Source organism: Stenotrophomonas sp. YJH_SMC_133, from assembly GCF_059370655.1.
Genome location: NZ_JCAFTW010000003.1, coordinates 54,929 through 111,662 on the forward strand (window position 1 = coordinate 54,929; position 56,734 = coordinate 111,662).

The 56,734-nt window shown below is 66.9% G+C and carries 51 protein-coding genes (1 of these 51 only partly in view); 24 read left to right on the plus strand and 27 right to left on the minus strand.

What is annotated here, in order from left to right; translation table 11 throughout:
- The first annotated feature begins 41 nt into the window (after positions 1–41).
- Positions 42–680 carry a ferric reductase-like transmembrane domain-containing protein gene (locus AC5P78_RS04690; RefSeq protein ID WP_049403232.1) on the plus strand — a complete coding sequence of 213 codons (639 nt, stop codon included), beginning with the start codon at positions 42–44 and terminating at the stop codon, positions 678–680.
- A gap of 56 nt (positions 681–736) precedes the next feature.
- Here AC5P78_RS04690 and AC5P78_RS04695 read toward each other — a convergent pair whose 3' ends face one another.
- The 5 genes from AC5P78_RS04695 to AC5P78_RS04715 all read right to left on the minus strand — a co-directional run bounded on the left by AC5P78_RS04695 (position 737) and on the right by AC5P78_RS04715 (position 5,047).
- On the minus strand, positions 737–1,873 hold the full coding sequence (locus AC5P78_RS04695; protein WP_088431564.1) for a metallophosphoesterase: 1,137 nt from the start codon (positions 1,871–1,873) through the stop codon (positions 737–739).
- Positions 1,874–2,007: 134 nt separating this feature from the next.
- Positions 2,008–3,546: a TerC family protein gene (locus AC5P78_RS04700; RefSeq protein WP_262094749.1), complete on the minus strand. Its 1,539-nt coding sequence runs from the start codon at positions 3,544–3,546 to the stop codon at positions 2,008–2,010.
- Between the two features lie 43 nt (positions 3,547–3,589).
- Positions 3,590–3,814: a helix-turn-helix domain-containing protein gene (locus AC5P78_RS04705; RefSeq protein WP_012479411.1), complete on the minus strand. Its 225-nt coding sequence runs from the start codon at positions 3,812–3,814 to the stop codon at positions 3,590–3,592.
- Entirely contained in the window at positions 3,814–4,281 is a 468-nt protein-coding gene (locus AC5P78_RS04710; protein WP_414498316.1) for a DUF2975 domain-containing protein, read from the minus strand. Before AC5P78_RS04710 ends, AC5P78_RS04705 begins: the two co-directional genes overlap by 1 nt.
- A gap of 184 nt (positions 4,282–4,465) precedes the next feature.
- On the minus strand, positions 4,466–5,047 hold the full coding sequence (locus AC5P78_RS04715; protein ID WP_076738861.1) for an NMCC_0638 family (lipo)protein: 582 nt from the start codon (positions 5,045–5,047) through the stop codon (positions 4,466–4,468).
- Positions 5,048–5,176: 129 nt separating this feature from the next.
- On the opposite strand from AC5P78_RS04715, the gene AC5P78_RS04720 reads away from it, so the two are divergent.
- Together AC5P78_RS04720 and AC5P78_RS04725 are read left to right on the plus strand one after the other, a co-directional pair.
- Positions 5,177–5,488 (plus strand): metalloregulator ArsR/SmtB family transcription factor, encoded by a 312-nt coding sequence (locus AC5P78_RS04720; protein WP_004147836.1) that lies wholly within the window; start codon positions 5,177–5,179, stop codon positions 5,486–5,488.
- Between the two features lie 24 nt (positions 5,489–5,512).
- Positions 5,513–6,907 carry a DUF2867 domain-containing protein gene (locus tag AC5P78_RS04725; RefSeq protein WP_076738862.1) on the plus strand — a complete coding sequence of 465 codons (1,395 nt, stop codon included), beginning with the start codon at positions 5,513–5,515 and terminating at the stop codon, positions 6,905–6,907.
- 38 nt (positions 6,908–6,945) lie between these two features.
- On the opposite strand, the gene AC5P78_RS04730 is transcribed toward AC5P78_RS04725, so the two are convergent.
- Complete coding sequence (locus AC5P78_RS04730; protein ID WP_005412573.1) at positions 6,946–7,377, minus strand: pyridoxamine 5'-phosphate oxidase family protein; 432 nt, start codon at positions 7,375–7,377, stop codon at positions 6,946–6,948.
- Between the two features lie 283 nt (positions 7,378–7,660).
- Between AC5P78_RS04730 and AC5P78_RS04735 the strand changes: the two genes are divergently transcribed.
- Together AC5P78_RS04735 and AC5P78_RS04740 are read left to right on the plus strand one after the other, a co-directional pair.
- A complete protein-coding gene (locus AC5P78_RS04735) occupies positions 7,661–8,095 on the plus strand; it encodes a hypothetical protein (protein WP_012479406.1) in 435 nt (144 codons plus the stop codon).
- A gap of 35 nt (positions 8,096–8,130) precedes the next feature.
- Complete coding sequence (locus AC5P78_RS04740; RefSeq protein WP_024956981.1) at positions 8,131–8,637, plus strand: PaaI family thioesterase; 507 nt, start codon at positions 8,131–8,133, stop codon at positions 8,635–8,637.
- 9 nt (positions 8,638–8,646) lie between these two features.
- Here the strand turns inward: AC5P78_RS04740 and AC5P78_RS04745 are convergent, their stop codons facing one another.
- The 4 genes from AC5P78_RS04745 to AC5P78_RS04760 form a co-directional block, all read right to left on the minus strand.
- Positions 8,647–10,389: a GGDEF domain-containing protein gene (locus AC5P78_RS04745; protein WP_049397633.1), complete on the minus strand. Its 1,743-nt coding sequence runs from the start codon at positions 10,387–10,389 to the stop codon at positions 8,647–8,649.
- Between the two features lie 162 nt (positions 10,390–10,551).
- On the minus strand, positions 10,552–11,577 hold the full coding sequence (locus tag AC5P78_RS04750) for an AI-2E family transporter (RefSeq protein WP_099474304.1): 1,026 nt from the start codon (positions 11,575–11,577) through the stop codon (positions 10,552–10,554).
- Between the two features lie 107 nt (positions 11,578–11,684).
- Entirely contained in the window at positions 11,685–12,737 is a 1,053-nt protein-coding gene (locus tag AC5P78_RS04755) for a sensor domain-containing diguanylate cyclase (RefSeq protein WP_024956978.1), read from the minus strand.
- 146 nt (positions 12,738–12,883) lie between these two features.
- Positions 12,884–13,891 carry a LacI family DNA-binding transcriptional regulator gene (locus AC5P78_RS04760; protein WP_024956977.1) on the minus strand — a complete coding sequence of 336 codons (1,008 nt, stop codon included), beginning with the start codon at positions 13,889–13,891 and terminating at the stop codon, positions 12,884–12,886.
- Between the two features lie 95 nt (positions 13,892–13,986).
- Between AC5P78_RS04760 and AC5P78_RS04765 the strand changes: the two genes are divergently transcribed.
- The 5 genes from AC5P78_RS04765 to AC5P78_RS04785 are packed head-to-tail and all read left to right on the plus strand — an operon-like array spanning position 13,987 to position 18,619.
- Positions 13,987–15,039 carry a sugar phosphate isomerase/epimerase family protein gene (locus AC5P78_RS04765; protein ID WP_087802943.1) on the plus strand — a complete coding sequence of 351 codons (1,053 nt, stop codon included), beginning with the start codon at positions 13,987–13,989 and terminating at the stop codon, positions 15,037–15,039.
- 27 nt (positions 15,040–15,066) lie between these two features.
- Positions 15,067–16,284 carry a nucleoside permease gene (locus tag AC5P78_RS04770; RefSeq protein ID WP_087802945.1) on the plus strand — a complete coding sequence of 406 codons (1,218 nt, stop codon included), beginning with the start codon at positions 15,067–15,069 and terminating at the stop codon, positions 16,282–16,284.
- 12 nt (positions 16,285–16,296) lie between these two features.
- On the plus strand, positions 16,297–17,421 hold the full coding sequence (locus AC5P78_RS04775; RefSeq protein ID WP_087802947.1) for a Gfo/Idh/MocA family protein: 1,125 nt from the start codon (positions 16,297–16,299) through the stop codon (positions 17,419–17,421).
- A gap of 19 nt (positions 17,422–17,440) precedes the next feature.
- The gene (locus tag AC5P78_RS04780) at positions 17,441–18,304 is read left to right on the plus strand and encodes a sugar phosphate isomerase/epimerase family protein (protein ID WP_012479398.1); all 864 of its coding nucleotides are present in this window, start codon (positions 17,441–17,443) and stop codon (positions 18,302–18,304) included.
- 18 nt (positions 18,305–18,322) lie between these two features.
- Positions 18,323–18,619, plus strand: a complete 297-nt coding sequence (locus tag AC5P78_RS04785) for a c-type cytochrome (RefSeq protein ID WP_005412561.1) — start codon at positions 18,323–18,325, stop codon at positions 18,617–18,619.
- A gap of 30 nt (positions 18,620–18,649) precedes the next feature.
- On the opposite strand, the gene AC5P78_RS04790 is transcribed toward AC5P78_RS04785, so the two are convergent.
- The 5 genes from AC5P78_RS04790 to AC5P78_RS04810 all read right to left on the minus strand — a co-directional run bounded on the left by AC5P78_RS04790 (position 18,650) and on the right by AC5P78_RS04810 (position 23,376).
- A complete protein-coding gene (locus AC5P78_RS04790) occupies positions 18,650–19,408 on the minus strand; it encodes a 3-keto-disaccharide hydrolase (protein ID WP_099524225.1) in 759 nt (252 codons plus the stop codon).
- Positions 19,408–19,983: a gluconate 2-dehydrogenase subunit 3 family protein gene (locus AC5P78_RS04795; protein ID WP_005412559.1), complete on the minus strand. Its 576-nt coding sequence runs from the start codon at positions 19,981–19,983 to the stop codon at positions 19,408–19,410. The genes AC5P78_RS04790 and AC5P78_RS04795 overlap by 1 nt, the downstream gene beginning before the upstream one ends.
- Positions 19,983–21,668 carry a GMC oxidoreductase gene (locus AC5P78_RS04800; protein ID WP_087802951.1) on the minus strand — a complete coding sequence of 562 codons (1,686 nt, stop codon included), beginning with the start codon at positions 21,666–21,668 and terminating at the stop codon, positions 19,983–19,985. Before AC5P78_RS04800 ends, AC5P78_RS04795 begins: the two co-directional genes overlap by 1 nt.
- Before the next feature lie 27 nt (positions 21,669–21,695).
- Entirely contained in the window at positions 21,696–22,601 is a 906-nt protein-coding gene (locus AC5P78_RS04805) for a hydroxypyruvate isomerase family protein (RefSeq protein ID WP_414498312.1), read from the minus strand.
- Positions 22,602–22,803: 202 nt separating this feature from the next.
- A complete protein-coding gene (locus AC5P78_RS04810) occupies positions 22,804–23,376 on the minus strand; it encodes a single-stranded DNA-binding protein (protein ID WP_012479392.1) in 573 nt (190 codons plus the stop codon).
- Positions 23,377–23,668: 292 nt separating this feature from the next.
- Here AC5P78_RS04810 and AC5P78_RS04815 point away from each other — a divergent pair, with 292 nt between their 5' ends.
- The 4 genes from AC5P78_RS04815 to AC5P78_RS04830 all read left to right on the plus strand — a co-directional run bounded on the left by AC5P78_RS04815 (position 23,669) and on the right by AC5P78_RS04830 (position 29,879).
- Positions 23,669–24,700: a LacI family DNA-binding transcriptional regulator gene (locus AC5P78_RS04815; protein WP_049397657.1), complete on the plus strand. Its 1,032-nt coding sequence runs from the start codon at positions 23,669–23,671 to the stop codon at positions 24,698–24,700.
- Positions 24,701–24,831: 131 nt separating this feature from the next.
- Positions 24,832–25,734 (plus strand): ABC transporter ATP-binding protein, encoded by a 903-nt coding sequence (locus AC5P78_RS04820; protein ID WP_049397658.1) that lies wholly within the window; start codon positions 24,832–24,834, stop codon positions 25,732–25,734.
- A gap of 12 nt (positions 25,735–25,746) precedes the next feature.
- Positions 25,747–29,331: an ABC transporter permease/M1 family aminopeptidase gene (locus tag AC5P78_RS04825; protein ID WP_414498313.1), complete on the plus strand. Its 3,585-nt coding sequence runs from the start codon at positions 25,747–25,749 to the stop codon at positions 29,329–29,331.
- Between the two features lie 146 nt (positions 29,332–29,477).
- Positions 29,478–29,879 (plus strand): hypothetical protein, encoded by a 402-nt coding sequence (locus AC5P78_RS04830; protein WP_229302625.1) that lies wholly within the window; start codon positions 29,478–29,480, stop codon positions 29,877–29,879.
- Here the strand turns inward: AC5P78_RS04830 and AC5P78_RS04835 are convergent.
- The 6 genes from AC5P78_RS04835 to AC5P78_RS04860 form a co-directional block, all read right to left on the minus strand.
- Positions 29,869–30,177 (minus strand): hypothetical protein, encoded by a 309-nt coding sequence (locus AC5P78_RS04835; protein ID WP_049459135.1) that lies wholly within the window; start codon positions 30,175–30,177, stop codon positions 29,869–29,871. The genes AC5P78_RS04830 and AC5P78_RS04835 overlap by 11 nt on opposite strands.
- Positions 30,174–30,638 (minus strand): GNAT family N-acetyltransferase, encoded by a 465-nt coding sequence (locus AC5P78_RS04840; protein ID WP_049459136.1) that lies wholly within the window; start codon positions 30,636–30,638, stop codon positions 30,174–30,176. Before AC5P78_RS04840 ends, AC5P78_RS04835 begins: the two co-directional genes overlap by 4 nt.
- 150 nt (positions 30,639–30,788) lie before the next feature.
- Positions 30,789–31,175, minus strand: a complete 387-nt coding sequence (locus AC5P78_RS04845; RefSeq protein WP_049397663.1) for an SseB family protein — start codon at positions 31,173–31,175, stop codon at positions 30,789–30,791.
- A 121-nt stretch (positions 31,176–31,296) separates the two neighbouring features.
- On the minus strand, positions 31,297–33,012 hold the full coding sequence (locus AC5P78_RS04850) for an alpha-amylase family glycosyl hydrolase (protein ID WP_138969766.1): 1,716 nt from the start codon (positions 33,010–33,012) through the stop codon (positions 31,297–31,299).
- On the minus strand, positions 33,012–34,499 hold the full coding sequence (locus AC5P78_RS04855; RefSeq protein ID WP_012479383.1) for an MFS transporter: 1,488 nt from the start codon (positions 34,497–34,499) through the stop codon (positions 33,012–33,014). Before AC5P78_RS04855 ends, AC5P78_RS04850 begins: the two co-directional genes overlap by 1 nt.
- A complete protein-coding gene (locus tag AC5P78_RS04860) occupies positions 34,496–36,688 on the minus strand; it encodes an MGH1-like glycoside hydrolase domain-containing protein (protein ID WP_414498632.1) in 2,193 nt (730 codons plus the stop codon). Before AC5P78_RS04860 ends, AC5P78_RS04855 begins: the two co-directional genes overlap by 4 nt.
- A gap of 237 nt (positions 36,689–36,925) precedes the next feature.
- Between AC5P78_RS04860 and AC5P78_RS04865 the strand changes: the two genes are divergently transcribed.
- Positions 36,926–38,977 carry a glycoside hydrolase family 97 protein gene (locus AC5P78_RS04865; protein WP_262248528.1) on the plus strand — a complete coding sequence of 684 codons (2,052 nt, stop codon included), beginning with the start codon at positions 36,926–36,928 and terminating at the stop codon, positions 38,975–38,977.
- Between the two features lie 251 nt (positions 38,978–39,228).
- Positions 39,229–41,985 carry a TonB-dependent receptor gene (locus tag AC5P78_RS04870; RefSeq protein ID WP_495217155.1) on the plus strand — a complete coding sequence of 919 codons (2,757 nt, stop codon included), beginning with the start codon at positions 39,229–39,231 and terminating at the stop codon, positions 41,983–41,985.
- A gap of 186 nt (positions 41,986–42,171) precedes the next feature.
- On the opposite strand, the gene AC5P78_RS04875 is transcribed toward AC5P78_RS04870, so the two are convergent.
- Positions 42,172–43,785: an alpha-glucosidase gene (locus tag AC5P78_RS04875; protein WP_005408452.1), complete on the minus strand. Its 1,614-nt coding sequence runs from the start codon at positions 43,783–43,785 to the stop codon at positions 42,172–42,174.
- Between the two features lie 214 nt (positions 43,786–43,999).
- Between AC5P78_RS04875 and AC5P78_RS04880 the strand changes: the two genes are divergently transcribed.
- Positions 44,000–44,998: a polyprenyl synthetase family protein gene (locus AC5P78_RS04880; RefSeq protein WP_100443170.1), complete on the plus strand. Its 999-nt coding sequence runs from the start codon at positions 44,000–44,002 to the stop codon at positions 44,996–44,998.
- 188 nt (positions 44,999–45,186) lie between these two features.
- Here AC5P78_RS04880 and AC5P78_RS04885 read toward each other — a convergent pair whose 3' ends face one another.
- On the minus strand, positions 45,187–45,978 hold the full coding sequence (locus AC5P78_RS04885) for a dienelactone hydrolase family protein (protein WP_049397515.1): 792 nt from the start codon (positions 45,976–45,978) through the stop codon (positions 45,187–45,189).
- Positions 45,979–46,110: 132 nt separating this feature from the next.
- Here AC5P78_RS04885 and AC5P78_RS04890 point away from each other — a divergent pair, with 132 nt between their 5' ends.
- A complete protein-coding gene (locus AC5P78_RS04890; protein WP_049397516.1) occupies positions 46,111–46,704 on the plus strand; it encodes an SMI1/KNR4 family protein in 594 nt (197 codons plus the stop codon).
- A 55-nt stretch (positions 46,705–46,759) separates the two neighbouring features.
- On the opposite strand, the gene murD is transcribed toward AC5P78_RS04890, so the two are convergent.
- From murD to AC5P78_RS04905, 3 genes are all read right to left on the minus strand, one after another.
- Complete coding sequence (gene murD / locus AC5P78_RS04895) at positions 46,760–48,169, minus strand: UDP-N-acetylmuramoyl-L-alanine--D-glutamate ligase (protein WP_099527531.1); 1,410 nt, start codon at positions 48,167–48,169, stop codon at positions 46,760–46,762.
- Complete coding sequence (gene murL / locus AC5P78_RS04900) at positions 48,150–49,502, minus strand: UDP-N-acetyl-alpha-D-muramoyl-L-alanyl-L-glutamate epimerase (protein ID WP_201861911.1); 1,353 nt, start codon at positions 49,500–49,502, stop codon at positions 48,150–48,152. The genes murD and murL overlap by 20 nt, the downstream gene beginning before the upstream one ends.
- 76 nt (positions 49,503–49,578) lie before the next feature.
- Positions 49,579–52,173 carry a bifunctional aspartate kinase/diaminopimelate decarboxylase gene (locus tag AC5P78_RS04905; protein ID WP_062606656.1) on the minus strand — a complete coding sequence of 865 codons (2,595 nt, stop codon included), beginning with the start codon at positions 52,171–52,173 and terminating at the stop codon, positions 49,579–49,581.
- A 75-nt stretch (positions 52,174–52,248) separates the two neighbouring features.
- On the opposite strand from AC5P78_RS04905, the gene AC5P78_RS04910 reads away from it, so the two are divergent.
- On the plus strand, positions 52,249–53,121 hold the full coding sequence (locus AC5P78_RS04910; protein ID WP_099605395.1) for a PhzF family phenazine biosynthesis protein: 873 nt from the start codon (positions 52,249–52,251) through the stop codon (positions 53,119–53,121).
- Between the two features lie 75 nt (positions 53,122–53,196).
- A complete protein-coding gene (locus AC5P78_RS04915) occupies positions 53,197–54,075 on the plus strand; it encodes a PhzF family phenazine biosynthesis protein (RefSeq protein WP_043034181.1) in 879 nt (292 codons plus the stop codon).
- A gap of 158 nt (positions 54,076–54,233) precedes the next feature.
- Here AC5P78_RS04915 and AC5P78_RS04920 read toward each other — a convergent pair whose 3' ends face one another.
- Complete coding sequence (locus AC5P78_RS04920; RefSeq protein WP_005408443.1) at positions 54,234–54,665, minus strand: OsmC family protein; 432 nt, start codon at positions 54,663–54,665, stop codon at positions 54,234–54,236.
- A 372-nt stretch (positions 54,666–55,037) separates the two neighbouring features.
- Between AC5P78_RS04920 and AC5P78_RS04925 the strand changes: the two genes are divergently transcribed.
- From AC5P78_RS04925 to AC5P78_RS04940, 4 genes are all read left to right on the plus strand, one after another.
- Positions 55,038–55,436 carry an HU family DNA-binding protein gene (locus AC5P78_RS04925; protein WP_005408442.1) on the plus strand — a complete coding sequence of 133 codons (399 nt, stop codon included), beginning with the start codon at positions 55,038–55,040 and terminating at the stop codon, positions 55,434–55,436.
- Between the two features lie 295 nt (positions 55,437–55,731).
- Complete coding sequence (locus AC5P78_RS04930; RefSeq protein WP_005408441.1) at positions 55,732–56,040, plus strand: DUF3861 family protein; 309 nt, start codon at positions 55,732–55,734, stop codon at positions 56,038–56,040.
- 51 nt (positions 56,041–56,091) lie between these two features.
- Positions 56,092–56,622, plus strand: a complete 531-nt coding sequence (locus AC5P78_RS04935; protein ID WP_043034182.1) for a hypothetical protein — start codon at positions 56,092–56,094, stop codon at positions 56,620–56,622.
- An 82-nt stretch (positions 56,623–56,704) separates the two neighbouring features.
- On the plus strand, positions 56,705–56,734 hold the 5' end (the start) of the coding sequence (locus tag AC5P78_RS04940; protein ID WP_005408439.1) for a YceB family lipoprotein. The gene runs 567 nt beyond the window's last position; 30 of the gene's 597 nt are visible here — the first part of the coding sequence; the start codon lies at positions 56,705–56,707; its stop codon lies off the right edge, out of view.

Genomic DNA, 56,734 nt, shown 5'->3' on the forward strand with positions numbered 1-56,734 from the left:
CAGCGGCCGGCACTACCGTCCCCCTACTTCGAGATCTCATCATGGCTCCTTCCAACACGTCCTTCCTGCATGGCTGGCGCCTGTTCGTGGCCGTAGCGGTGGTCCTGATCGCCTTCGCGCTGGCGGCCTTCGCCCTGTATCCCGATGCAGCCGAAGGCAGCCGAGCCGCGATCCGGGTCACTGCGCGCACATCGTTCCTGCTGTTCCTGGCAGCGTTCACGGCATCGTCGTTCGCCAGCCTTCTGCCAGGCCCGTTCACCCGCTTCCTGCTGCGCGAACGGCGCATCATCGGCCTGTCCTTCGCGTTCTCGCACCTGTTGCATGCAGTCGCGATCACCAGTTTCGGCATCCTCAACCCGGCGTTCTGGCCAGCACGATCCGCGCTGGCCAACCTCCCGGGCACGGTGGGCTACATTGCCATCCTGGCGATGGCCATCACCTCGCACCGGGGGCTCGCCCGGCGCATGGGACCCACCGCCTGGCGTCGCCTGCACGTCACCGGTATGTGGATCATTGCGGCGGTGTTTACCTACTCGTACTTCAAGCGCGTTCCGGGCAACTTCTGGTATGCGGTGCCGTCGGCGCTGCTGTTCACCGCCTTCGTGGTGCGCTGGATCGCCAAGCGGGCGCAGGCGCTGCGCCGAAGTGCGCATGTGCGGCCGCCGCTGCGGGCGGCCTGAGGGGCTGGCGCCAGATGCCTTTACCTGCGGGAATGGGATCTGACCCCCACTTCAGGTCAAGGCGCGCGGCGCAGCGTGATCAGGGTGATCTCCGACGGCACGCCGATGCGCGCCGGGAAACCTGCCCAGAGGCCCGCACCGTTGCCCACGTAAAGCGTCATCCCGTCCACGTCGTAGCGGCCGGAGACATAGCCGCCGTTGGCTCGTTTCACCAGCTGGTCCATACCAAAGATCTGCCCGCCGTGGGTATGCCCGGACAATTGCAGCTTCACACCGCGCGCGGCAGCTTCACGCGCATTGCGCGGGCGGTGATCGAGCAGGATCACCGGTGCAGAGGGATCGGCGCCGGCCAGCGCGGTCTCCAGATCCGGCAGCGGCAGGCCATAGCGTGCCGCCACCGGATCGGTGACGCCGGCGATGGTCAGCGCCGCGTCATCACGGCGTACCTGCAGATGGCTGTTCTCCAGCACCTGCATGTGCAGCGCGCGGAACGCCTGCATCCACGCCTGGTACTGCGCGTAGTACTCGTGGTTGCCGGTGATGGCGACGACGCCGTCCGGCGCCCGCAGGTCCGCGAGCGGGCGCGCGTCGTCACGGCGGGCCTCGACACTGCCGTCGATCAGATCGCCAGTGATCACGATCAGGTCCGGTGTCAGTGCGTTGCTCTTGTCCACAACCTTGCGCACCCAGTCGCCAGTCAGCAAGCGGCTGGCGTGGATGTCGGTCAGCTGCAGCACGCGATAGCCGTCGAACGCAGCAGGCAGATCCTTGATCGCCACGTCGATCTGCCGAGGCTGGGGCACGGCCATGCCCTGGCTGATGCCATAGCCACTCACAAGCAGCGCCAGCAGGCCGGCCAACGGCCGCAGCTTCGAGGCGCGCAGGGCCGATACGATGCGCGGCCAACGCAGCAGGCGCGAAAGCAGCAGGCCGGCATCCAGTACCAGCATCATCAAGGCCAGCAGCAGTACCGCCGTGGAGCCGGTGGCCAGAACGGCGATGGCCAGCTTCGGGATCTCCGGCGAGGCCATCGTGCCCCAGAAGGTGGCGACGATGCGCAGCTGCACGGCCACGCCCACCAGCAGCAACGACAGCACGACCTTCATCCAGATGGGCATGCGCAGTGGCCAGAACAGGCGCCAGGCCACATACAGGCCCATCAACAAACCGATCGTACTCAGCACTGCAACCATCCATGACAGAAAGCGGGCCCGCCATGGTGACGGCTGCGGGTCGTGTTGTGTAGAGCCGGGCCCATGCCCGGCTGCCCAGGAAGCCGTCGAGCATGGCTCGACGCTACAGAACCCCGATCGCGCATGGCTCGACGCTACGGATGCCCCAGGCGCTCCACCCGCAGGCGGGCGATGCGACGCTTCTCCATCGCCAGTACGGTGATGCGAACATCCGCAACCTCCACCGCGTCACCGATGTCCGGCAGGCGCCCCAGACGCTCCAGCACCAGGCCGGAGATGGTCATGTAGTCGGCACTGCGCGGCAGCGATACGCCGGCCAGCCGCTGCAGGTCGTCCAGAGTCAGCGCACCATCGGCCTCCCACTGGTCCTCGCCCTGCGCGACCACGCCATAGCGCTCGTCCTGGGTATCGACCAGGTCACCGGCAATGGCCGCCAGCAGGTCATTGGCGGTCACCAGGCCTTCCACGCTGCCGTACTCGTCCACCGCCACCGCCAACGGCACCGGGTGCTGGCGGATCAGTTCCAGCGCCTGCAGCGCGCTGGCACTGGACAGCACGTACTGCGGCTCGCGCAGGTTGCCTTCCAGCTGCAGCGGCCTGCCCTGCAGCAGGTCGGCCAGCAGGTCGCGGCTCTGCACCACGCCACGCAGGCTGTCCAGGTCGCCATCACCCACCAGCAGGCGGGTGTGCGGCGACGCCACCAGGCGTGCCACCACATCCTCCTGCCCACGGGCCAGGTCGATCCACTGCACGTCGGCACGCACCGTCATCACGCTCGACACCGGGCGATCGGCCAGCCCCAGCACGCTGCGGATCATCTCGTGCTCCGCCGGCTGCAGGCGCTCTTCGGCATCGACGTGTTCGTCCGCGCTTTCGTCGTCGTGGCCATTGGCCGGGCGCGCGCCCAGCATGCGCAGCACGGCGTCGGCGGTGCGCTGGCGGAACGGCTGGCGGCGCTCGTTGCGCTCACGGTTGAAACGCACCCACTGGTTGAACGCCTCGACCAGGATCGAGAAGGCAATCGCCGCGTACAGGTAACCCTTCGGAATCTTGTAGCCCAGGCCCTCGGCCACCAGGCTGAAACCGATCATCAGCAGGAAGCCCAGGCACAGCACCACCACCGTGGGATGCTTGTTGACGAAGCGCGTCAGCGGCTTGCTGGCCAACAGCATCAGCGCCATCGCGATGGTCACGGCGGCATACATCACGCCCAGGTTGTCGACCATGCCCACCGCGGTGATCACCGAGTCCAGCGAGAACACCGCGTCGAGCACCACGATCTGTGCCACCACCATTGCGAAGCTGGCGTAGACCTTCTTGCCATCCTCGTGGTGTTCGCGGCCTTCCAGCCGTTCGTGCAGCTCCATGGTGCCCTTGAACAGCAGGAACAGGCCACCGCCCAACAGGATCAGGTCACGCCCGGAGAAGCTGTGGTCGAACAGCGTCAGCAGCGGCTCGGTCAGTTTCATGATCCACGCCAACGCCGCCAGCAGCACCAGCCGCATCAGCAAGGCCAGCGCCAGGCCGATTACCCGCGCGCGGTCACGCTGGTGCGGCGGTAGCTTGTCGGCAAGGATCGCGATGAACACCAGGTTGTCGATGCCGAGAACGATCTCCAGCACGACCAGGGTTGCAAGGCCCATCCAGATCGAGGGGTCAGCCAACCATTCCATTTCAGGTCCGTTTCGTCAGTAGGTAAGGGAAAAGAGCGACCGCTCAGTCAGCGTCCTGTGCCTGCGCCGGGTCGTGCCCGAGCAGGTCGCCGGGCGTGCACTGCAGCTCGCGGCAGATCGCATCAAGGGTGGAAAAGCGGATGGCGCGCGCCTTGCCGGTCTTCAGGATCGACAGATTGGCCAGGGTGATGTCGATGCGCCCGGCCAGCTCGGACAGGGTCATGCCCCGTGCCTGCAGCATGCGGTCCAGGGTGATGACGATCGCCATCAGATGACACCGTCGAGGTCGTCGCGCATCGCTGCGCCCACGGCGAAGACGCGCGCCAGCACGAACAGCATCAGCACGGCCACCAGGCCAGTGATCGACATGCCACCGCCGACCTCCATCCAGGTGAAATCCGGGCCCATCCAGGCCGAATAGGCACCGATCAGGATCGACAGCAGTTCCATTGCCAGCATCAGCCAGGCCATGCGCTGCAGGCGCCGTGCATTGGCGTGGGTGAACGGCCGCTCGCGCGCCGCCGACTTCAGCAGCCTCAGCAGATGGCGCAGGAACAGCAGGCACAGCACCAGCAGCGCGATGATCGCGCCCAGGCCCAGGCAGAAGTGCAGGAACAGATCATTGCCGTGCGCGGCAGCGGCCTCGGCGTCATGCACGCTGTCGAGCAGCCAGCGGCGGTCGTGGGCGACCAGCGACACCGCCAGCAGTGCGGCCAGGATGCCCAGCCAGCACATCGCCCGGACGGCCTGTACGGCGGCCTGGGCCAGGGCAAACAGGCCTCGCGCGGGTCTGGCGCGGGCGGGACGAGCGGTCAAGCGGCCTCCGGTGTTGGGGTGGACGCGCCGCCCCGGGATGGATTTATCGATAAACGATATATCACACGCTGCGTGAAAGGCTGAACCGCAGGCGTGGCTCCTGTCAGGGCCCGGGCGCGCCCCGCTCCAGCATCGCCTCACCCGGCGTCGCAGAGGCCATCGCCTGCACACCGGCATCGGCGGCCTGTCGCGTGACCAGGCGGAAGCGCACCTGCAGCTTGCCCTGCCCCGGGGTGGCCCAGCCGTACTGGATCGCCACCTGATCGGCCGACAGCGGCCCACGTCCCGGCAGCGAGCGCACCTGCAACGGCATCGGCGCGGCCTGCACCAACCGGGCGAATCCCTTCTGCACGACCGCCGCGTCGGCCTTTTCGGCGTAGACCGTGCACGTGCCATCGTCAGCCCAGCTCACCGCATAACGGCCACTGGCCAGGGGCACCATCCAGGCCACGCCCGATTGCCCCTGCAACAGCGCGGCGGCTTCGGCGGGCTGCAGCGGCGACAGCCCATTGGATTCCATCAGCGACTGCAACCGCGCCGGGGCCCCGATGTGCTGCATGCAGGCGGTATCGAACAGCTCGCTGAAGGGATCCTGCGCCGGACCCTTGGCCTTGGGCGTGCGCGCGGGTTGCGCCGCCGCCAGGGTGGGCAGCAGGGCCAAAGCCAGCCAGAACGCAGGACGCATCGGGATTCCACGCTACGGAAAACAGCAGGGAGGATGGCAAAGCCCGGGCGTGCCGCGCAATGGGTCATGGCTTGACAGCCGCCACCGGCGGGAGGAGTATCAGTTAACGAATTAGTTAATTAGCTCGCCATGGACCGCATCTTCGAAGCCCTTGCCTCCACCGCCCGCCGGCAGATCCTGGCTTATCTCAGTGCCGGCGAACTCAGCGCGGGCGAGCTGGCCGAGCGCTTCGACTTCAGCAAGCCGGCGTTGTCCAGCCACCTGCGCATCCTCGAGGAAGCCGGACTGATCGAACGCGAGAAACGCGGCCAGTTCGTGTACTTCAGGCAGGTACCCGACCGTTTGGCCAACACGTTGTTCTCGTGGGCGGCCGAAGTCTGCCCTGTCGGCGGCCCGCTCAAGCGTGAAGCCCGCGCCCGCCGCAAGTCCCCCGCCCGCTGATCCGCCCCGCCAAGGAGCATGACGATGCCTGGTTCGACCCGCGATCGCCGTTCGTTTCCAGCAGTGCAGCTTCCGGCACAGGACGGCGGCAGTCCGACCGAAGTCACCCTGATCGCGCAGCTCGGCATCGGTGCCGGTGACGCGCTGGTGAGTGACGCCAGCCAGCGTCAGCGCCACCACCCGGCGTTCATCGATGCGTTGGATGAACCTTCGGCGCGACTGGGTGGCATGCACCTGCAGCACGGGGATGCCTCCTCGCTGTACAGCTTCACCGTCGGTGCCGGTGGCCATCCGTTTCATCGCCATGCAGGCCCGCGCATGTTCACCGCCATCGCCGGCAGCGCGGGAGCCGAGCTGCGTTTCGCCACCGCCTCCGACACGCAGCTGGCGGCAGATCCCGGTGCCTTCGCGCACACGCTTCGGCGCATCCGCATCCCACCGGACTGCCTGTTTACCGTGCGCTTCGGCGGCGGCACCTGGCACCAGTTCGCGTCGAACCATCCTGCACATCCAGCGCTGTTCGCGTTGTCCTGCCACAGCAATGAACTGGCCGGCGCGATGAGCGAGCAGGCGCGTGCACAGGTGCAACGCAATGCCGCCGATATCCCCAGCCTGACCGAGGTGCTTCCGGAATCGCACTGGCCTTCGGGCACCTCGCTTGCGGCGGCACCGCTGTTGCAACTGTCGCTGCAGGCGGCGCCTCCCAGCCTGTGCGCACACCTCTGCGCGCGTACCCGTGCGCTGCTCGGCCCGCTGCGCCGCATCCCCATGCGGCCGCTGCGCGGGTTCGTCGAACGTGCCACACCGGCCTATCCCATCCGTTCGCGGCCCGCCGCCACCGATGGCCTGCTGCCCACAGCGCTGCCGCACAGCCACTACCAGGACCTGACCACCCTGTGCCTGGACCCCTCGCAGGTGGTCCACCGTTCCGCGTCGGCACTGCTGGCCGATGTACTGGACGGCTTCCTGCGCAATCCGCCCAGCGGCGTAGGCCATCTGATGGCGCTGCGAAACCGACTGGTGGCGCCGTTGCGGTTGCGCACGTCGCCGCTGGGATGCCCGGTGTCGTCACTGCTGTCCACCGATCGCAGCCGGTTGTTCGCTGGTCGATTTCCGGTGCTGGATTCGCACATCGATGCGCAGGACAACGACGCCGAAGTCCTGCTCGGCGCCGACGATCGGCACCTGCGTTTCCGTAGCAGCGTGCGCGTGCAGCGGCGTAGCGATGGACATGTCGAGATCAGCCTGGGCTCTCGCGTGCAGACCCTCAATGCGTTCGGCGGCATGTACATGGCACTGATCGACGCCGGGCACCGGCACTATGTCGCGCCGGCACTGCTGCGGCGTGCGGTGGAACACGCCTTGGCACCGGAGCTGGCCAATCTTGGGGATCCGGCAGCACACCCTGCGCACTGCTGACCCTGGAACACGATGCGCCGGGCGCTGCACGGTTCCGCTCAGATCACGATTTCGCCCTCGTCCTCGCCATCCCAGTAGTGGATGCGGCTGGCGCGCACGTGAATCAGCACCAGTCCCGGTGTATCCACGCCCTGTTCGAACCATCGCTCCAGGTCCTTCACCCAGTGCTGGCTCATCGTGGCCCGGTCGCGCACCAGCGCTGCCCTGCCCTGCACGTGCACGAACAACGGTGGCTTGCCCAGCAGCGACTTGCTGCCGGAAAAACCCAACGCGACGGCGGGGTCAGCTTCAATCTCGCGCACCATGTCGGTGTCTTCGGTGGTGAAGAACCAGCTGTCACCGTCATAGTCCACGTCGCCGTTGTTGCTCATCGGACGACCGGCAATCTCTCCGCCGGCGTGGGTCTGCAGCATCGTGAAATCGATGCCGGCCATTTTCCTGGACAGTTCAGGCAGGGTGAGCTGGGTCATGTCGTCTTCCCTCGTCGGATGGAGTCCCAGCGTCTGCGCAGGGCGGTGACCGAAGCGTGGATGGGCAGTTGCGACCTCTTCACAGAAAACGAGATAGGGCACATGGCACGTGTGTGACGCATTCCTCACCACCACACCCGCGTTAACAGCGGATGGAGGAACGGTCCTCCACGCCGCGACACGCCTCTAACAGGGCATTGCCCGAGAATCGCGCAACCTCGCGATGCATCCGGCATGGCCGCCGGCATCACCGGGGCTCCCCTCCGCAACCGCATGGCCCCACATGGACCTGTTCGCCTGGCTCGCGTTCGGCTGCTACCTGTTGGCGTTCTTCATTGTCTCGCTGTTTGCTGCGGCCTACCTGAAACGCTCGGACTTCATGCCCTACCACGGCCAGGCCGTGGGCCTGCCATGGAAGGAGGTCGAACCGCGCATGCAGTTGCTGCTGATGGCACTCATCCGCGTGGTCGGCGCCGGTTGGATCGCACTGGCCGGCGCCGGCGTGATGCTGGCCTGGCTGATCTTCTTCGGCGGACACTTCGCGCTGCCGCAACTGCTGGCCTTCCAGTTGTTCTGCCTGGTCGCCACCGTGCCGCCGGTACTGGTCGCTTCCGGCGTGCGGCGACGCACCGGTGCGCGTACACCGGTGCCCGCCGGCGCCGCGGTGGTGCTGCTGTCGGTCATCGGATTCGTGCTGGCCCTGTTGGCACTGTCCTGATGCGTGCTCCCTCCTATCCCTCCATCGAGGCTCCCATGAATCCCGAATCGATCTTCTACAGCGTGGTCAACGGTGATCTGCCGCCCTCCCAGGCGGGCACCCTGCTCGGCTGGCGATTCGTCGACTACGACGACGCACTGCGCCGCATCCATGTCGAGTTCGACGCCGGGCCGATGCTGACCAACCCGATGGGCAACGTGCAGGGAGGCTTCCTGTCGGCGATGCTGGATGACTGCATGGGGCCGGCGATCTACGCCACACTGCCCGCCAACCGTATCGCGGTCACGGTGGAATCCAAGACCAGTTTCGTCAGTCCGGCACGACCCGGGCGCATCATCGGTTGGGGCGAAGTCGAGCACAGCAAGGGGAGCATCGCCTTCACGCGTGGCTGGCTGACTGACCCGGCAGGCAACGTACTGGCCACCGCCACCGCCACCTTCCGGGTGGGTGCGCTGCGCTGGCGTGGATTATCGGTACCACGTCCGATCGCGCGCCGGATGATCGCGCGGACGCTGCGGCGGGTGCATGCACGCATCGGCTGACGCATGCCCTCAACGCGTGATGCGACCGCCACCCGCCACCCGTACCCGATCACGCCCCTGCGCCTTGGCCCGGTACATGGCCGCATCGGCGGCTCGTAGCAGGGTGCGCCAGCCCAGCGCGTCGGTGCCGCCCTCGGCCACGCCGAAACTGGCGGTCACCCGCAGCACGGTGCCGCCGGCCAGCGCGATGTCCATCTGCTGCAGGGCCAATCGCAATGACTCGGCCAGCTGGCGGCCACCGGCCAGATCACCGTCGGCCAGCAGCACCAGGAATTCCTCGCCGCCATAACGGGCGATGCTGTCGCTGCGGCGCAGCTGATGCCGCAACAACTGCGCCACCCGCACCAGCACTTCGTCGCCGGCATCATGGCCATGGCCATCGTTGATCGCCTTGAAGCGATCCACGTCCAGCAGGATCACCACGGCGCTTGCATCGCCCCCCGCGTGTCTCTGCTGCACCACCTCATCCAGCGCGCGCCGGTTCAACAATCCGGTCAGCTCGTCGGTGCCAGCGAGCTGGCGCAGCTCGCTGGTCAGTGCCGAGCGCTCGCGCGATTTCTCACGCAGTACTTCGATGGCGTCGAACAAGCGCTGCATCTCGGCCAGCGGGTGGGTGACATGCTGCTCCGGACCGGGTGCATCCGACGCAAGCTGGATCACCTGTGTCTGCGCCTGCAGTAACGGCTGCAGGATCTGCCGGTGGGCAATGCGCAATGCCACGCCCAGCACCACCAGTGTGCCCAGCGCGGTCGCCACCAGCACGGCCAGGCGCATGGCCTCGCGATTGCGGGTGCGTTCAAAGCGGGCGATTGACACGCTCAGGTAGCCATCACGCAGCGCCTCAAGCGACTGCAGGGTCGGCACGTAGCGCGTGGTGAATTCGGCGGCGGTCCATGGCGGCGGCAGGCCTCGGCGGCCATCTTCGATCAACTGCTCGATCATCGGCAGCGATTCGCCGAAGAACTGCCGACGCGCCATGTCCCAGTGCCATGACAATTCCGGGTCACTGCGGAACACCGACTCGTGGCTGCCCGCCAACCGCCACAGCTCCAACAGGCGACCCTCGGTCTGCAGTGCAGCGCGTACCTGTTCCTCCCGCCATGCCCCTGGCACCGCCACCGGCGCCATCACATTCGAGGCCAGGCGGCCACCATGCTCGCGAAGATCGATCAGCACCTGGCCCTGCATCGCCGGAATCGCTGCTTCACGGTCGGCGCTGACCAGCACGTTGATCTGTGCCGAGGTCAGCAGGTGCAGGCGATCGACCACGGCGAACATGCCACTGATCGCACGCTCCACCTCCTCCACGCGGCGTGCGTCATGGGGTTGCGCCACGACCCGGTCGACCGCAGCCCGCGCCGATTGCAGGCGACGTTGCGCGTCGGCCAGCAGCCCATGCTCGTCGACCACTCCCGGATCAGCCTTGAACACGGTGTCCAGCTGCAGCAGGGCAGCGTCGACCCGCTTGCGCGCGGCCGCCAGCTGCGCGGCCAGCGGTGCCTGCTCGGCCGCATCGGCCGGGTCGGCCCCCAGCAGGCTGTTGGCGGGGCCGCGTTCGGCCGACACCAGGTTGGCCAGGTCGAAGGTCTGCCGCAGCTGGCGCAGGCTGGCCAGGTTGTCCTCGGCGGCCGTGAAGCGCAGCGTGCCCTGCACCAGTGCGATGGCCATCAGCGGCAGCGTACAGACTACGAACAGCCCAGCCAGGATCCAGACCCAGGTCCGCAATCCGATGGGCGACGCCTTGCGGGCCATGCACATTTCCCCTGTAGTGCCGAACACTGTAACGGCCGGCTACACAGGCGCCAAGCCACTCGCGGGCCAACCGTGGCGGTGGGTATACCCTGCCGACCGCGAACGCACCGACAAGGCCGCGCGAACATTCGAACCGGGACAAATACGTCATGCCCAGCCGCGTCAGATCCAGCGCTGGTCGACCAGTTCGCGCTTCACGTAGGCATAGAACACCGGCGCGGCGACCAGGCCCGGCAGGCCGAACGCCGCCTCCATCACCAGCATGGCCAGCAGCAGCTCCCAGGCACGCGCCTGGATCTCGCCACCGACGATGCGCGCATTGAGGAAGTACTCCAGCTTGTGGATCACGATCAGGTACAACAGCGCGGCCACGGCCACATAGAACGAGACCGACAACGCGACGATGCTGATGATGGTGTTGGAGATGATGTTGCCCACCACCGGCAGCAGGCCGGCGATGAAGGTGATCAGCACCAGCGTCTTGGAAAGGGGCAGGTGCACGCCGAACAACGGCAGCACGCCCAGCAGGAAGATGGCGGTGAAAAGGGTGTTGAGCAGGGAGATCTTCACCTGCGCGAACACCACCTGGCGGAACGCGGTGGCCAGACGGCTGGTGCGCCCGATCAGCTCCTGCGCCAGCGGCCCCATCGTCGGCATCGGCAGTTCGTCGTACAGCGCGATCATCGCGCCCAGCACCATGCCGATCAGTACGCGTACACCCACCTGCACCACCGAGGTACCGGCCACGCCCAGCTGGCGCTGGTGCTCGGCGGCCCAGTCATTCAGCGCCGCACGGAGCGCCGGCATGTCCTCGGGGATATACGGCTGCAGCAGCGCCGGTACCTGGTGGCGCGACGAATTGAGGATATCCATCAGCCGTGCCAGCAGCGCGTCCGGCCCACCGGTCTCGTTGCGGAAGAACGACGCCACACCGATCCCGGCCAGCACCAGCGCGCTGATGATGATTGCCGACAGCACGATCACCGCGATCGCCCGCGCCCGCCCCGGCGGCAGCTTGCCTTCCACGGTGGACGCCAGCACATGGGTCAGCTGGAACACCAGCAGGCCCGACAGCAGCGTTACCACCAGGCCGAGCTTCAGCGCCAGCCACATGCCCAACAGCATCATCAGCCAGGCCGCGATCCTCGCAACGGGGGGCTTGGGCTGGGCAACGAGGGCGTCTTGCATGGGCGGCGCGTCCGGGCGGGGTGGCCCATGGTAGAGGATTGGCGTGCCGATTCCGCGTGCAGGATGAACGGGCGTTTCGGCCTCGTTCGGCGGCAGCCGTGCCGCACTCACTCACCGTAGCTGGCTGTGTTCTTGCCCTGCCGCTTGGCGTGGTAGAGCGCGCGGTCGGCCAGTGCCAACCAGTCCTCGACACTACCGCCACGCGGCGTCGCGGCAATACCGATACTCACGCTGAACTCCACGCCCGGCGTGGCCTGCCGCGCGGCCTCCAGCAGGTGCAGGCGCACCCGCTCGGCCACGTGCATCGCATCGACGGGCGCGCAGTCGCACAGCAGCACCACGAACTCATCGCCCCCCAGCCGCGCGGGCGTATCACCGGGCCGGGCAAAGGTGCGCAATGTCGCCGCGATATGCCGCAGCACCTCGTCACCGGCGCGGTGGCCATGCGAGTCATTGATGCGCTTGAAATCATCCACATCGAGCATCAGCAGGCAGGCAAAGCCGCCCTGGCCCTGGGCCCGGTCCAGCGCCTGCTGCGCACGCAGGATCAGGAAGCCACGGTTGGCCAGCTCGACCAGCGGGTCCATCCGGCTGAGCCGCTGCAGCTGACGGTTCTGCGATTTGACCCGGCGCGCCAGCTGCCAGCTGAGAATGCTGAGGCCGATGCCATACACGAACAGGAACGGGACACTCAGCACGATCGTGCGCTGCGAGGTGACCGGCTGGTAAGGGAAGCCGAGCAACCACCAGGTGAGTGCGAAGCCCAGCAGCAGGGCCAGCGTGGCGCGCATCGCCAGGCGCACGCCACCGGCAGCGATCTTGTCGGCCACCAGCAGCGCGGCGAACAGTGCGCTGGGCACCGCGCTCAACGCCATGAAGGCGATCCAGCCACCGCCGAAGAAGGAGTCGGCCACCATGCAACGGAACTGGACGACCGCCGGCTGGCGGGAGCGCTGGGTCAGCAGCAATGCCAGTGCCGGCCACGCCAGCGCGTTGAGCAGCAGCAGGACCCACGCCAGCCCGCCATCCTGGCGTTCAAGCATGATCGAGGCGATGGGGATCGCTCCCAGTCCATTGCCGACGAAACGCATCCACCCGATGCGACGTGCCGCGCCAATGCCTTCGACCGCGCCTTCCGCCGAATCGGTGAAGAATGGCATTGCCGCCCCCCTTGCGCGATCGCACCTGCTGCTAAGGCCCTTGCCGGGCTGCCTGCGATGAGTCTGACAGCTTTGCGTCAATTCGGGATCAAGGTTGCACGATATCGCGCGGGCCGGCTGCCACGCTCCGCGGCCCCACCCCGTGGTCACCTGCGTCGGGGCGCAGCCGTCGATCCCCGCACCATCAGGCTGAAATCCAGCGTCTGTTGAAGCGGAACATCCACCTGTTCGATGATGGCGAGCAGCAGGTTGACCGCGCGCGCGCCGATTTCCCGCATCGGCTGCCGGATGGTCGTCAGCGGCGGCGTGAGGTAGCGGGAAGACGCCAGATCATCAAAGCCGACGATGGACAGGTCTTCCGGCACGCGGATGCCCAGCTCCCGGCAGGCCGCCAGGGTGCCCAGCGCCATCTGGTCGCTGAAGCAGAAGATCGCCGTTGGTGCGGACGTGCCGTCCAGCAGCGCCATGGCAGCCGCATGGCCGGATTCCACTGAAAAATCCCCCGGCACGATGCTCAGCTGGCGCAGGCGGCCACGCACCTTGCCGGCCCCCCGTACCCCTTCCAGGCGCTGCTGGTGCAGGGGATTGTCCGGCGGCCCACCGACCACGGCGATCCGTTCATGGCCCAGTGCGTACAAGTGCTCCATGACGGCGCGTGCGGCGGCGGCATTGTCGATGTGCACACTGGGCAGGCCCAGCGCGGGATCGAACTCGCAGCCGTTGACCACCGGCGCGGCAGCCCCCCTCTGCTGGACAATCTCGCGCGCCGTCGGTGGCAGGCGATGGCCAAGCACGATCATGCCGTCGGCCTCGTTGCGCCGGAGCATCTGCGCGTAGCGTTCCTCGCGGTCGGGTTGGTCCTGCGTATCGCCCAGCAGCACCGCATAGCCGACAGCCTGCGCGGCGTCTTCCGCCCCTTGCAGGATCTGCGCGAAGAACGGGTTGGCGATATCCGGCACCGTGACCAGTATCTTGCCGCTGCGCTGGGTCTTGAGCGTGCGGGCAACCGTGTTGGGCACGTAGCCCAACGCCGCGGCGGCCTGCTCGATGCGCGTGCGCGTGGCCGGCAGTACTTTGTCCGGCCGCGAAAGTGCACGCGACACGGTGCCGGCGGAGACGCCGACGTGCTTTGCGATGTCGTAGATGGTGGCCATGGCGTTAGTTCTCCCGCCCGCTGTGCACTGCACAACAGGTCTTGCGTAAGCCCCTGCTAGGATAATGCAATCGATTGCATCGAGGGCGAATCACGTTGAAGACGCTCAAGGGTCCAGCGCTGTTCCTGGCGCAGTTCATCGGCGACACGGCTCCTTTTGATCGGCTGGACACGCTGGCCGGATGGGCCGCGGGTCTGGGCTATTCTGGCGTACAAGTCCCCACCACGGCGCCCCACCTGTTCGATCTGGCCGAGGCCGCGCGCAGCCAGGCGTACTGCGACGACCTCGCCGGCATGCTGGCAGGTCATGGCGTGCAGATCACCGAGCTGTCCACCCATCTGCAGGGGCAGCTGGTCGCGGTCCATCCGGCCTACGACAGCCTGTTCGACGGATTCGCACCCGCGGACAAACGTGGCGATCCCACGGCCCGCCAGGCCTGGGCGGTGGAGCAGCTTCTGTTGGCCGCCAAAGCCAGCCAGCGGCTGGGGCTGACCGCGCATGCCACGTTCTCCGGCGCATTGGCCTGGCCCTATTTCTATCCCTGGCCGCAGCGCCCACCGGGACTGGTGGAAGAAGCCTTCGCCGAACTCGGCCGCCGCTGGCGCCCGATCCTCGATGCCTTCGATGCCTGCGGCGTGGATCTCTGCTTCGAGATCCACCCGGGCGAGGACCTGCACGATGGCGCGACCTTCGAACGCTTCCTCGATGTGGTGGATCATCACCCCCGCGCCAAGATCCTGTACGACCCCAGCCACCTGCTGCTGCAGCAGATGGACTACCTGGGTTTCGTCGACCGCTACCACGCGCGCATCGGCATCTTCCACGTCAAGGACGCGGAGTATCGCCCCAGCGCAAGCAGCGGCGTGTATGGCGGCTACCACGACTGGATCGAGCGTCCGGGCCGCTTCCGTTCGCTCGGTGATGGCCAGATCGACTTCAAGGCGATCTTCTCGAAGTTCGCCCAGTACGACTTCCCCGGCTGGGCGGTACTGGAATGGGAATGCTGCCTGAAGCACCCCGAGGACGGCGCACGCGAGGGTGCCGCCTTCATCCGCGACCACATCATCCGCGTGACCGACCGCGCCTTCGACGACTTTGCCGACAGTGGCACGGACGCCGCATCACTGCACCGCATGCTGGGAATCTGAGCCAAGACCGCCCCGGGAGGGCAAGCCATGACGCACGCCATGTCGCGCCTGGGCGCGATGATGTTTCTGCAGTTCTTCATCTGGGGGGCGTGGTTCGTCACCCTCGGAACCTACCTGGTGCAGGGCCCGCTGCAGGCCAGCGCCAGCCAGGTGGCCACCGCCTTCCTCAGCCAGTCCATCGGCGCGATCGTTGCGCCGTTCCTGGTCGGCCTGATCGCCGACCGCTACTTCGCGGCGCAGCGCATCCTTGCGGTGCTGCACCTGGCGGGCGCGGTGCTGATGTGGCTGGCGTCCACGGCATCCAGCTTCAGCATGTTCTCCGCCTGCGTGATGGGCTACATGCTGCTGTTCATGCCGACATTGGCACTGGCCAACAGCGTGGCGATGCGGCACATGCAGTCGCCCGAGAAACAGTTCCCGCTGGTACGCGTGGCCGGCAGCATCGGCTGGATCGTCGCCGGTGTGCTGATCGGCTGGCTGGGCTGGGAACAGGCCCATCGGCTTGAACTCACCTTCCGCATGGCCGCGCTGGCATCGCTGGTGCTGGGCCTGTATGCATTCACCCTGCCGCACACGCCGCCACTGGCACAGCAGCGCGATGCCGGGCTGGGGCAGATCCTGGGGCTGGATTCGTTGCGTCTGCTGAAATCGCGTGCCTATCTGGTGTTTTTCCTGGCGTCCATCGCCATCTGCATCCCGCTGTCGTTCTACTACAACTTCACCAATCCGTATCTCAACGACCTGGGCGTGCGGGGTGCAGCAGGCCTGCAGTCGCTGGGCCAGGTCTCCGAAGTGCTGCTGATGCTGGCCATGCCGTTCCTGTTCGTGCGGCTGGGAGTGAAGACCATGCTGGCGGTCGGCATGGCCGCCTGGGTGGTGCGCTACGCCATGTTCGCCTTCGGCGATGCGGGCAGCGGCTTCTCGCTGCTGGTGATCGGCATCGTGCTGCACGGCATCTGCTACGACTTCTTCTTCGTCACCGGCCAGATCTACACCGATGCGCATGCCGGCCCCGCCGCGCGCAGCAGCGCGCAGGGCTTCATCACCCTGGCTACCTACGGCGTGGGAATGCTGATCGGCACCTTCCTGTCCGGCGCGGTGGTGGAGCACTTCACCACCGAGGCCGGCCCCGACTGGCAGCAGATCTGGCTGTTCCCGGCCGGCGTTGCACTGGTGGTGTTGATCGCCTTCCTGCTGCTGTTCCGCGACCGGCCGACGGTCACGGCCGCGCCCTCCACACCCTGAGGATCCCCGTCGATGCCCAAGCTTGGAATCGCCATCGTCGGCGCCGGCATGATCGGTGCAGTGCATCGTCGTGCGGCACTGCTGGCCGGTGCCGACGTGCGCGGCGTAGCCGCCTCGTCACCGCAGCGCGCGCATGAGGCCGCGCAGTCCTGGAATGTCCCACGCGCCTACCGCGATATCGAGGAGGTGATCGCCGATCCGCAGGTACAGGTCGTGCACGTGTGCACGCCCAACCATCTGCACCGCGCCATGGCGCAGGCTGCGCTGGAAGCCGGCAAGCACGTGATCTGCGAGAAACCGCTGGCGACGACGCTGGATGATGCACAGGCGTTGGCGGCGCTGGCCGCATCGACCGGATTGGTTGCCACGGTGCCCTTCGTCTACCGCTACCACCCAGTGGTGCGCGAGGCACGCGCACGCATCGCCCAGGGCGATCTGGGGCCGTTACACCTGATCCACGGCAGCTACCTGCAGGACTGGCTGCTGGATCCGGCCAGCAACAACTGGCGCGTGGACCCCGCGCTGGGAGGCACGTCGCGCGTGTTCGCCGACATCGGTTCGCACTGGTGCGACCTGGTCGAATGGGTCAGTGGCGAGGGCTTCGCCGAAGTGAACGCGGCGTTCTCCACGGTGATCGCCGAGCGTGGCGCCGTCAGCGGGCAGAGCTTCAGCACGCCAACGGCCGCCAGCGCGATGCAGGCTGTCACCAGCGAGGACGTGGCCGCAGCGATGTTCAGGACCGGCGCCGGCACGCTGGCGTCATTGACGGTCAGCCAGGTCTCGGCCGGACGCCACAACCGCCTCTGGTTCGAGATCGATGGCGCCAAGGCCAGCGTGGCCTTCAACCAGGAGGATGCCGAACGACTCTGGGTCGGCCTGCCCGATCAGCGCGAGGAAACCTTCATGCGCGGCCCCGGTGCCGGCAGCGCCGAACAACGCCGCCTTTCCGTGCTGCCGGCCGGGCATGCACAGGGCTACGCCCAGTGTTTCGAGGCGTTTGTGGCCGACACCTATCGCGCCATTGAAGGCGAGCGGCCGCAGGGCCTGCCCACCTTTGAAGACGGCCTGCGCTCGGCACGGATCGTCGATCGCGTCATTGCATCAGCCAGGTCACGTGCCTGGACCACCATCGGTTGAATTCCGGGAGGATCTGTTGATGAAAGCTCTTTTCCGTAGAAGTGCAAGTCTCATCCTGCTGCTCGCTGCCCTGCCCGCCTTCGCGAGCGAAGCCGCCACCACGCAGAAGCCGATCGCGGTGCAGATGTACACCCTGCGCAATGCAGGCTCGCTCGATCAGCAGTTGAAGATCGTCCACGACGCGGGCGTCCGTGCGGTGGAAACGGTCGGTACGCAGAACACCAGCGCCACCGAACTCAAGCAACTGCTGGACCGGTATTCGATCAAGGCGGTTTCGTCGCACGTGCCACTGGCCGAGCTGCGCGACAACCTGGATGGCGTGGTGGCCCTCAACCGCTCGATCGGCAACAGCACGCTGGTGGTGCCTTACCTGGACCAGAAGGACCGCCCAACCGATGCCGCGGGCTGGACCGCATTGGGCAAGGAGCTGGGCCGCATCGCCAAGCGGGTGCGCGACAAGGGCATGCGCCTGGCCTATCACAACCACGACTTCGAACTGGTCGACTTCGACGGCCAGACCGGGCTGGAGCTGCTGTTCGCAGCGGCCGGGCCCGACCTGCAGACCGAGCTGGACCTGGCCTGGGTTGCACGCGCAGGCCTGGACCCGGCGGTGATGCTGGGAAAATTCCGTGGACGCGTGTTTGCGGTGCACGCCAAGGACAATGCGCCGAAGGGCCAGGCCCAGGATGAAGGCGGATTCGCCGCGGTGGGCCAGGGCGTGCTGGACTGGAACGCGATCCTGCCCGCCGCTGCGGCGGCCAAGGTGCAGTGGTACATCGTCGAACACGACCAGCCACGCGACCCGGCAAAGGTCATCCAGACCGGCGCGGACTACCTGCGTGAACACCTGCCCGCCAACGTGCCCACCCGTGCACGGCGCTGACGCATCAAGGAGCCCCACATGAAGATGATCCTGGCAGTGGCCCTGGCCCTGGGCGGCATGAGCACTTCAACGGCAGCCCGGGCCAAGGACGATCCTGCCGCCGGCGCGAAACTCTATGCCCAGCACTGCACTGCCTGCCACGGTGCTGAACGCGCCGGCGTACCGCCGACCTTCCCGGCGCTTACCGACGTCGGCAAGCGGCTTCAGCCCGCCCAGGTCAAGGACAAGATCAGGAAGGGCGGAGGATTGATGCCGCCCTTTGCCCAGCTGTCGCAGCAGGAGATCGACGACCTCGCCAGCTATCTGGCGAAGTAGGCGGCCGGCGACCACGCCGGCCGCGTGCCGCTACAGTTCGCGCACCCAGATGTTGCGGTAGCTGACCCTGGAGTCATGCTCCTGCAGATAGAGCGGCGCGCACGCATGGGGTGCGTACGAAGGCGCACCGATGTACTCGGTCCTGCCTGCCAGCACGGTGTCGTCCTGCACGAGTACGCCGTTGTGCAGCACGGTGATGCGCGCGGGCGACGTCAGGCCGCCGCCCTGCGAGAAGCGCGGTGCCTTCCAGATGATGTCGTAGACCTGCCACTGGCCCGGTGCGCGCGAGGCGTTCACCCGTGGCATGGCCTGCTTGTAGATCGAACCCGCCTGGCCGTTGGCATACGTCGGGTTGTTGTAACTGTCGAGCACCTGCAGCTCGTACAGTTCCTGCAGGAAGATGCCGCTGTTGCCCCGGTTCTGGCCGTCGAAGCCCTTCGTCTCGGTGGGGGTACGCCATTCGACATGCAGCTGGACATCGCAGAAGCGTTGCCGGGTGCGGATGCCCTTGCTGCCCGGAACGACGGTCATGGCGCCATCGGCAACCGTCCAGGGCACGGGCCCGCCCTGCTCTGCCTCCCACGCCGAGACATCCTTGCCATCGAACAGCACGATGGCATCGGAGGGGGCCTTGCCGGGCGGCGTGGCCACGACAGCGGGCACGGGCGTCCACACTTCGGTCTTCTTCGGGTCACGCGCAGCGTCGGCGCCGTCCTGAGCGAATGCGGATGTAGCGGCCAGCAGGCCGGCCGTGATCAACCCAGGGCGGATCATCAGGGTGGCGTCCATCAGCTGGTCCCCCACGCGGGCGTACCGGGGACATAGGCCAGGTCACCGTCGTAGCGGCCCGGCACGGCGACGTACTGCAGCACACCGGTCGCCCCGACCTTTGAAGTGAAGAAGCCGAAGATGGCCAGCTGCTTGATCATCGTGAAGTAATGCGGCATGGCCTCGCCTTCCTCGGGAGTGCCGGTCTCGGTCACGTCGGCATTGCGTGCCTTGGCTTCGGCGTCCAGCGTTCGCAGCAACCCGGTGCGGGCTTCCGGCGTGAGCGATACGAAACGGCCACCGGCGCGCGTGTCGATGTCGGCCAGGCCGGCGCGGAACGTCGCCTGCTGCCGGGCGGTGTAGCAGTCGCTGACGAACGTCGCCATGAACGCACCGGCACCCGCGTCCTTGGCCCCGGGCGTCCTTGTCCGCGGCAGGATGGTTTCGGCGATCTCGTCCAGCATGCCGATGTCGGCATCGGAGAACGCGGGCATCGCCCCGGCAGCCGGCACCTTGCCATGCACCAGCGCAGGCAGGCCAACCATGGCCGCACCGGTAGCGGCAACGATCATCTTCAACAGTTCGCGGCGATCCATCAGAGGTTCCCCGCTTTCAGTTCGCGTACCGCATGGTCGGCCGCGCGCGCGGTCAGCGCCATATAGGTCAGCGAGGGATTCACGCAGGCGCTGGAGGTCATGCAGGCACCGTCGGTCACATAGACATTGGGTGCATCCCAGACCTGGTTGTGCTGGTTCAATACCGAACTCTTCCGATCACGTCCCATGCGTGCGGTCCCCATCTCGTGGATGCCCTTGCCCGGGGCATAGTCGTTGTCGTGCATCTTCACCTCCTTGACCCCGGCCGCCTCCAGCATCTCGGCGGCATCGGCGGCCATGTCCTTGCGCATCGCCAGTTCATTGGCGCGCATGGACACGTCCATCGCCAGCACCGGCAGTCCCCATTTGTCCTTGCGGTCGTGGTCCAGGCGGATCGTGTTGTCGTGGTGCGGCAGCATTTCACCGAACCCGGTCATGCCGATGCGCCAGTCACCCGGCACGGTCAGTGCCTCCTTCAGATCGGCGCCGATGTTGAGCTCGGCAATCTCGCGCGACCATCCGGTGCGGCTGGCACCGCCCTGGTAGCCGAACCCGCGCAGGTAGCCGCGCTTGTCGGCCGCGACGTTGCGGAACCGAGGAATGTAGAAGCCGCAGGGACGACGGCCGAAGTAGTACTTGTCTTCGTAACCCTCGACCCGGCCCGAGGCGCCGGCCCCGAAATGATGGTCCATCACGTTGTGCCCCAACTCGCCGGACGAAGAGCCCAGCCCGCCGTCCCAGACGTCGGTGGCCGAATTCATCAGCAGCCACGTCGAGTTGAACGACGACGCGTTGAGGAAAATGACCTTGGCCGTGTACTGGTAGGTCTGCCCGGTCTCGGCGTCGATCACCTCCACGCCACGCGCACGCTTGCGGTCCTTGTCGTAGAGCACTTCCTTGACGATCGAGAACGGCCGCAAGGTCAGGTTCCCAGTCTTCATCGCCGCCGGCAGCGTCGCCGCCTGGGTCGAGAAGTAGGCACCGAAGGGACAGCCCAGGATGCACTTGTTGCGGTACTGGCAGTTGACGCGCCCCTGCTCGGGCATCGGTTGGGTGATGTTGGCAGTGCGCGAGTGGATCATATGGCGCGTTCCGCCGAAGGCCTTCTTGATGCGCGCGGCCACATCCTTCTCGACGATGTTCAAGGGAATCGGCGGCAGGAACTCGCCGTCCGGCAGCACGTCCAGTCCTTCGCGCGTGCCGGCGATGCCGGCGAACTTCTCTACATGGTCGTACCACGGCGCGATATCGGCGTAGCGGATCGGCCAGTCGGTGGCGATGCCGTCCTTGAGGTTGGCCTCGAAATCCAGATCGGAGAAGCGATAGCTCTGCCGCCCCCACATCAAGGAACGGCCACCGACGTGGTAGCCACGGAACCAGTCGAAGCGCTTGGTCTCGATGTAGGGCGATTCCTGTTCGTTGGCCCACATCCCTTCCAGGTTCTCGGCCAGGCCGTAGTCGCGCATCAGCACCGGGAACTCGGCCTTCATTGCCTGCGTTGGCCGGTTGCGGTGCGGGAAATCCCACGCCTCCTTCATCGCGTTGACGTAGTCCTTGACGTGCTCGATGTTGCGCCCGCGTTCCAGCATCAGGACCTTCAGGCCCTTCTCGGTCAGCTCCTTCGCCGACCAACCGCCACTGATTCCCGAGCCAACAACAATGGCGTCGTAGTGATTATCTGCCATGGGTTTCTCACCTGGGTGGATATCGTTTCAGACGTCGCAGAGGCGGATCGCCTCGCGCAATGAGGCAACGGGATCGGGCGCTGCAGGCGTGAACTCCTGCGCCAGATACCCCTTGAAACCGGTGTCGCGGATCGCGCGACAGATGGCTGGATAGTGGAGCTCCTGCTGGTCTCCGATCTCGTTCCGGCCGGGCACGCCTGCGGTGTGGTAGTGCTTGAAGCAGGCGTGATGCTTGCCGATGGTGGCGATGATGTCGCCCTCCATGATCTGCATGTGGTAGATGTCGTAGAGCAGGCCGAAATTGTCCGAGCCGAGCCGCTGGCACAGCTCCACACCCCACGCGGAGTGGTCGCACAGGTAGTCGCGATGATCGACCTTGGAGTTGAGCAGCTCCATCACCAGCACCACGCCGCGCTTCTCGGCATACCCGAGGATGCGCTTGAGCCCGGCCTCGGCATTGGCCATGCCGTCCTGCGGGTCCATACCGTTGCGGTTGCCGGAAAAGCAGATGAGGTTTCGATAGCCGGCATCGGCGACCAGATCGATGTGCCGCGTGTAGCGTTCCACCAGCTGGTCGTGGAACTCACGGCCGGCAAAGCCCTTGGTCAGGCCCAGTTCTGCGCCGTTGCACATCGAGCTGTACACGCCATGCGCCTGCAGCGTGGGCCAGTCCTCCGGGCCGACCAGGTCGATCGCGGCAAAGCCGATGTCCTTCACCGTCGTGCAGAGCTGGGCAACGGACAGCTGCGGGAAGGTCCAGCGTGCGACGGAATGCTTCAGTTTGCCCTTGAGTGGCGCCGTGGCGGCGAATGCGGGCAATGCGCCCGCGGTTGTCGCGGCCCCCAGGCCAATGCTGCCGGCAACTGCGATGCGCAGCGCATCGCGCCGCGTGAGGCCCGTCGCCGGGGCCGGTCTGATCGAATGGATGGACATCCACCTTCCGGCCTCCCAACCGGTATCAAACGCAACGATTCACAGCAATGCAATCGATTGCACCATAGGGGAGGAAATTGTCTGTTTGCAAGTCGCGGTGCACGAAAAACTGATGGTGCGAGGCACAACGCAGATGGCATCGCGCAAAAAGAAAAGCCCCGCATGAGCGGGGCTTTCTTTTCTGCTGCAAAGGAGCGTTCGATCAGAACGGAATATCGTCGTCAGCGAAGTCATCCATCGGCGGCGCCTGCTGCGGCTGCGGACGCTGGTTGCCACCCTGGTTGCCGTAACCGCCGCCCTGGTTGCCGCCCTGGTTACCATAGCCGCCGCCCTGGCCACCACGCTGGCCACCACCGCCACCATACTCCTGGCGCGGAGTCTGCTGGCGCTGCGGACGATCGCCGCCGTAGTTGCCACCACCGCCGCCGCCACCGCCTTCACCGCGGCCGCCCAGCATCTGCATTTCATCGGCAATGATGTCGGTGGAGTACTTCTCCACGCCGTCCTGGCCGGTGTACTTGTCGTAGCGCAGGCTGCCTTCGACGTAGACCGAGCTGCCCTTGCGCAGGTACTCGCCGGCGATCTCGCCGAGCTTGCCGAAGAACACCACGCGGTGCCATTCGGTGCGCTCCTGCTGGTTGCCATCCTTGTCCTTGCGGACGCTGGTGGTGGCCAGGCTGATGCGGGTGATCGCCATGCCGCCCTGGGTGTACTTCACGTCCGGGTCGTTGCCGAGATTGCCGACCAGGATGACTTTGTTGATGCCGCGCGCCATAGGTACCTTCGTCCGTTGTCCAGGGGCAGACCGCCAGTGATAGCACAGCCCCGGGCGGGGGTGCAGTAGGCGAGGCCGCCCCTGTTGAAATTTGGGGGAATGCGAGAACGATGCATCTTAGCATTGCCGCCGCCATCCGCCCGGTCAGAAGACCCCGGCCGCGCAGGAGGATTGAACTGATTTCCTTGTCCGGCAATGACTTACCCTCGCTTCGGTGGACATCCGGAGGGGCATTGGCGTCTGCCCATGGCATCATGCCCAAGCTCCTCCCCCTGCCCCCTCCCGCGTTCCCATGACGATCAAAGGCAAAGCCACCTCCCTGGACATCGCCCACCTGGCCGGGGTCTCCCAGCCGACCGTGTCGCGGGCCCTGCGAGGCAGCCCGATGGTCAATGCCGAGACCCGCGAGCGCATCCTGCGCATCGCCCGCGAACTGAACTACAAGGTCGACAAGAACGCCTCCAGCCTGCGCCTGCGCAACGCCGGCACGCTGGCCCTGCTGTTCTTCGAGGACCCGACCAACGACGACTCGCTTATCAACCCGTTCTTCCACTCGATGCTGGGCTCGATCACCCGTGCCTGCGCCCTGCATGGGCAGGACCTGCTGGTCTCGTTCCAGCAGCTGTCCACCGACTGGCAGGCCGATTACGAGGACAGCAACAAGGCCGACGGCATCATCCTGCTCGGCTACGGCGACTACCACGAATCGCGCGACCGCCTGCAGCGGCTGGTCGAACAGGGCACGCACTTCGTGCGCTGGGGCGCCGCCCTGCCCGGCCAACCCGGCGTCTCGATCGGCAGCGACAACTTCCAGGGTGGGCACGACATCACCACCCACCTGCTGCAGCAGGGCTGCCGCCGCATCGCCTTCCTCGGCCATGCCTCCAGCCATTACCCCGAATTCCAGGAGCGCTACCGCGGCCATGTCGCGGCCCTGCAGGACCACGGCCTGGCCGCCGAACCGGCGCTGCAGCACGATGCGATCACCACCGAGGCTTCCGGCCAGGAGGCCTGCCAGGTGCTGCTGGCACGCGGTGAACCGATCGATGCGATCTGCGCCGCCAGCGATCTGATCGCCATCGGCGCGATGCGCGCCCTGCGCGAGACCGGCCTGCGGGTGCCACAGGACGTGGCGGTGACCGGCTTCGACGACATCCCGCTGGCGGCCTCGGTATCCCCGGCGCTGACCACCGTGCAGCAGGACACCAAGCAGGCCGGCCAGCTGCTGGTGGAGCGCCTGCTGGCACTGATCGGTCGCCAGCCGGTGGAGAGCCAGAGCATCCCGGTGAAGCTGGTGGTGCGGGAATCGTCGCTGCGCCGGTAAGCGCCGCCAGGCCTCCCGCCCCGCCCCAACGTGCGACGGCGGAATTCTCCCCCCATGACCAACGGCGGATGCGCACGGAGGCTGATGCGCGGATAACGCGCAGACATCGCCCATGGAAAGGTGTACGTCACATGCTGAAGATCGATTCGCTGTCGAAGACGTACGCTAATGGCGTGCACGCCCTCAACAACGTCAGCCTGGACATCCCGCGCGGCATGTTCGGCCTGCTCGGCCCCAACGGCGCCGGCAAGTCGTCGCTGATGCGCACGCTGTCCACCCTGCAGGAGGCCGACAGCGGAACGGCGACGCTCAGCATTCCAGGCGAGGCGCCGATCGACGTGCTGCGCGACAAGGACGCGGTGCGCCGCCGGCTGGGCTACCTGCCGCAGGATTTCGGCGTGTATCCGAAAGTCAGCGCGCTGGACCTGCTGGAGCATTTCGCGGTGCTCAAGGGCCTGACCCAGCGCGCGCAGCGCCGCGAGGTGGTCGATGGGCTGCTGCAGCAGGTGAATCTGTGGGATGCCCGCAAGCGCAAGCTGGGCACCTACTCCGGCGGCATGCGCCAGCGCTTCGGCATTGCCCAGGCGCTGCTGGGTGACCCGCGACTGGTGATCGTCGATGAACCCACCGCCGGCCTCGACCCGGAAGAGCGCAACCGCTTCCTCAACCTGCTGGCGGCCATCGGCGAGAACGTGGCGGTGATCCTGTCCACCCACATCGTCGAGGACGTGACCGATCTGTGTCCGACGATGGCGATCATGAACAAGGGCCAGGTGCTGCTGACCGGCCGTCCTGCCGAAGCGATCGACGCCCTGCAGCACCAGGTCTGGCGCAAGCAGGTTGATCCTTCGGAACTGGCCGACCACGAGGCACGCTACGTGGTGCTGTCCACCCGCCTGGTCGGTGGTCGCCCGGTGATCCACGTGCACAGCACCAACGACCCCGGCGACGGCTTCGCAGCCGTGGCTCCCGACCTCGAGGACGTGTACTTCCAGCGCCTGCGCCTGCAGGCCCGTGCCCGCGCGGCAGCCTGAGCGGAGCACGCCATGATCTTCAATTTCTTCCGCTTCGAACTGCGCGAGCAGCTGCGTTCCCCGCTGCTGTGGCTGCTGGCCGGGCTGTTCGCCCTGCTTGCCTTTGCCGCAGCGTCCAGCGACGCCGTGCAGATCGGTGGCGGCACCGGCAACGTGCACAGCAACGCGCCCACCGTGATCGCGCAGATGCTGGGCATCTTCACCCTGCTCGGCATGCTGGTCACCGCGCTGTTCGTCAGCAACGCGCTGTTGCGTGACTTCGAACTCGGCACTGCCGAACTGATCTTCGCCAGCCCGGTGAAGCGCCGCGATTACCTGGCCGGGCGCATCGCTGCCGCCCTGGCGGCCGGGCTGCTGGTCTACATCCTGATCGCGTTCGGCCTGTGGCTGGCGCCGTTCATGCCCTGGGTCGATCCCGAACGCATGGGCCCGATCAGCTGGCAGGGCTATGCCTGGACGTTCGCGGTCATCGTCATTCCGAACCTGTTGTTCACCACCGCGCTGCTGTCGCTGCTGGCAGCGCTGACCCGCTCGATCCTCTGGGTCTACATCGGCCTGGTGGCCTACCTGGTCCTGTACGGCGCCAGCGCGGCGCTGCTGCGCGACATCGACAATACGTGGATCGCGGTGCTGAGCGAACCGCTGGGCATGCGCGCACTCGGCCGTACCATCCGCTACTGGTCCACTGCCGAACGCAACAACGGGATTCCCGAGCTGGCCGGTTACCTGCTGGCCAACCGCGCCCTGTGGTTGGGCGTGGCTGCCGCGCTGTTCGCCGCCACCTTCGCGCTGTTCCGCACCGAACGCAGCGGCAGTGGCCGTCCGCGCTGGGGCCGCAGGCAGGCGCAACCGGCTGCCGATGCCAGCGTGGTCCGCCCCACCCGCGCGACACTGCCGCGCGTGATACCGGCGTTCACTGCCAGCACGGCGTGGCAGCAGTTCCTGCGCCAGGTCCGCTTCGATACACGCGGCGTCCTGCGCAGCGTGCCGTTCATCGTGCTGCTGGTATTGGGCCTGGCCAACTTCCTGCCCAGCGCGCTGTTCCGGCAGACCCTGTACGGCACCTCGATCTGGCCGGTCACCTCGCAGATGATCATGGGCCTGCAGGGGGCCTTCAGCTGGCTGCTGGTGATCATCGTGCTGTTCTTCGCCGGTGAGCTGGTCTGGAAGGAACGCAGTGCGCGCATCAATGAAGTGACCGATGCCATGCCAGTGCCGAACTGGGTGCCGCTGCTGGCCAAGTTCACCGCACTGCTGGCCGTGATCGTCTGCTTCCAGGCCGCCGGCGCGCTGGCCGCGATGGGCGTGCAGCTGGCCAAGGGCTACACGCATCTGGAGCCGCTCCTGTACCTGCGCAGCCTGGCGCTGGATTCGGTGGTCTACATCCTCATGGGGGGCCTGGCGCTGGTGCTGCAGGTGCTCACCAACAACAAGTTCGTCGGTTACGCATTGCTGATCGTGGTGATGATCGGCCAAGGCGTGCTGGGCATGCTCGACTACACGCAGAACCTGTACAACTTCGGCAGCTGGCCCAACGCACCCTATTCGGACATGAACGGCTACGGCCACTTCCTGACCGGGCAACTGGTGTTCCAGGGCTACTGGGCGCTGTTCCTGCTGACGTTGATGTGCCTGGCGTCGGCATTCTGGGTGCGCGGTGTCAGCCAAGGGTTGCGCCAGCGCATGACCCTGGCCGGCCGCCGCCTGCGCGGCCCGACCGGGGTCTTCGCCGGAGTCGCCGCATTGGCCTTCGTCGGCGTGGGTGGCTGGCTGTACTGGAGCACCAACATCCGCAACGAGTTCATCTCGCCCGACCAACAGCTGGATCTGCAGGCCCGCTACGAGCGCGAGCTGTCGAAGTACCGCACGCTGCCGCAGCCCCGCATCGTGGCGGTGGACAACCGCGTGGATCTGTTCCCGGAATCGCAGTCGATGGTGATCGATGCGAACTGGACGGTGCGCAATACCCACGCCACGCCGATCCAGGACGTGCACGTCTCGATGGGCGATGACAAGCAGCTGGTCGCGGTCGACCTGGGTGGGCAGACCCTTTCGATGCATGACGCCGATCTCGGCTACCGCATCTACCGCCTGCAGAAACCGCTGCAACCGGGTGAAACCCGCAGCGTGCATTTCCGGGTGGTGCAGAAGCCCAACGGCATCACCGCGGGCCAGGCACCAAGCAACATCGTCGACAACGGCACCTTCTTCAACAGCCGCGTACTGCCTTCCTTCGGTTACAACGAAGGCGCCGAGATCAGCGACCGCAACGAGCGGCGCAAACGCGACCTGGGTGAGCCGCGGCGCATGCCCAAGCTGGAAGACGAAGCCGCGCGTGCCAACACGTACATAGCCAACGATGCCGACTGGCTCGACTTCCGCACCACGGTCTGCACGGCACCGGACCAGGTGGCGTTGGCGCCGGGCTACCTTCTGAAGGAGACCACGGTAAGTGGCCGGCGCTGCTTCAGCTACGCCATGGACCGGCCAATGCTGAACTTCTACGCCTACCTGTCGGCACGCTGGGAGGTACGCAGGGCGAAGTACAAGAACATCCCGGTGGAGGTCTACTTCGACCCGGCGCACGGCTACAACGTGGACCGTATGATCGAAGCGGTGCAGAAGTCGCTGGCCTACTACGAAGCGAACTTCACCCCGTACCAGCACCGCCAGGTACGCATCATCGAGTTCCCGGGCTATGCGCGTTTCGCGCAGTCGTTCGCCAACACCATCCCCTACTCCGAGGCCATCGGTTTCATCGCCGACCTGCGTGACCCGGACAAGGTGGACTACGTGTTCTACTTAACCGCGCACGAGATCGCGCACCAGTGGTGGGCGCACCAGGTGATCGGTGCCAACGTGCAGGGCGCGACGGTGCTGTCCGAATCGTTGTCGCAGTACTCTGCGCTGATGGTGATGGAGCAGGAGTACGGCCGCCAGCACATGCGCCAGTTCCTCAAGCGCGAACTGGACGGCTACCTGTCCGGCCGCGGCGGCGAGGCCATCGAGGAACAGCCGCTGGAACGTGTGGAGAACCAGCAGTACATCCACTACCAGAAGGGTTCGCTGGTGTTCTACCGCCTGCGCGAGGAGATCGGCGAGCAGGCGCTTAACCGCGCATTGAAGCGCTTCCTGCAGGACAAGGGGTACCAGCAACCGCCGTACACCACCTCACGCGAGCTGCTGGACTACCTCCGTGCCGAGACCCCGGCCGACCGCCAGCAGCTGGTCACCGACCTGTTCGAGAAGATCAGCTTCTACGACAACCGCGTGATGGCCGCCAGCGCCCGCAAGCGCGATGACGGCCGCTACGACGTGACCCTGGACCTGCACGCCGCCAAGCAGTACGCCGACGGCAAGGGCAAGGAGAGCGACGGAAAGATGGATGACTGGGTCGAGATCGGCGTGTTCGCCAACGGGCCTTCAGGCAAGGAACGCGACCAGAGAGTGCTGTACCTGCAGCGTCATCACATCACCAGCACCGATCCGAAGATCACGGTGACGGTGGATGAAAAGCCGGACGAAGCAGGCTTCGATCCCTACAACAAGCTGATCGACCGGGTGAGCGATGACAACCGGCGCAAGGTGACGATGTGAGGTATGCGGTGGTGCCAGTCAAATGGCTGGCATCACTGCTGCAGACAGAAACGACATGCCACGCCCAATTGCGTCATTTAAAGTCCTGATTGGCCAGAGATGCAGGGACACCACCAGATTCCATTTCAAGGCAAGCGATACTTTCCGTGAACCTTCGAGAGGCCGCGATGACATCCAGCCATATCTACTTCGCCGCACACGGAATCTCCGCATCAGTGAACTGGGCAGCCGAGGTATTGGCCGACTGTGGTCTTGAGCTCGAATTGGAGCTGGGTGGGAACAGTGTTCTCATTACGGGCGATGAAGACGTTCGCCTGCGGCTCTCTCTCAACGACGCGCCCCATGTCCTCCAGGAAGCCATCGAGCTAGCGCATGGCACTGAACACGTACATGCCATGAGCCAGTGCACGGCCAGATTCGAGATCTCAATCACCGACCTGGAGGCGGTTTTGGATGAGATGAACACGCTGATCGAGGTCCAGCAGACACTGCTCACCGCCGTGGACGGTGTCCTGTGGAACGAGTGGAACGAAGCACTCAGCCGGTGATTTCCGGCTGAGGCCTGGCCTTCGGCCCCAGCAACGCCAGCAGCACGAAGACCACGATCGAGGCGACGGTACCGAGCGCCGCCGGCAACCCGAACGCCCATGCCGAACGGCCCTGCTGGCGCGCCCGCTGGGCCAGATGCCAGGCCGCGCCCAGGTTGATCAGCCAGGCAATGACGAACACCGGCCATAGCACCATGCCCACCGCGCGCAGCAGGGGCATGGACACCAGCGCGGCAGCGATCGCCGCGATCAGGAAGATCAGGGCCGAGCGGGAATGGCGTGCCGTGGGTACGCTCATGCTGCCAACCTGCGCACCATCACCAGCACGCGATAGCTGCGGTTGTCGGCTTCCTGCAGCGGCTTCCAGCCCAGCCGCGCATACAGCCCACCGTCCAGGGCCTCGGTCTGCAGGTAGAGATCGGAAACCCCCATCCGCACCGCCTGCGCCGCTGCTTGCTCCACCAGCGCGCCAGCCAGCCCACGCCCGCGATGGCTGTCGGCCACGAACACGCTGCCCAGCCAATGTTCGTACTGTGGGAACGCCTGCATTTCCCGCCGCTTGAGCTGGACTGCGCCAACCACCTGACCGTCATCGAATGCGGCGATCAGGTGCGGGAAACCTTCGGCATCCTGTGGCGGATTGAGCCGCTGCAGTTCCTGTTCCAGTGTCAGGCCGGCGTCCTGGCCCCATTCCGCGTTGTACCACTGGGCCAATTGCTGCCGTTCCGGTGCGTCGGCGGGTAGTCCCCTGAATTCCATGGCAATGCCTCGATCCCGATGTCACCCAAGGGGATCATGGACGGCGCCCGAAGGGAAGCCTTCTGTAGCGTCGAGCCATGCTCGACACATCAGGCCATGCGCGAAAGGCAGTCGAGCATGGCTCGACGCTACAAATGGCGCGACGGCAACTCAGCCCTGGGCGAAGTCCTTCAGGATCTCGCCAACGCCGCTGGGCGAGATCTCGAAGCCCAGCGGGGTACCGGGGTTGATCACCACGCCGTAGCCACCCGGCACCCGGCGCAGCACGTCCAGCATCCGCCAGCGGATCTGGTGTTCGGCCTGCTGGCTGTAGATGCCCACCCGCGACGGATCGGTGAACACGGCCACGTGCAGGGTGCCCTGCTTGTCGAACAGCAGCGGGTCGAAGCCGCTGCCATCGGGGGTCACCAGGCTGCCGGTCAGCAGCACTACCTCGGAAGCGACGAAGGCCTCCATGAAGGCGCGGATCGGCACCGCCCCGTCCATCGCCGCCTTCAGCAGGGTTTCGATCGGGGTCTGCGGGGCGAGGTCGGTCATGGCGATACGGCGGGGCGTGAGGGGTGCCTATTGTGCCGGATGCGGCCAAACCCGGTAGTGCCGGCCACTGGCCGGCACCTGCAGGTACCCGGAATCCGGGGCTGCCGGCCAGCGGCCGGCACTACCGCCCCAGACGCTGGTCCCGCGCCTTCTGGTCGGCCATCGCCTTGTCCAGCTCGGCCTGCAGCGCCGGCTGCTGCACGGCAGCGTCCAGCACATAGACCTTCACGCCGTGCGCGGGCACGTCGGCCTTCAGCAGACCGTTCACCTGCAACGAACCGCCGTCCAGCGCATCGCGCCAGCGGCCCGCCTGGACGTAACGCGACACAGTGAAGCTCTTTGCCCTGTCGCCCTTGTTCAGCAGCACCAGCGCGGTCTGCGCCACCTCGCCATGCTGCAGCACGCGGAAGAACACTGCCTCATCGCCCTGCAGGCGCTCGTTCACCTGCAGGCCGCGCTGCAGCGCCGGGGTGGCTTCGCGCAGCCTGGCGATACGCTGCAGCGGCGCGAAGATCGGGCTCTTCGGCGCCGCATCCACACGCGGCTGGCCGAAGTACGCACGATTGCCGGCATGCTCGGCACGGCCACGCATGAAGCCCGTCTCCGAACCGTAATAGACCACCGGAATGCCGCGCGCGGTGAACAGCCAGTTGTGCGCATCGATGAAACCATCGTCGCTGGCCTGCAGGCGCGGCATGTCGTGGTTGTCGTAGAAGCTCATCAGCTCGTACGGGTTGGCGTACGGTCCGCCGCTCAGGTGCAGCGGCTCGGCCAGGGTTTCGAAGCCCTTGCCGGCGGTGCCGAAGGTCTGCTCCAGTGCGCCGCGCAGCGGGAAGTCGAGCACACTGACATTGGCGTTGGCCGGCCAAGTGTGCTCGGCAATGGTCGCCGCGTTGTAGTCGAAGGCTTCGCCAAACATGAACATGCCCGGATGCTCGGCGCGGATGCGCTTGACGAAGGCATGCCACCACGGGTGCGGCAGCCAGCCGATGGTGTCGATGCGCAACGCGTCCACGCCCTGCGCGGTCCACTGCAGGTAGGCGCCGACCAGGTAGTCCATCACCGCCGGATTGTCCTGGTTGAAGTCCGACAGCTCGGCCAGGTTGCCGTCGAAGATCGAGCCGTCCTTGCTGTCGACCGGACCGATGTTGTTGTAGAACGCGTGCAACGGGTTGTGCTTCGGATCCAGTTTCTGCGGCGGCAGGTTCTGGTGGTCGGCGATCAGTTTTCCGTCCTTGTCGAAGATCTGCCCGAACTGCGGCTGCCGTGTCGGCATGGTCCAGGCCGGCGAACCGTGGTTGCCTACGATATCCAGCACCACCTTCAAGCCAGCACCGTGCAGGCCCTTGGTCAGCCCGGCGAAGTCCAGGCCCCTGCTCGGCAGGTGCTCGTCGAGCTTGTAGAAATTGATGCCCCAGTAGCCGTGGTAACCGGTCTTCCCACGATCAGTCAGCGTGCTGGTACAGCTGATCGGCTTGCTGCCGGTAAAGGCCTCGTCCGGGTTGTCGACGATGGGCGTGATCCACACCGCACCGAAGCCCAGGTTGCGGATGTACTGCGCATTGTCGAGCACGCCGCGAAAGTCGCCGCCGAGATAGCCGATGTTGCCGTCCACCTTGTCCGGGCATGGCACCGGGATATCGAAGGTGCGGTGCGCGCCACCCTGGTCACGATGGTCATTGGACGGGTCACCGTTGACAAAGCGGTCGGTGACCACGAAGTACACCGCATCGCTGGCGAACGGCTCGGTGGTGCCGACGTAGTCCGGGCGCGGCGCGGCCGCGGCCTGGCCGGCGAACAGGGCAAGGGAAACAGCAACAGCCAGGACACCACGCATCACACCACCTCCGGACGGGACGGAACCCGCAGCACGCACAGGCCGGCCAGGAACAGGCTGCAGCCGCCCAGCACCAGCACATGCATCGGCTGGCCACCCAGCCATGCGCGCAGGGCAAAGCCAAGCGCGCTGGCCGCCACCAGCTGCGGGATCACGATGAAGAAATTGAAGATGCCCATGTACACACCCATCTTCGACGCCGGCACGCTGTCGGACAGCAGTGCATACGGCAACGACAGGATCGAGGCCCAGGCAAAGCCCACACCCACCATCGACAGCAGCAGCCAGTGCGGGTCGCGGATGAACATCAGCGAGACCAGGCCGGCGCCGCCCAGCCACAGGTTGACCAGGTGGCTCCAGCGCAGGCCGATCGCACGCACCATCGGCGGAATCAGCACCGCCGCCAGCGCAGCGAAGCCGTTGTAGGCGCCAAACAGCACGCCCACCCAGTTGGCACCTTCGTTGTAGGCGGCCGACTGTGGATCGGTCGAACCGAAGTGGGTACCGGCCACCGCAGCGGTGGTGTAGATCCACATGGCGAACAGCGCGAACCACGAGAAGAACTGCACCCACGCCAGGCGGCGCATGGTGACCGGCATCGCGCGCAGGTCGCCGACGATGGCGGCCAGCATATGCGTGGCCGGCAGCGCGCGCGCCGCCGCCAGCAGCAGGCCGTAGCCGGCGCACAGGCCGGCCAGCACGTACAGCATCCTGTCGCCTTGCCGCCAGGTGATCAGCAGCGCCAGCAACACACCCAACCCAAGCCACAGGGTCACCCGCGTCCATGAAGCCGGGCCGTTGATCGCGGCCGCCGCGTGATGTTCCGGTGGCTCGGCATCATCGAACCCGGCCAGCTCCGCTGGTGAATATTCGCGGGTGCTGACCACCGTCCAAGTGATCGCCGCGAGCAGCACCACCGCGCCGAAGTAGAACGCATAGCGCACAGTGTCGGGCACTTCCCCGGCGGCCGCGGTGTTGGCAACGCCGAAGTGGGCCAGGATGAATGGCAGGAAGCTGGCGACGATGGCGCCCACGCCGATGAAGAAGCTCTGCATCGCGTAGCCGGCCGGACGCTGGCGTGGCGCCAGCTGGTCGCCGACAAAGGCACGGAACGGCTCCATCGATACGTTGATCGAAGCATCCAGCACCCACAGCGTGCCGGCCGCGATCCACAGCGTCGGCGAGTTCGGCATCACCAGCAGCGCCAGCGTGGTCAACACCGCACCGATCATGAAGTACGGACGACGACGACCCCAGCGGGTCCAGGTGCGGTCGGACAGGTAACCGATCACCGGTTGCACCAGCAGGCCGGTCAGCGGCGCGGCAATCCACAGCCCGGGTACCGCGTCGATGTCCGCACCCAGCGTCTCGAAGATGCGGCTGGCGTTGGCGTTCTGCAGGGCGAACCCGAACTGGATGCCGAGGAAGCCGAAACACATGTTCCAGATCTGCCAGAACGACAGCTGCGGTTTGGCGGGACGATTCATCGTGCACCCTCTTCCATCGCCACCGGCGCCACCGTCAGCGCCTGCACCTGGGCCTGGTTGAGCACGCCCTCGCGGCCGCCCTTGCCACCGGTGTAGTGCGCGAAATGTTCAAGCGCGCTCATGTTGAAGCCCTCTTCAAGCGCAACCGTGCATTGCCCCTTTGGCACCGTGAATGTTGCCGAGGTCGAGTCCTGCACGGCCACGCTGTGCGGCAGCGTGACCGTATGCCGCTGCAACGGCTGGCCCGGGCACTGCAGCACCAGCTGCTTGACCGCAGCCGTGACGCCGGTGTTGATCGGCCCGTTCGGGTTTCGATATTGCAGGCGCAGGCGAACCTGCCCGGCCTTGGCCGAGGTGAACTGCCAGCGCTGCGCACCCTGCAGCACCTGCTGCGGACCGACGCAGACCATTGGGCTGTGCAGCGATTCCAACGCGCCTTCGCGTCGGGTCAGGCTGAGGCAATGCTGCAGCCCATCGTCGCTGATCTGCACCTGGCCATTGCTGGCGACGACGGCCCTGCCGTCCTTCCACAGAACCTGCCCGGCTTGCACCGGAACGTTCCAACCCGTGCCCCTGCGCAGGGCCTGCGGTGCCGCGGGTGTTGCGGGCGCACGCGCGTTGGCATCCGCAGTCGTGGCAGCGAAGCCTGTTGCTGCCGGGGCAGTCACCAGCTGCACCGTGGTGGTCGTGCCGCGCGTGGTGGTCCTGCCCGCCACCAGCAAGCCATCGCCCACGCTCTGCGGACGCTCCAGCACATAGCGCTTGCCAGTGACTTCCAGGCTGATGCTGCGCTGCGTGCCGAACAGTTCCGGCACCAGCGCGGCCGGCAGCTTGGGCTGCACGCGGCCATCGTCCTGCACGCCGAACACGCCTTCGACCACCATCGACAGATACCCGGCCACCGACCACAGCTGGCGTTCGGAGTTGACCACCGGGCCGCTCAGCGCGCCTTCCTCGACATGCACGGCCTGGCTGACCAGCTCGTAGTTCTCCATGTTGGAACCGGCCAGCGCGGCGCCCCGCATCAGCGAACGGATCTCGGCGGCGATGCGCGGCGCATCGTCCAGCTGCCGCGCCGCACGCAGCGAGTAGGCGCTGACAAACGGCCAGATCGCACGGTTGTGGTAGATCGGCTGCTGCGCTTCCTGCGGCCAGACCACGGGGCTGCCGGCTGGCCCCATCGGGTAAGCAGCCAGTGCACGGCGTGCGCGCTCGGGCGGCAGCACCCCGGCGAGGATGCCCAGCGACAGGCCCAGCAGATCGACCTTGGCGTACGGCACCGGGTGCGCGGCTTCGCCGATGTAGCTCATGTACTGGCCGATATCCTCGCGCCAGAAGCGCGCATCGATCTGCTGCGCCAACGCATCGGCCCACGCCTTGTAGTCGGCCGCGCGGGCGTCGCCGTGCTGGCCGGCCAGGCGTTCGGCCAGGCGCAGTGCCTGGTAGTGCAGCACGTTGGTGGACAATGCGTAGGAATCACCGATGAAGCGCACGTCCTCGCGGGTCCAGTCCGGATAGGTCTGCTCGCGCCAGTCCAGGAAGGAGGTCTCGCCACGGTACAGGCCCACCTGCGCGTCGAACACCATTGCGCGGTCCTGCGCCAGCGTGCCCTGCAGCGCCTGCCAGATCTGGTCGGCAAACGCGCGATCCTCCAGCAGATGACGGGCCGCCAGGAACCACACCACGCGATCGCTGCTGATCGGCCAGCTGCCACCGGAACCGGTGTCCTGCGCCACGAACAGGCCGGGCGTGTGCCCGTCGCGCGCCGCCGACAGCTTGAACTGCAGCGACTGCCGGGTGCGTCGCGGGTCCAGCCGCGCCAGCGCCAGATCGGCGGCGAAGCTGACATCGCGGGTCCACACATAGGGCCAGCGCGCGCCGGTCTGGAAGCACTCGCACGGCACCGGTCGGCCTTCGTCGAACGCGGGATCGCGAATCGCGTCCACGCGGTCCTGGTCCATCTCCTGCTGGGCCAGCGCGAACAACGCGTCGAACATCACGCTGCCGGTCTGGCTGCGCATCGGTGCGGCTGCGATCTGCACTGCGCCCTTCGGCGCATGCATCACGAAGCTGCCGTTGGCAGCGGCTTCGGCGCGCGCATGGCGGCCGTCGAATTGCAGGTCGGCCGCCTGCGCGGTCGATCCCAGCGCTGCCCCCAGGGCAGCGGTCAGGCAAATGATCTTCAGCATCGAAGCGGCGGACCGGCTTGCGCCCGTCGGCCTCCCTCCCTCTCTGCACGCGTTGTAGGTCCGCACCGTCGTTGCCGGCGGGCGGGCGCGGCCCCTCCCTCAAGGTGCCTTGGCCCCATGGTAGACGCGGGGCTGTCGGCTGCGTCCAGCTGCATACGTATTCATGGCGCCACGCGGTAGCGCGCCTGCTGCGCTGGCTTATGGTCCGGGTCTGCCAACGGCGCCTTGGGAGGGGAAATGCCGATGCCACATACGGTTGTACGCGCGCTGTTCGCGCACATGTTCGGTCTGGCCCTGTTGGGCGTGGCCACGCTGGCGCAGGCCGCGCCACAGGTCGCCAGCGTCGAATCACCCGGCAAGGTGCTCAAGGTCAGCCTCGTGCTGGACGGCGGCACCGCCCGCTACCGCGTCGAGCGTTTCGGCGAACCCGTGGTGGAGGATTCGAAGCTCGGCTTCGCCCTGCGCGACGGCCGCCTGGACCGCGATTTCGCCCTGCTTGGCCAGCAGCGGCGCAGCGTCGACGACAGCTGGGAGCAGCCGTGGGGCGAGCGCCGGCTCACCCGCAACCACTTCAACGAGCTGACCGTGCAGCTGGCCGAAACCACCGGCAGCAAGCGTCGGCTGGATGTGGTGTTCCGCGCCTACGACGATGGCCTGGGCTTCCGCTATGTATTGCCCGAACAGCCGAACCTGCACGAGGCGATCATCGATGACGAACTGACCGAGTTCGCCATCGCGCCTGAATCCACCGCCTGGTGGATCCCCGCCGGCGAGCCGATCCACTACGAATATCTGTACCAGCGCACGCCGCTGCGCGAGGTGCCGCTGGTGCATACGCCGATGACCGTGCGCAGCCGCGATGGCCTGCATGTGGCCATTCATGAGGCCGCTCTGGTGGACTACGCCGGCATGTGGCTGCGGCGCACCGAGGGGCAACGCCTGCGCGCGCAGCTGTCACCCTCGGCCGAGGGCTGGAAGGTGCGTCGTGCCCTGCCCTTCGCCACGCCGTGGCGCACGCTGCAGATCGCAGACCGCGCGGGTGGCCTGGTCGAATCGGACCTGATCCTCAACCTCAACGAGCCCAATGCGCTGGGCGATGTGAGCTGGGTGAAGCCGGCCAAGTACGTGGGCGTGTGGTGGTCGATGCACCTGGACAACGAGAGCTGGGCCACGGGGCCGAAGCACGCGGCCACCACCGCCAAGACGAAGAAGGTGATCGACTTCGCCGCCGCGCATGGCTTCCGCGGCGTGCTGGTGGAGGGCTGGAACCCGGGGTGGGACGGCATGTGGGTGGGCAACGGCTACGACTTCGATTTCACCCGGGCCACGCCCGATTTCGACATTGAAGCGCTGTCGGCATATGGCCTGAAAAAGGGTGTGCACCTGATCGGCCACCATGAAACCGGCTGCGCCATCGAGCACTACGAGGACCAGCTGGGCGCCGCGCTGGACCTGTACGCACGGCTGGGCGTGGACCAGTTCAAGACCGGCTACGTCTGCGACGATGGCCAGGTCGACCGCCGCAATCCCACGGGGGGCCCACTGTGGCGCGAGTGGCACGACGGGCAGTTCATGGCCCGCCATCACCTGAAGGTGGTGCAGGAGGCTGCGCGCCGGCACCTGTCGGTGAACCCGCATGAGCCGATCAAGGACACCGGCCTGCGCCGCACCTACCCCAACTGGATCTCGCGCGAAGGCGCGCGCGGCATGGAGTACAACGCCTGGGGCCAGCCGCCGAACCCGCCCGAGCACGAGGTCAACCTGGTGTTCACCCGCATGCTGGCCGGGCCGATGGATTACACCCCCGGCATCCTCAGCCTGAAGGGCCGCCACGGCCAGGCCATCCCCAGCACGTTGGCCCGCCAGCTGGCGCTGTACGTGGTGCTGTACAGCCCGATCCAGATGGCCGCCGACCTGCCCGAGCACTACCTGCAGCGCCGCGAGGCATTCCGCTTCATCGAGGACGTGGCGGTGGACTGGGAGCAGAGCCGCGTGCTCGATGGCGAAGTGGGCGACTACGTGACGATCGTGCGCCGTGACCGCAACAGCCGCGACTGGTTCCTCGGCAGCATCACCGACGAACACGGCCGCGTGCTGCCGGTATCGCTGGGCTTCCTGGAGCCGGGCGTGCGCTATCGCGCCGAGATCTACCGCGATGGCGAAGGCGCCGATTTCCGCAGCAATCCGTTCGCGTTCGCGCGCGAAACCCGCGAGGTGACCAGCGCCGATGCACTGACGCTGGTGCTGGCACCGGGCGGTGGGCAGGCCGTTCGCTTCACGCCGCTGTGAATGCCCCGGTAGTGCCGGCCGCTGGCCGGCAAGCCGGTGAACGTGATTGCCGGCCGCTGGCCGGCACCACCGCAAGCAGGATCTGAAAGCGATTACACCCCTGCAAACGCCATTGAATACGTATGCAGGGTGATTCCCGCGAAGAACGCGCTGCCTACCATAGCGGCGACGACAGCGGCCACCGCGTCGCACGTTCACGGCACCGCCGGAACGCTCACAAATCGATCTGCAACATTGCCTGGGAGGGGAAAATGTTGAACCACAAGCGCAGTGCGCTGAGTCTCGCGCTGGCCGTTGTGCTGGCGCCGACGCTGGCGTCGGCACAGTCCACGCAGAGCACCACCACGCCGGCCACCACCGCCGCCACCAACCTGGATACGGTGCAGGTCACCGGCATCCGCCGCGGCATCGAGAACGCGATCGCGGTCAAGCAGGACGCCACCTCGGTGGTCGAGGCGATTTCCGCCGAAGACATCGGCAAGCTGCCCGACGTCAGCATCGCCGAATCCATCTCGCGCCTGCCCGGCCTGGCCGCCCAGCGCGTGGCCGGCCGTGCGCAGGTGATCAGCGTGCGCGGCCTGTCGCCGGACTTCGCCACCACCCTGCTCAATGGCCGTGAAGTGGTCAGCACCGGCGACAACCGCGGTGTCGAGTTCGACCAGTACCCGTCCGAGCTGGTCAACGGCGTGACGGTGTACAAGACCCCGGACGCGGCGCTGGTCGGCCAGGGCCTGTCGGGCACCATCGACATGCAGACTGCACGCCCGCTCAGCTTTGGCGAGCGCGTGATCGCGGTCAGCGGCCGCTACCAGAAGAGTTCGCTGGGCCGCGCCGCCAACGTCGATCCGTACGGCAACCGCTTCAGCGCCAGCTACATCGACCAGTTCCTGGACAAGACCCTGGGCATTGCCATCGGCTACGCGCACAGCGACATGCCGATCCAGGAGAACCAGGTCGGCCTGTACGAACCGTGGACCACCGAACACACCGACAAGGGCGAGCGCCCGGGCGTGGGCGCCGGCACCTACTTCTCCGATGGCATCAAGGCGCTGCGCCGCACCGGCAACAACAAGCGCGACGGCGTGATGGCCACGATCCAGTTCCGGCCGAACAACAGCTGGACCAGCACCTTCGATGCGTTCCACACCGAAGCCGAGCAGATCGACACCGCCAACCAGTTCGAGCTGAACCTCAGCAACTACAACGGCAACTACACCCCGGGCCTGCTGGTCAGCAACCCGCAGATCAACGCCAACGGCTCGTTCACCGGCGGCACCGCCAGCGGCGTGTATCCGCTGGTGCGCGGCATGTACAACAAGCGCAAGGACAAGATCGATGCGTTCGGCTGGAACAACGAGTTCAACTTCGGCGGCGTCAAGCTGGTCGCCGACCTGAACTACTCCAAGGCCACGCGCGCTGAGCTGAACCTGGAAAACAACCTGCAGCTGACCCCGATGCCGCAGCTGGACACGGTCGGCGTGTCGATCCGCCAGAACGGCTTCTCGCAGATCAACCCGGGCCTGAACTACTCCAATCCCGACGCGCTGTTCCTGACCAACACCATCTACGGTTCCGGCTACGGCAAGGTGCCGCAGGTGGAAGACCGCCTGAAGGGCGGCAAGCTGGCCGCCACGATTGCGCTGCCCGAGGCCATTGCCTCGTGGGCGCCAGACCTCGACATCGGCGTGAACCATGCCGACCGCCGCAAGGTGAAGACCCAGTCCGAAGGCAACATCCTGCTCGGTGCACAGGGTGATGCCAACATCGCCTCGGACCTGCAGTACCGCCCGGTCGACCTGAGCTTCGCCGGCCTCGGCACCATCCCGGCCTGGAACGTGCCGGCCGCGGTCGGTCGCTACATGATCTTCAACCCGGTCGACAACCTGGACTACCTGATTCCCAAGTCGTGGACGGTGCAGGAAAAGATCACCACCGCGTGGGCGCGCCTGAACATCAACACCGACATCGGCGTGGTCGGCGTGCGCGGCAACATCGGCGTGCAGATGCAGCACACCGACCAGAGCTCGGATTCGCGCTACTGGGACAGCTCGCAGCCGGCTGGCAGCAACATCCAGCCCTACTCCGCAGGCCGCAAGTACAACGACTGGCTGCCGAGCTTGAACCTGGCCTTCATGTTCCCGCACCAGCAGACGCTGCGCTTTGCCGCCGCCAAGCAGGTTGCGCGGCCGCGCGTGGACCAGATGCGTGCCGGCCTGGAGTTCGGCGTGGATACCGGCACCGGCCGCCCCGGTGGCAGTGGCGGCAACCCTTTGCTGGACCCGTGGCGCGCCACCGCACTGGACCTGTCCTATGAGAAGTACTTCGGCGAGAAGGCCTACGTGGCCGCCGCGATCTTCTACAAGGACCTGAAAAGCTACGTCTACACCCAGTCGGTGGACAACTACGACTTCACCGCGCTGCTGGGCAGCTACGTACCGCCGCCGGGCATGACCGCACCTGTGCTGACCACCGGCACCTTCTCCGCGCCGCAGAACGGCAAGGGCGGCACGCTGAAGGGCCTGGAGCTGACCGCATCGTTCCCGCTGGACATGCTGACCGACAGCCTGCGTGGCTTCGGCGTGCAGGCCAGCGCGACCTTCAACAAGAGCGACATCACCATCCTGGACCCGGAAAGCGCGTCCAGCGTGGGCAGTGACCCGATCAGCCTGCCGGGCCTGTCCAAGCGCGTGTACAACTTCACCGCCTACTATGAGCGCAACGGCTTTGAGGCACGTGTCAGCCAACGCCGTCGTTCGGACTTCATCGGTGAGATCGGCAACTTCAATGGCAACCGCAGCCTGCGTTACGTCGTCGGCGAGAACGTGACCGACGCGCAGGTCAGCTACACCTTCAGCGACAGCAGCGCCCTGCGGGGGCTGACCGTGCTGCTGCAGGGTAGCAACCTGACCAACGAGCCGTACCGCACCTACGCCGGCAGCAAGGATCGTCCGCTGGAGTACATCGAGTGGGGCCGCACGTACATGCTGGGCGTGAACTACAAGTTCTGACCCGCACCGGGTAGGGCCGGCCGCTGGCCGGCAACAGAAAACAGGGAGCAGGACCGGAAACCCGCTGCGCAGGCAGCGGGTTTTCTTTTGCGCGGGTGCCGGCAGTTGGTCGGCCAGGGCCACCCACAAAAAAGGGACGGGGCGCTTCGGCCCCGTCCCCGCAAGTACCGCCACCGGAGAAAACGGTCAGCTGCGTCGGGCGCAATACACCGCGCGCGGCGGCAGCTGGAGTTCATTGCCCTGCACCGTGCCCGCATCCGGGCCCGGCACCGCCACCTGCTGCCAGTTGCCCGGCGGCAGCGGATGGCTCACCGCTTCGGCCGACAGGTTGAAGGCCAGCAGGAGGGTTTCATCTGCAAGCATACGCTCGAACAGCAGCACTGGCTCGGCGCTTTCGATGAACCGGATGCTGCCATGCAGGAGCGCCGGCTGGCTACGCCGCCAGGCCAGGAAGGCGCGGAACGCCGCCAGGACCGAGTGCGGGTCGCGCTCCTGCACGGCCACCGCCGCCGCCCGGTGCTCGGCCGGGATCGGCAGCCAGGGCGTGCCGGAGGTAAAGCCAGCCAGCGGAGCGTCGGTCCACGGCAGCGGGGTACGGCAACCGTCGCGGCCCTTGAAATTCGGCCAGAAGGTGATGCCATACGGGTCCTGCAGCGCCTCGAACGGCACCTCGGCCTCGGCCAGGCCCAGCTCCTCGCCCTGGTACAGGCACACCGAGCCGCGCAGCGAGCACAGCATCGCCACCAGCATCCGCGCCAGGCGCGGATCGGCCGGATAGCCGCCCCAGCGGCTGACCGCGCGTTCCACATCGTGATTCGAAACCGCCCAGCACGGCCAGCCTTCGGTCATCGCCGCTTCCAGCCGGGAGACCGTGTCGCGGATGTAGGCCGCGCTGTAGTCGTCCACCAGCAGCTCGAAGCTGTAGCCCATGTGCAGGCGGCCGTCCTGGGTGTACTCGGCGGTGGTGGCCAGCGAGTCTTCCGACGAGATCTCGCCCAGGCTCACCGCGCCCGGATACTCATCCAGCAGCGCGCGCAGCTGCTCCAGGAATGGCAGGTTCTCCGGTTGGGTGTTGTTGTAGAAGTGGTACTGGTAGGCGTACGGGTTGTCCGGACTGAAGCCGCGGCCCACGCGCTTGTCCGCCGGCTTGGGCGGGTTATCGCGCAGCTGCGCGTCGTGGAAGCAGAAGTTGATCGCATCCAGGCGGAAGCCGTCCACGCCGCGGTCCAGCCAGAACCGCACATTGTCCAGGGTGGCCTGCTGCACGTCCGGGTTGTGGAAGTTCAGGTCCGGCTGGTCGACCAGGAAGTTGTGCAGGTAGTACTGCTCACGGCGCGGTTCCCACTGCCAGGCGCCGCCGCCGAACAGCGACAGCCAGTTGTTGGGCGGGGTGCCGTCCTCGCGCGGGTCGGCCCAGACGTACCAGTCGGCCTTCGGATTACTGCGGTCCTGGCGGCTCTCGCGGAACCAGGCGTGCTCGATCGAGGTATGGCTCAACACCTGGTCGATCATCACCTTCAGGCCCAGGTCGTGCGCCTTGGCCAGTAGACGGTCGAAGTCGTCCAGGCTGCCGAACAGCGGGTCGACGTCGCGATAGTCGGCGATGTCGTAGCCGAAGTCGGCCATCGGCGACTTGAAGAACGGCGAGATCCAGATCGCGTCCACGCCCAGCGCGGCAATATGGTCCAGGCGCTGGATGATGCCCGGCAGGTCGCCCACGCCATCGCCGTTGGCATCGAGGTAGCTGCGCGGGTAGATCTGGTAGATGACGGCTCCGCGCCACCATGGATAGTGCGACATCGACAGCCCCCCTCCGGGCATGCGGGACCCGCCAGAAGCGGGCCGAAATCCTGTTCCGGCAAGCTTAGCGGCGGCCTCGCGGGCATGGCGCAACCTGCATACGTATTCACGCAGGCGGCAGCGTTTGCGGGGCCGGGAACGCCGGCCAGCCCGGTTTGCGCCCGAATTCACGGCCAGCGCCTATAATCGGTGGTGAGCCTGAAAGCCTGATCGCATGACCATCACCGAAGACACCCGTCCCGCCCTGGGCCTGCCCCAGATCCAGTCGCTTGCCGCGGCCGACATGGCCGCCGTCGACGCCCTGATCCGGCGCCGGCTGTCTTCGGACGTCGTGCTGATCAACCAGATTGCCGACCACATCATTTCCGCCGGCGGCAAGCGCCTGCGCCCGATGCTGGTGATGCTGGCCGGCCACGCGGTCGGCCAGGCCGGTCCGGAGCACCACCAGCTGGCGGCGATCATCGAGTTCATCCATACCTCCACCCTGCTGCACGATGACGTGGTGGACGAATCCAGCCTGCGCCGTGGCCGCAGCACCGCCAACGCGCTGTGGGGCAACGCGCCCAGCGTGCTGGTCGGCGACTTCCTGTACTCGCGCAGCTTCCAGCTGATGGTCGAGCTGGAGCGCATGCCGGTGATGCAGATCCTGGCCGACGCCACCAACCGCATCGCCGAGGGTGAAGTGCTGCAGCTGCTGCACGTGCACAACCCGGATACCGACGAAGCCGCCTACCTGCGTGTGATCGAGCGCAAGACCGCGGTTCTGTTCGCCGCCGGCACCCGCCTGGGTGCGCTGGCCAGCGGCGTGGACGAAGCCACCCAGCAGGCCCTGTTCGACTACGGCATGCATCTGGGCTACGCGTTCCAGATCGCCGACGACGTGCTGGACTACTCGGCCAATGCCGAGGAACTGGGCAAGAACCTGGGCGACGACCTCGCCGAGGGCAAGGCCACGCTGCCGCTGATCCACGCGATGGCCCACTCCGACGACGCCACCCGCGAGCGCCTGCGCACCATCGTGCAGGACGGCGACGCTTCGGCGATGCCGGAAGTGCTGGCCGCGATCCGTGCTACCGGCGGCCTGGAGTACAGCCGCGCGCGTGCCGAGGAATATGCCGAAGCCGCCGAGCGTGCGCTCGATGGTCTGGCTGACAACGACGCCGTGGCCGCCCTGCGTGGTCTGGCCCGTTACGCGGTGCAGCGCTCGCATTGACGGGTTGAGGTGTGCCGACCAACGGTCGGCACCCACCCACCGGCATTCCGGTGGGTGCCGACCGTTGGTCGGCACGGAAACGCTCGCATTGACCGCATCCGGTAGCGCCGGCCGCTGGCCGGCATTCCCGATGACATCCGCAGCATCATGAGGTTGCCGGCCAGCGGCCGGCACTACCGCTGCGCGGATCAACGTTTCTCGAAGCGCTCCTCGAAGAACTCATCCAGCGCCTTCCACGCGCGCTTGGCCGCCCGCTCGTTGTACTGGCACCCCGGCGGGCTGTTGGCATCGCGCTCGGCGAAGCAGTGCACCGCCCCGCTGTAGTTGGTGAACTCCCAGTCGACCTTGGCCGCGTTCATTTCCCTCTGGAAACCGGCGATATCCTCGGCGGTCACGCTCCTGTCGTCGGCACCGTTGAGCACCAGCACCGACGGGTGACTGCCACCGGCCTGCGCCGGCAGCGGTGAACCCAGCCCGCCGTGCAGGCTGACCACACCGGCCAACGGCGCACCTGCACGGGCCAGCTCCAGCACCGTGGTGCCGCCAAAGCAGAAGCCCACCGCACCGATCCGGCTGGCATCGAGCGGCACCTTGCCGGCCTGCGCCTTGAGCACGTTCACCGCTTCCAGCGCACGTGCCCGCAGCAACGGCCGGTCGTTGCGCAGCTTGGTCGCCACCGGCCCGGCCTCGGCATCGGTCTTCGGCCGCACGCCCTTGCCGTACACATCGGCCACCAGCACCACGTAATCATCGCCCGCCAGCTGCTTGGCCTTCTCGATGGCCGACTCGTTCACACCCTTCCAGTTCGGCACCATCACCAGCCCCGGACGCTTGTCGTTGTCGCCATCGTCATAGACCAGCACGCCACTGAAGGTCGTGCCCTGGTGTTTCCACTCCACCGGCTGCGTCTTCATCGCCGCCCACGCCGGCATCGCCGCCAGCCCCAGCATCACCGCCACACCGCATCGCCAACGAATCATGCGCCTGCTCCGCAAGAAAAAGGGGACGGAGGGGATTAAGCCGTATTCGCCCCTCCCGCGTCGCATTCTGCATTGGCGACGTGACGCAGGTGTGGTTGGATACGACTTAATCCCCTCCGTCCCCTTTTTCGCATGAACCTTGTTGATCGCTTTCTGTCTGGCCTGATCCCACGCCTGCCCGCCGACGATGCGCCGCAATGGGCTCACGTCCAGGGCGCCGGCGCAGAAGACCTGCAGCGCCTGCGCATGCAATGGCCGCAGGTGCCTGACAGCCTGGTGGAACTGTTGTCGCGCGTCGATGGCACCCACTTCCGCGAGTACCCCGGCGGCGGGGTCTGCGTGCTGATGCTCGGGTCGGACGTGGAAGACGGCGGCTACCCGTACTACCTGCGCTCGGTCGCGCAGATCTTCGAGGACCAGCAGCAATGGGACGACAGCATCCGTTCCATCTACGAAGAGTGGCTGGATGACGAGCCGGAGATTCTGGGTGAAGGCATCGACGCGGATCTGCCGATGAACCGCCGCCTGTGCTTCTCGCACTGCATGAACAACGGCGGCACGTCGATGCTTTACCTGGATTTCAACCCCGCACCGGGCGGCACGGTCGGCCAGGTGGTGCGCTACCTGCACGACCCGGACAGCTATGCGGTGATCGCCCCCAGCTTCGATGCGTATCTGCAGCAATTGATCGACGGCGGCTACGCATTCATCGACGAGGATCAGTAGATCCACGCCATGCGTGGATGAATTTCTCCGGAGGGTTGCCGGCCAGCGGCCGGCACTACCCGATGCCCAGGCCCGGAATCGCGCTGATGCTGTCCGGGTCGAATCCGGCCAGCTCGGCGAAATGACGGCCACGCGCCACGTAATCGCGGTACGCACCAAAGCTCGGTGCGCCCGGCGACAGCAGCACCACCCCACCCTGCTCACCCAGCGCGGCGCGTGCCAACGCCATCGCTTCGGGCAGGTCACCGGCCGCATGCAGACCGAAGCGACCGGTATCGGCCAGCGGCTGCAGCATGGCGTGGATGCGCGGGCCGTTGCTGCCCATGGTCACGATCTCCACCGGCGGCACGTCGTGCGCCATGTGCTGCATGAAATCGGTCCAGTCCAGGCCACGGTCGTGCCCGCCCACCAGCAACGCGATGCGCTGACCGGCGAAGCACTCCAGCGCAGCCAGGCTGGCATGCGGCGTGGTGCTGATCGAATCGTTGACGTAGGTCAGGCCATCGGCCACGCCGATGCGCTGCAGGCGGTTGGGCAGCGGACGGAAGTGCTGCACCGCCGGCGCCAGCACCACCGCGTCCAGCCCCAGCGCTTCCAGCGCGGCCAGCACCGCGCACAGGTTGCCACGGTTGTGGCGGCCCGGCAGCGGCGTGTCGCGGGTATCGAACACGGCCTGTTCGTCGCGATGCACGATGTCACCGCGCATGTGCCAGCCCTGCGGCTGGTTGAACCAGACCACTTCGCTGTCGGGCAGCGACAGCGCAGCCAGATGCGGATCGGCGGCATTGAGCACGGCGATGCGCGGTGCGGCTTCAGTCACCAGCCGCAGCTTGTCTTCGATGTAACGCTGTTCGCTGCCATGCCAGTCCAGATGCTCCGGGAACAGGTTCAGCACCACCGCCACCTGCGGGCGGGCGCCACTGCGTGCCACCTCGCCGGTCTGGTAGCTGGACAGTTCCACCGCCCAGTACTCGGGCGCGGGCTGCGGGTCCAGCACTTCCAGCAGCGGCAGGCCGATGTTGCCGACCAGGCCGGTACGGTGGCCGGCGGCACGCAGCAGGTGCGCGACCAGCGCGGTGGTGGTGCTCTTGCCCTTGGTACCGGTCACGCACACGGTGTCGTGCACGATGCCATCGTCGGCCGCGTGTTCAGCGAACCACAGCGCGGTGCCACCAATGAAGCGGGTGCCCTGCCCTTCCGCCGCCAACGCGATTGGCTGGTAGGGGCTGATGCCGGGAGACTTGATCACCACGTCAAACGCGGCCAGCGCTTCAGCAGAAGGCTCGCCACGCACGTCCAGCACGCCCTGCGTTTCCGCACGCGCGGCCTCGACTTCAGCCGCCGGGCAGAACAGGCTCAGCGGCAGCGTGGGCAGGCGCTCACGCAGCACCGCAAACGCGGCGCGGCCCTCACGGCCCCAGCCCCACAGCGCAACGCGCTTTCCTTCAAGCTTCGAAATCTTCACGCACCCGTTCCCACAGCGCAGGCGGAACGCGATGCTCGCCCTGCAGCTGCAGCAGCGGTGCCAGTTCCAGTTCGGCGGCATCCAGCTGCGGCTGGATCTCGTTGCAGAAGCGCTTCACCAGCACGTCTTCCTTCCACTCCGGGCGTTGCGCCAGGGTCGCCATCGCCGCACGCGATTCGCGGCCTTCGCCCACGCACTCGAACGGCTTGTGGTCCTGGAATTCCAGCAGCGCATCGAAGCCACCGGCCTGCTCGGCATCGTCCAGCAGGTTGCGGCCGAAGATGCGCACCAGGCGCGTCTTGGGCATGAACGGGGCCAGCGCCAGGAACACGAAGTGGCACTTCGGGCAGACGCCGCACCAGCGGTTCACCGGGCGCTCGCCGAGGATGTGGAAGTTGCGGTTGCAGCTGGAGAAATGCGCGTCGTAGAAGTCACTCTTGGCGAACTGGCGGGCCACCGCCAGCTCGGACATCGGGCGCAGCAGCGAGTAGTACTGCAGGTCCGCCGCCACGTACTTCTGCACATGGCTGCCGAACGCCTGCTCGCAGGCCCAGCCCTTGGACCACTGATGATTCACTTCGCCGGTGCCCGGAATCTGGCTGCCGTAGCTGGCCGAGCGCTCGTTGGAGAACACCACCTGGTCCACGCCGTGCAGCAACGCGGCCAGCACCATGATCGCCGAGTTCACCACCGTCACCGGGATATGGCCGTTCCATGCGCCCTGGCGATTCAACTCGAACAGTTCAGGTGCCAGCGTGCGGCCCAGGTTCAATGTCGGCAGGCCGGTGCGCTCGGCGCACGCACGGATCAGCTGCGAGCCACCGATCCAGGTCACGGTTTCGTCCACGCCGGCACGGCGCAGCGCTTCGATGCTGACCAGCGAATCCTTGCCGCCGCCGATGGCCACCAGCGCGTGCGGCTGCAGGCCCAGCGACGGCGCCTGCACGGCCTCGCCCTGCACCGGCAACCGGAAGCGGCCGCGCAGGTTCAGGCCATTGCGGTAGGCGAATTCGCCCAGGCCGTTGAGGTAAATGGTCTCCACCAGTGCGGCGGTATCGGCATCGATGCTGTAGCTGTCGATGCTGACCGTCTCCGGCACGCCCGCCTTGTAGTAGCTGACACCGGCGATCAGGTGCAGCAGCTGCAGCGCACGCTGCACGGCGGCGGCACGCGCCTCGTCCAGCACGAACGGGGCGCCCGGCACGGTGATGGTCTCCACCATCTCCGGGCCGTCATCAAAGGCATAGACCAGCCTGGCCACGCCGGTCTCCGCGGCGAATTCGCAGCGGACGAAGCGGAAGCGGGAAACCTGGTGTTTGTCGAAAGCAGTCATGGTGTATCCGGTCAGGCACGGGCCCGCGCGATGGCGCGCGGCGTGTCGGTGGGCGGGTGCAGGGCGCGCGCGGCGATCATTCGATCACGTCTTCGCGCGGCAGCATCCGCTGGTTGTAGGTGTTGGCCATCGAATAGCCGTAGGCGCCGGCATCGGCGATCAGCATCACGTCGTCCGGCGCGGTCGACACCGGCAGCTTGCGGCGCTTGCCGAACACGTCGCTGGACTCGCAGATCGGGCCGACCACATCGAACGCCGCCTCGGCATACCCACCCTGGCGGCTGAGGTTCTCGATGTCGTGCCAGGCGTCGTACAGGGCCGGGCGCATCAATGCATTCATGCCGGCATCCAAGCCGACGCGGCGCACGCCGTCCTTTTCCACCACCTGGGTGGCGTGGGTCAGCAGCACGCCGGATTCGGCCACCAGGTAGCGGCCCGGCTCGATCGCCAGGCGGAACGCCGGATGCAGCGCCTTGACCTCAGCCAGGCCCTCGGCCCAGGCATCCAGATCGAACGGCTCGTCCTCGGCGGAATACGGAATCGGCAGGCCGCCGCCGATGTCGATGGTCTGCACGCTGCCGATGCGGCGGGCGAAACCGGCCAGCTCATCGCACATCAGGCGCCAGTGCTGCGCGGTCTCCACGCCGCTGCCCAGGTGCGCGTGCAGGCCGACCACGCGGCTGCCCAGATCAGTGGCTGCGCGCACGAACTCATCGACACGGGCGATCGGCAGGCCGAACTTGGACTCCTTGCCACCGGTACGGACCTTGGCGTGGTGGCCCTCGCCACGGCCCAGGTCAACGCGCAGCCACAGCTCGCGGTTGCGGAACAGGTCCGGCCAGCGCTGCAGTGCCTCGACGTTGTCGACCGTCACGGTCACGCCCAGCGCGAATGCGGCTTCGTACTCGCTGCGCGGGCAGAAGCTGGGAGTGAACAGCACGCGCTTGGGCGACAGTTCCGGCAGGTGCTGGAACACGTGCTTCAGTTCGCCATGCGACACGCACTCCAGGCCGAAGCCTTCGGCTTCCAGCAGCTGCAGGATGGCCGGGTGGCTGTTGGCCTTGATCGCGTAGTAGCGCTGGTCGATCGGCTTGATCGCGGCCAGCGCGCGGGCGCGGGCGCGCACGGTCGGCAGATGGTAGACGTAGCGCGGCGTACCGGCATCGGCCAGCTGCAGCAGGTGCGCACGCTGGCCGCGCCACCACGGCGTGCCACGCGGGCGCACGGTGCCGGCGATCTCGCGCCAGCGCGGGCCGAACACTTCGGTCTCTTCCACCGGCATCGCGCCGCTGTCGATCAGCTCGGCGTGCAGCACCGGCAGCAGGCCATCGGCATCGGCCTCGTCGATGACGAAGGTCAGGTTCAGGTCATTGGACGACTGCGAGATCATGTGCACGCGCTCGCGGCCGAAGGTCGCCCACACGTCCGACAGCTTGTGCAGCAGCGAACGCATGCCACGGCCAACCAGAGTGATCGCCGCACACGGCACGATCACCTTCACCTTGCAGATCTGCGACAGGTCGGCCGACAGCGCGGCCAGCACATCGGTATTGACCAGGTTCTCGGACGGATCCAGCGACACGGTGACGTTGGTTTCGGCCGAACCGATCAGGTCCACCGACAGGCCGTGCTTCTTGAACAGATTGAACACATCGGCCAGGAAGCCGACCTGCTGCCACATGCCGATGCCTTCCATCGACACCAGCACGATGCCGTTGCGGCGGCTGATCGCCTTCACCCCTGGTACCGGCGCGGCGCTGCCATCGATGCTGGTGCCGGGCAGTTCCGGGCGCTCGGTATCGAGGATGGCCATCGGTACGCCGGCATCGCGGCACGGCTTGATCGAGCGCGGGTGCAGCACCTTGGCGCCGGTGGTGGCGATTTCCTGCGCCTCGTAATAGTCCAGGCGGGTCAGCAGGCGCGCGTCCGGCACATCCTTCGGATTGGCGCTGAACATGCCCGGCACATCGGTCCAGATCTCCACGCGGCTGGCACCCAGCAACGCACCGAAGTACGCCGCCGAGGTATCCGAGCCGCCGCGGCCGAGGATGGCGGTACCGCCATCGGCATGCCGCGAGATGAAGCCCTGGGTGATCAGCAGGCGGGTCGGCTGCGCACGGAAGCGCTGCATCCATTCCGCGTCGGCGCGCCACTGGCAGTTCACCGACAGGCGCTGCGACCAGTCGCTCTGGTTCGGCTGCGGCGGCATCGCGTCCAGCCACTGGCGGGCATCCATCCAGCCCATGTCCAGGCCCGACGCGCGCAGGTAGGCCGCACCCAGGGTGGAGGACAGCAGCTCGCCCTGGCCCAGCACTTCGGCCTGCCAGTCGAGCGGACGGGTGGCCGCCCGCGCGTCGTCGAGCAGCCCCTGCAGCGCCGCCAGGCGATCGGCCAGCACCTCGCGGCCCAGGCCGAGTTCAACCAGGAAGGCCTCGTGGCGTTCGACCAGCGCCGCCACGCGATCCCGGCTGTCGGGCGCGCCATCGGCGATCGCGGTCAGTTCGTTGGTGACCCCGGACAGCGCCGACACCACCACCAGCACGCGCGAGCCGGTCTCTTCCGCGCGTTTTTTCGCCAGCTTCCCGATCGTGTCCCAGCGGTGACGACGCGACACCGAGGTGCCGCCGAACTTCAGTACGATCCAACGATCGACAAGGGGGGAAGCTGACATGGATTGGCTATGTAGAATGTGGGGAAGCCGCCCTCGGGGGCGGAACCTTTGATTCTAAGCGCAATATCCCCGTAGATGGCCGTCCTCCGTTACCTGCAGCTCGATGTCTTCGCCCCCCGCCCCGGCACCGGCAACCCGTTGGGCGTCATTCTGGACGCCGACGGGCTCCCCAGCAGCCAGATGCAGGCCCTGGCCGCCTGGCTGAACCTGTCCGAGACGGTGTTCTTCCTGCGCCCCAGCACGCCGGGCGCCGACTACCACATCCGCATCTTCACCCCGACCCGCGAGCTGGCCTTCGCCGGCCACCCCAGCGTCGGCGCCGCCTGGGCGGCGGTGACCTGCGGCCTGGCGCAACCGCACGACGGTTCCCTCCTGCAGCAATGCGCGGCGGGGTTGCTGCCTGTACGGGTGAGCGGCCCGGCCGAGGCACTGCAGATCCAGCTGGCCAGCCCACCGGCGCGGCAACTGGACACAGCGGCCGACGGAGCGCCCGAAGCGCTGCTGGCGCTGGCCGACAGCGGGCACGTGCCCGAACTGTGGGACAACGGCGCACGCTGGTGGCTGTTGCCGCTGCGCGACGCCGCCGCCGTACGCAACCTTGTGCCGGACATGGCCACGCTGGCCGACTGGAGCCTCGCCACCGACGCGACCGGTGTGGCCGTGTTCGCCGACGAGGCCGGCGACGACCACACCCGGGTGGTGCGCGCTTTCTGCCCCGCTGATGCAGCCGCCGTGCCCGAGGATCCAGTGACCGGCAGCGCCAATGCGCTGATCGGTGCCTGGCTGCGCCAGCGCAATGCCCTGCCCGGCCGCGAGGGCCGCTACGTCGCCAGCCAGGGCCGCGAAGTCGGCCGCGATGGTCGCGTACAGGTCGAGGTTGATGCGCAGGGCACGGTGTGGATCGGCGGCCAGGTGCAGTGCGTGATCGACGGCAGCATCCATTGGTAGCGCCGGGCCGCGCACGGTCGCCGGGCATGGCCCGGCGCTACCGTATCCCCTCTCGTTTTACGGAGTTTGCCCCCTATGACCACCCGCCGTTTCCTGCAGCTGGACGTGTTCTCCCCGCGCGCCGGCGCTGGCAATCCGCTGGCCGTGGTACTCGATGCCGAGGGCCTGGACGACGCCAGCATGCAGGCCATCGCGCGCTGGACGCGCCTGCCCGAAACCACCTTCGTGTTCCCGCCGCAGGTGCCGGGCGCCAGCTATCGATTGCGCATGTTCAGCCCGCAGAAGGAAGTACCGTTCGCGGGCCATCCCAGCGTCGGTACCGCGCACGCGGTGCTGCAGGCGGGCCTGGCCGCAGCGGTCGACGGCGTGCTGGTGCAGGACGGCATTGCCGGCGCGCTGCCGCTGCGCGTCAGCGGTGAGGGTACGCAGCAGCGCATCGCCATCCGCACCCCGCGCGCGCAGCTGGCCGAAACCGCTGAGGCCACCGATCCGCGCCTGCAGGCCGCGCTGAAGGACTGGCCGCTGGGCACACTGCCGCCGGCACGCATGCAGGGCGGCCGCAGCTGGTGGGTGGTGCAGGTGGCCGACGAGGCCGCATTGCGCGTGCTGCAGCCAGACTGGGATGCAGTGGCCGCACTGGCTGAATCCACCGACAGCATGGGCGTGTTCGCCTATGCCTTCAGCGATGGCAGCGAGGGTTTCGACCTGGCCGTACGTGCCTTCGTCGGCAATGGACGCCGCTTCGAGGACGCCGCCTCGGGTGCGGCCAATGCGGTGCTGGCCGCGTGGCTGGACCTGCGTGACGCGCTGCCGCGTGGACGGACGCCGTTTGAAGTCAGCCAGGGCCGCGAAGTCGGCCATGACGCGCGCCTGACCCTGCTGGTCGACCAGGACGGCGAGGTCTGGTCTGGCGGGCAGGTGCAGACGGTGATCAGCGGCACCATCGATTGGTAAACACCATCGAGGTGGAGCCGAAGGCAGCGGCAGGAGCCGCTGCCAACGTCGGACGCGACGGCCCGGAGGGTGGCGGCCAGGAAGGCCGCCATAACGCTGGCCGGCTGTTACCTGGACCTCGAGATCATGCGGTTGCCGGCCAGCGGCCGGCACTACCCTCAGCCCAGCTCGGCTTCCAGGCTGATCGGCACCGCGCTCAGCGCCTTGGACACCGGGCAGTTCTGCTTGGCGTCATCGGCAATCGCACGGAACTGCGTCGCGTCGATACCCGGCACCACTGCCTTCACCTTCAGCCGGATCTGCGACAGCTGCGGGCCGCCCTCCAATGACAGATCTACCTTGGCTTCGGTATCCAGCGAGGTCGGGGTAAAGCCGGCTTCGCCGAGCTTGGCCGACAGCGCCATGGTGAAGCAACCGGCGTGCGCAGCAGCGATGAGCTCTTCCGGATTGGTGCCCTTTTCGTCGCCGAAACGGCTGTTGAAGCCGTAGCGTGTCTTGTCCAGCAGCCCGCTCTGCGGCGTGCTCAGCTGCCCCTTGCCCGACTTCAGATCGCCTTCCCAGTGCGCGGTGGCGTGTCGCGAGATTCCCATGTGCTGCTCCTGCGTGACGGTGATGAACGGTCACCCTCGCACGGGAGGCGTTAGCCCTGCGTCGCTCCGCCGCACGCCGCAGGTCGCCTTCCGAACCCGGCGCGTGGACACTTTCTCACCAGCCGGAAACGCATTTTTCTCTTGTTTTCAGTGGTTTCGCGCATTCCGCCGATGGGCGGGCGTGGGCCGTAGCGCGCGTTGCCACACCCCCGTCCCCCACGGCGCGCCATGTACTGAATCGGCCTGGATATGAAAAAACATGCACTTTCCGCGCTTCGGGCTATTGGCGGCGCCCAAGAGTTGCCCTACATTGCGCTTGCCGACGGGGTTCGGCGCCGACCAAACAACCAACCGTTCACGGAACAGGAAACCATGGCAAAGACCGCTAAGAAGGCTGCCCCGAAGAAGGCAGTGAAGAAAGTCGCGACGAAGGCAGCCGCCAAGCCGGCCGCTCCGAAGCCGATCAAGGAAGTGCTGACCAAGTCCGGCCTGGTTGCACACATCGCTGAAGCCTCCGGCGTCGTCGCCAAGGACGTCCGCGCTGTGCTGGCCTCGCTGGAAAGCGCCGTTGCCTCCTCGGTGCACAAGAAGGGCGCTGGCTCCTTCACCCTGCCGGGCCTGCTGAAGATCACCACCGTCAATGTGCCGGCCAAGCCGAAGCGCAAGGGCATCAACCCGTTCACCAAGGAAGAGCAGTGGTTCGCTGCCAAGCCGGCCACCACCAAGCTGAAGGTGCGTCCGCTGAAGAAGCTGAAGGACGCCGCGCTGTAAGCGCGCGCCCCAACGCGGATTCCGACGGGACGGCTCTGGCCGTCCCGTTTTCTTTTGCACGTTCCCGGCAGCAGGTCCACGCCACGCGTGGATGCGCCGCCCCGGGGCATCCGCAACACAGCGTTGCCGCATACTGGAAAATCCCCGTTCAAGCCCGTCGCCATTAGCCAGGCGCGGCCTGGGCAGGCCCTGGAACGTACCGGGTGGAACACTGCGTGCAGCCCCGGCCATCGCCGCCGGGCACGGCCTTGCCTAAGGTGGGCGCATCCTCCACAGCAACGGCGAGCATCCCCTCATGGCCAGCCCCTCCACCCGCTACCGGATCTCGGTGACCCCCATCGAAAAGGACGGGTTGCAGTGCACCGGGCGCTGCACCATCGAACTGGAGCATCGCGCCAGCCGCGACCTGATGCGCCTGCTGGAAGCGGCGCCACGCACCGCTGGCATCAGCGGTGATGAACGCGCGACCCTGGTGATCGCCACCCAGCTGCTGCGCGACATCGTGCAGCGCCACGCAGAGACCGATGGACATGCGTTGGCCGCCATCGCCGGGCAGGTGCTGCCGGCACTGGATGCGCTGGAGCAGTTGCCCTCCTCCCGCTGATTCCCGCGCAGCCGATACACTGTCTCCCCCACATCGCCTCGGGGAGGAGGCATGCGCAGGACGCTTTTCCTGATCGTGCCCCTGGCGCTGCTCGGCTGCTCCAAGCCTGCGGCAGCGCCTGATGTTGCGCCAGCGCCGGCTGTCGCCAGCGCCGGAACGCAGGGCATTACCAGCACCGAAGCGGCGTCCCTGCAGACACCGGCGATCGATCCGCTGTTCGCTGCGGTCGCTGCCGACGCCCAACCACCATCGGTGATGCTCAACCGCTACGTGATCGCGCTGCTCAACCGCAACCGCAGCGCCAGCGATGCGGCATGGGCGATTCCACCGGCCGACCCGCACCGCGCAGATGACGCTGCCATACGCCAGCTGCAGGGCGTGCGTACGCTGCGGCTGGACAGCGAGCCCCCGGTGGCACGCGACGGCCAGCATCCTCCCAAGCTGCTGGAGGTGCCGGTGCGGATCCGCGCGGTCACCACGCAAGGCACCTTCCGCTTCGGCGGCTGGTACCGCGTGCAGCCCAGTGCTGATGGCCGCGGCTGGCAGATCCAGTCGGCGCAACTGCGGCCAACGCTGGACTGAACCATTGCAGCGGCATGCACGCGCGATTCAGCCGCCCCGGCTACTCTTTCCTCCATCCTTTCCCAGTCCAGCGGTCACCGCCATGCGCCTGCGTTCCCTGATGACCCGCCTC

Coding starts and splice junctions, on each gene's coding strand:
- AC5P78_RS04690 (WP_049403232.1), top strand. CDS start 42: ATGGCTCCTTCCAACACGTCCTTCCTGCATGGCTGGCGCCTGTTCGTG.
- AC5P78_RS04695 (WP_088431564.1), bottom strand. CDS start 1,873: ATGGTTGCAGTGCTGAGTACGATCGGTTTGTTGATGGGCCTGTATGTG.
- AC5P78_RS04700 (WP_262094749.1), bottom strand. CDS start 3,546: ATGGAATGGTTGGCTGACCCCTCGATCTGGATGGGCCTTGCAACCCTG.
- AC5P78_RS04705 (WP_012479411.1), bottom strand. CDS start 3,814: ATGGCGATCGTCATCACCCTGGACCGCATGCTGCAGGCACGGGGCATG.
- AC5P78_RS04710 (WP_414498316.1), bottom strand. CDS start 4,281: ATGTGCTGGCTGGGCATCCTGGCCGCACTGCTGGCGGTGTCGCTGGTC.
- AC5P78_RS04715 (WP_076738861.1), bottom strand. CDS start 5,047: ATGCGTCCTGCGTTCTGGCTGGCTTTGGCCCTGCTGCCCACCCTGGCG.
- AC5P78_RS04720 (WP_004147836.1), top strand. CDS start 5,177: ATGGACCGCATCTTCGAAGCCCTTGCCTCCACCGCCCGCCGGCAGATC.
- AC5P78_RS04725 (WP_076738862.1), top strand. CDS start 5,513: ATGCCTGGTTCGACCCGCGATCGCCGTTCGTTTCCAGCAGTGCAGCTT.
- AC5P78_RS04730 (WP_005412573.1), bottom strand. CDS start 7,377: ATGACCCAGCTCACCCTGCCTGAACTGTCCAGGAAAATGGCCGGCATC.
- AC5P78_RS04735 (WP_012479406.1), top strand. CDS start 7,661: ATGGACCTGTTCGCCTGGCTCGCGTTCGGCTGCTACCTGTTGGCGTTC.
- AC5P78_RS04740 (WP_024956981.1), top strand. CDS start 8,131: ATGAATCCCGAATCGATCTTCTACAGCGTGGTCAACGGTGATCTGCCG.
- AC5P78_RS04745 (WP_049397633.1), bottom strand. CDS start 10,389: ATGGCCCGCAAGGCGTCGCCCATCGGATTGCGGACCTGGGTCTGGATC.
- AC5P78_RS04750 (WP_099474304.1), bottom strand. CDS start 11,577: ATGCAAGACGCCCTCGTTGCCCAGCCCAAGCCCCCCGTTGCGAGGATC.
- AC5P78_RS04755 (WP_024956978.1), bottom strand. CDS start 12,737: ATGCCATTCTTCACCGATTCGGCGGAAGGCGCGGTCGAAGGCATTGGC.
- AC5P78_RS04760 (WP_024956977.1), bottom strand. CDS start 13,891: ATGGCCACCATCTACGACATCGCAAAGCACGTCGGCGTCTCCGCCGGC.
- AC5P78_RS04770 (WP_087802945.1), top strand. CDS start 15,067: ATGACGCACGCCATGTCGCGCCTGGGCGCGATGATGTTTCTGCAGTTC.
- AC5P78_RS04775 (WP_087802947.1), top strand. CDS start 16,297: ATGCCCAAGCTTGGAATCGCCATCGTCGGCGCCGGCATGATCGGTGCA.
- AC5P78_RS04780 (WP_012479398.1), top strand. CDS start 17,441: ATGAAAGCTCTTTTCCGTAGAAGTGCAAGTCTCATCCTGCTGCTCGCT.
- AC5P78_RS04785 (WP_005412561.1), top strand. CDS start 18,323: ATGAAGATGATCCTGGCAGTGGCCCTGGCCCTGGGCGGCATGAGCACT.
- AC5P78_RS04790 (WP_099524225.1), bottom strand. CDS start 19,408: ATGGACGCCACCCTGATGATCCGCCCTGGGTTGATCACGGCCGGCCTG.
- AC5P78_RS04795 (WP_005412559.1), bottom strand. CDS start 19,983: ATGGATCGCCGCGAACTGTTGAAGATGATCGTTGCCGCTACCGGTGCG.
- AC5P78_RS04800 (WP_087802951.1), bottom strand. CDS start 21,668: ATGGCAGATAATCACTACGACGCCATTGTTGTTGGCTCGGGAATCAGT.
- AC5P78_RS04805 (WP_414498312.1), bottom strand. CDS start 22,601: ATGTCCATCCATTCGATCAGACCGGCCCCGGCGACGGGCCTCACGCGG.
- AC5P78_RS04810 (WP_012479392.1), bottom strand. CDS start 23,376: ATGGCGCGCGGCATCAACAAAGTCATCCTGGTCGGCAATCTCGGCAAC.
- AC5P78_RS04815 (WP_049397657.1), top strand. CDS start 23,669: ATGACGATCAAAGGCAAAGCCACCTCCCTGGACATCGCCCACCTGGCC.
- AC5P78_RS04820 (WP_049397658.1), top strand. CDS start 24,832: ATGCTGAAGATCGATTCGCTGTCGAAGACGTACGCTAATGGCGTGCAC.
- AC5P78_RS04825 (WP_414498313.1), top strand. CDS start 25,747: ATGATCTTCAATTTCTTCCGCTTCGAACTGCGCGAGCAGCTGCGTTCC.
- AC5P78_RS04835 (WP_049459135.1), bottom strand. CDS start 30,177: ATGAGCGTACCCACGGCACGCCATTCCCGCTCGGCCCTGATCTTCCTG.
- AC5P78_RS04840 (WP_049459136.1), bottom strand. CDS start 30,638: ATGGAATTCAGGGGACTACCCGCCGACGCACCGGAACGGCAGCAATTG.
- AC5P78_RS04845 (WP_049397663.1), bottom strand. CDS start 31,175: ATGACCGACCTCGCCCCGCAGACCCCGATCGAAACCCTGCTGAAGGCG.
- AC5P78_RS04850 (WP_138969766.1), bottom strand. CDS start 33,012: ATGCGTGGTGTCCTGGCTGTTGCTGTTTCCCTTGCCCTGTTCGCCGGC.
- AC5P78_RS04855 (WP_012479383.1), bottom strand. CDS start 34,499: ATGAATCGTCCCGCCAAACCGCAGCTGTCGTTCTGGCAGATCTGGAAC.
- AC5P78_RS04860 (WP_414498632.1), bottom strand. CDS start 36,688: ATGCTGAAGATCATTTGCCTGACCGCTGCCCTGGGGGCAGCGCTGGGA.
- AC5P78_RS04865 (WP_262248528.1), top strand. CDS start 36,926: ATGCCGATGCCACATACGGTTGTACGCGCGCTGTTCGCGCACATGTTC.
- AC5P78_RS04870 (WP_495217155.1), top strand. CDS start 39,229: ATGTTGAACCACAAGCGCAGTGCGCTGAGTCTCGCGCTGGCCGTTGTG.
- AC5P78_RS04875 (WP_005408452.1), bottom strand. CDS start 43,785: ATGTCGCACTATCCATGGTGGCGCGGAGCCGTCATCTACCAGATCTAC.
- AC5P78_RS04880 (WP_100443170.1), top strand. CDS start 44,000: ATGACCATCACCGAAGACACCCGTCCCGCCCTGGGCCTGCCCCAGATC.
- AC5P78_RS04885 (WP_049397515.1), bottom strand. CDS start 45,978: ATGATTCGTTGGCGATGCGGTGTGGCGGTGATGCTGGGGCTGGCGGCG.
- AC5P78_RS04890 (WP_049397516.1), top strand. CDS start 46,111: ATGAACCTTGTTGATCGCTTTCTGTCTGGCCTGATCCCACGCCTGCCC.
- murL (WP_201861911.1), bottom strand. CDS start 49,502: ATGACTGCTTTCGACAAACACCAGGTTTCCCGCTTCCGCTTCGTCCGC.
- AC5P78_RS04905 (WP_062606656.1), bottom strand. CDS start 52,173: ATGTCAGCTTCCCCCCTTGTCGATCGTTGGATCGTACTGAAGTTCGGC.
- AC5P78_RS04910 (WP_099605395.1), top strand. CDS start 52,249: ATGGCCGTCCTCCGTTACCTGCAGCTCGATGTCTTCGCCCCCCGCCCC.
- AC5P78_RS04915 (WP_043034181.1), top strand. CDS start 53,197: ATGACCACCCGCCGTTTCCTGCAGCTGGACGTGTTCTCCCCGCGCGCC.
- AC5P78_RS04920 (WP_005408443.1), bottom strand. CDS start 54,665: ATGGGAATCTCGCGACACGCCACCGCGCACTGGGAAGGCGATCTGAAG.
- AC5P78_RS04925 (WP_005408442.1), top strand. CDS start 55,038: ATGGCAAAGACCGCTAAGAAGGCTGCCCCGAAGAAGGCAGTGAAGAAA.
- AC5P78_RS04930 (WP_005408441.1), top strand. CDS start 55,732: ATGGCCAGCCCCTCCACCCGCTACCGGATCTCGGTGACCCCCATCGAA.
- AC5P78_RS04935 (WP_043034182.1), top strand. CDS start 56,092: ATGCGCAGGACGCTTTTCCTGATCGTGCCCCTGGCGCTGCTCGGCTGC.